44 protein-coding genes (1 of these 44 running past the window's edge) are annotated in these 57,671 nt (G+C 51.8%); 15 read left to right on the plus strand and 29 right to left on the minus strand.

The genetic code is table 11. From position 1 onward, the window contains the following. The first annotated feature begins 328 nt into the window (after nt 1-328). Together ACAW75_RS24705 and ACAW75_RS24710 are read left to right on the plus strand one after the other, a co-directional pair. Nucleotides 329-1,210, plus strand: a complete 882-nt coding sequence (locus tag ACAW75_RS24705) for an ABC transporter ATP-binding protein (protein WP_370731462.1) — start codon at nt 329-331, stop codon at nt 1,208-1,210. Between the two features lie 145 nt (nt 1,211-1,355). Continuing rightward, nucleotides 1,356-4,997: a M1 family aminopeptidase gene (locus ACAW75_RS24710; RefSeq protein WP_370731463.1), complete on the plus strand. Its 3,642-nt coding sequence runs from the start codon at nt 1,356-1,358 to the stop codon at nt 4,995-4,997. A 106-nt stretch (nt 4,998-5,103) separates the two neighbouring features. On the opposite strand, the gene ACAW75_RS24715 is transcribed toward ACAW75_RS24710, so the two are convergent. Both ACAW75_RS24715 and ACAW75_RS24720 read right to left on the minus strand, forming a co-directional pair. Next, the gene (locus ACAW75_RS24715) at nt 5,104-5,892 is read right to left on the minus strand and encodes a polysaccharide deacetylase family protein (RefSeq protein ID WP_370731464.1); all 789 of its coding nucleotides are present in this window, start codon (nt 5,890-5,892) and stop codon (nt 5,104-5,106) included. 119 nt (nt 5,893-6,011) lie between these two features. Next, on the minus strand, nt 6,012-8,150 hold the full coding sequence (locus ACAW75_RS24720) for a M3 family metallopeptidase (RefSeq protein WP_370731465.1): 2,139 nt from the start codon (nt 8,148-8,150) through the stop codon (nt 6,012-6,014). Nucleotides 8,151-8,328: 178 nt separating this feature from the next. Here ACAW75_RS24720 and ACAW75_RS24725 point away from each other — a divergent pair, with 178 nt between their 5' ends. The 4 genes from ACAW75_RS24725 (at nt 8,329) to ACAW75_RS24740 (ending at nt 12,633) form a co-directional block, all read left to right on the plus strand. After that, on the plus strand, nt 8,329-9,666 hold the full coding sequence (locus ACAW75_RS24725) for a serine hydrolase domain-containing protein (protein WP_370731467.1): 1,338 nt from the start codon (nt 8,329-8,331) through the stop codon (nt 9,664-9,666). 154 nt (nt 9,667-9,820) lie between these two features. Next, nucleotides 9,821-11,095 carry a M20/M25/M40 family metallo-hydrolase gene (locus ACAW75_RS24730; RefSeq protein WP_370731468.1) on the plus strand — a complete coding sequence of 425 codons (1,275 nt, stop codon included), beginning with the start codon at nt 9,821-9,823 and terminating at the stop codon, nt 11,093-11,095. Between the two features lie 144 nt (nt 11,096-11,239). After that, nucleotides 11,240-12,178 carry a hypothetical protein gene (locus ACAW75_RS24735; protein ID WP_370731469.1) on the plus strand — a complete coding sequence of 313 codons (939 nt, stop codon included), beginning with the start codon at nt 11,240-11,242 and terminating at the stop codon, nt 12,176-12,178. Continuing rightward, a complete protein-coding gene (locus ACAW75_RS24740; protein ID WP_370731470.1) occupies nt 12,178-12,633 on the plus strand; it encodes a type II toxin-antitoxin system VapC family toxin in 456 nt (151 codons plus the stop codon). Before ACAW75_RS24735 ends, ACAW75_RS24740 begins: the two co-directional genes overlap by 1 nt. Before the next feature lie 136 nt (nt 12,634-12,769). On the opposite strand, the gene ACAW75_RS24745 is transcribed toward ACAW75_RS24740, so the two are convergent. From ACAW75_RS24745 to ACAW75_RS24795, 11 genes are all read right to left on the minus strand, one after another. Then, the gene (locus ACAW75_RS24745) at nt 12,770-13,189 is read right to left on the minus strand and encodes a DUF1810 domain-containing protein (protein WP_370731471.1); all 420 of its coding nucleotides are present in this window, start codon (nt 13,187-13,189) and stop codon (nt 12,770-12,772) included. Between the two features lie 280 nt (nt 13,190-13,469). Next, nucleotides 13,470-16,352, minus strand: coding sequence for a TonB-dependent receptor (locus ACAW75_RS24750; RefSeq protein ID WP_370731472.1), 2,883 nt, complete (start codon nt 16,350-16,352; stop codon nt 13,470-13,472). 265 nt (nt 16,353-16,617) lie between these two features. Next, a complete protein-coding gene (locus ACAW75_RS24755) occupies nt 16,618-17,115 on the minus strand; it encodes a Spy/CpxP family protein refolding chaperone (RefSeq protein WP_370731473.1) in 498 nt (165 codons plus the stop codon). Next, nucleotides 17,108-17,443 (minus strand): hypothetical protein, encoded by a 336-nt coding sequence (locus ACAW75_RS24760; protein WP_370731474.1) that lies wholly within the window; start codon nt 17,441-17,443, stop codon nt 17,108-17,110. Before ACAW75_RS24760 ends, ACAW75_RS24755 begins: the two co-directional genes overlap by 8 nt. Beyond that, nucleotides 17,440-18,021, minus strand: coding sequence for an RNA polymerase sigma factor (locus ACAW75_RS24765; protein WP_370731475.1), 582 nt, complete (start codon nt 18,019-18,021; stop codon nt 17,440-17,442). The genes ACAW75_RS24760 and ACAW75_RS24765 overlap by 4 nt, the downstream gene beginning before the upstream one ends. A 73-nt stretch (nt 18,022-18,094) precedes the next feature. After that, nucleotides 18,095-18,901 carry an ion transporter gene (locus ACAW75_RS24770; RefSeq protein WP_370731476.1) on the minus strand — a complete coding sequence of 269 codons (807 nt, stop codon included), beginning with the start codon at nt 18,899-18,901 and terminating at the stop codon, nt 18,095-18,097. Nucleotides 18,902-19,048: 147 nt separating this feature from the next. Further along, a complete protein-coding gene (locus ACAW75_RS24775; protein WP_370731477.1) occupies nt 19,049-19,534 on the minus strand; it encodes a transposase in 486 nt (161 codons plus the stop codon). 256 nt (nt 19,535-19,790) lie between these two features. Continuing rightward, complete coding sequence (locus tag ACAW75_RS24780; protein ID WP_370731478.1) at nt 19,791-20,615, minus strand: NAD(P)-binding domain-containing protein; 825 nt, start codon at nt 20,613-20,615, stop codon at nt 19,791-19,793. After that, nucleotides 20,596-21,396, minus strand: a complete 801-nt coding sequence (locus tag ACAW75_RS24785) for a transglutaminase-like domain-containing protein (RefSeq protein ID WP_370731479.1) — start codon at nt 21,394-21,396, stop codon at nt 20,596-20,598. The genes ACAW75_RS24780 and ACAW75_RS24785 overlap by 20 nt, the downstream gene beginning before the upstream one ends. A gap of 118 nt (nt 21,397-21,514) precedes the next feature. Further along, entirely contained in the window at nt 21,515-21,958 is a 444-nt protein-coding gene (locus ACAW75_RS24790) for a four helix bundle protein (RefSeq protein WP_370731480.1), read from the minus strand. Between the two features lie 76 nt (nt 21,959-22,034). Continuing rightward, nucleotides 22,035-24,074: a M13 family metallopeptidase gene (locus tag ACAW75_RS24795; RefSeq protein ID WP_370731481.1), complete on the minus strand. Its 2,040-nt coding sequence runs from the start codon at nt 24,072-24,074 to the stop codon at nt 22,035-22,037. Between the two features lie 75 nt (nt 24,075-24,149). On the opposite strand from ACAW75_RS24795, the gene ACAW75_RS24800 reads away from it, so the two are divergent. The 5 genes from ACAW75_RS24800 (at nt 24,150) to tatC (ending at nt 28,315) form a co-directional block, all read left to right on the plus strand. Next, the gene (locus ACAW75_RS24800) at nt 24,150-24,728 is read left to right on the plus strand and encodes a hypothetical protein (protein ID WP_370731482.1); all 579 of its coding nucleotides are present in this window, start codon (nt 24,150-24,152) and stop codon (nt 24,726-24,728) included. 78 nt (nt 24,729-24,806) lie between these two features. Next, nucleotides 24,807-25,232: a 30S ribosomal protein S12 gene (gene rpsL / locus ACAW75_RS24805; protein ID WP_085410943.1), complete on the plus strand. Its 426-nt coding sequence runs from the start codon at nt 24,807-24,809 to the stop codon at nt 25,230-25,232. A 61-nt stretch (nt 25,233-25,293) separates the two neighbouring features. Further along, nucleotides 25,294-25,761, plus strand: coding sequence for a 30S ribosomal protein S7 (gene rpsG, locus ACAW75_RS24810; RefSeq protein ID WP_085410942.1), 468 nt, complete (start codon nt 25,294-25,296; stop codon nt 25,759-25,761). Between the two features lie 258 nt (nt 25,762-26,019). Further along, nucleotides 26,020-27,327, plus strand: coding sequence for a serine hydroxymethyltransferase (glyA, locus tag ACAW75_RS24815; RefSeq protein ID WP_370731483.1), 1,308 nt, complete (start codon nt 26,020-26,022; stop codon nt 27,325-27,327). Between the two features lie 112 nt (nt 27,328-27,439). Further along, nucleotides 27,440-28,315: a twin-arginine translocase subunit TatC gene (gene tatC / locus ACAW75_RS24820; RefSeq protein ID WP_370731484.1), complete on the plus strand. Its 876-nt coding sequence runs from the start codon at nt 27,440-27,442 to the stop codon at nt 28,313-28,315. An 88-nt stretch (nt 28,316-28,403) separates the two neighbouring features. On the opposite strand, the gene ACAW75_RS24825 is transcribed toward tatC, so the two are convergent. Next, a complete protein-coding gene (locus ACAW75_RS24825) occupies nt 28,404-29,390 on the minus strand; it encodes a hypothetical protein (protein WP_370731485.1) in 987 nt (328 codons plus the stop codon). A 160-nt stretch (nt 29,391-29,550) separates the two neighbouring features. Between ACAW75_RS24825 and ACAW75_RS24830 the strand changes: the two genes are divergently transcribed. After that, nucleotides 29,551-30,690, plus strand: coding sequence for a glycosyltransferase family 61 protein (locus tag ACAW75_RS24830; RefSeq protein ID WP_370731486.1), 1,140 nt, complete (start codon nt 29,551-29,553; stop codon nt 30,688-30,690). A 45-nt stretch (nt 30,691-30,735) separates the two neighbouring features. Here ACAW75_RS24830 and ACAW75_RS24835 read toward each other — a convergent pair whose 3' ends face one another. The 14 genes from ACAW75_RS24835 to ACAW75_RS24900 all read right to left on the minus strand — a co-directional run bounded on the left by ACAW75_RS24835 (nt 30,736) and on the right by ACAW75_RS24900 (nt 48,612). Next, nucleotides 30,736-32,382 (minus strand): glycosyltransferase family protein, encoded by a 1,647-nt coding sequence (locus ACAW75_RS24835; protein ID WP_370731487.1) that lies wholly within the window; start codon nt 32,380-32,382, stop codon nt 30,736-30,738. A gap of 2 nt (nt 32,383-32,384) precedes the next feature. Then, nucleotides 32,385-33,851 (minus strand): right-handed parallel beta-helix repeat-containing protein, encoded by a 1,467-nt coding sequence (locus ACAW75_RS24840; RefSeq protein WP_370731488.1) that lies wholly within the window; start codon nt 33,849-33,851, stop codon nt 32,385-32,387. A gap of 116 nt (nt 33,852-33,967) precedes the next feature. Next, nucleotides 33,968-34,864 (minus strand): glycosyltransferase family protein, encoded by an 897-nt coding sequence (locus ACAW75_RS24845; protein ID WP_370731489.1) that lies wholly within the window; start codon nt 34,862-34,864, stop codon nt 33,968-33,970. Between the two features lie 91 nt (nt 34,865-34,955). Beyond that, nucleotides 34,956-35,759: a WecB/TagA/CpsF family glycosyltransferase gene (locus tag ACAW75_RS24850; protein WP_370731490.1), complete on the minus strand. Its 804-nt coding sequence runs from the start codon at nt 35,757-35,759 to the stop codon at nt 34,956-34,958. A gap of 78 nt (nt 35,760-35,837) precedes the next feature. Next, nucleotides 35,838-37,097 carry a glycosyltransferase family 4 protein gene (locus ACAW75_RS24855; protein ID WP_370731491.1) on the minus strand — a complete coding sequence of 420 codons (1,260 nt, stop codon included), beginning with the start codon at nt 37,095-37,097 and terminating at the stop codon, nt 35,838-35,840. Between the two features lie 5 nt (nt 37,098-37,102). Beyond that, entirely contained in the window at nt 37,103-37,984 is an 882-nt protein-coding gene (locus ACAW75_RS24860; protein WP_370731492.1) for a glycosyltransferase family 2 protein, read from the minus strand. Then, entirely contained in the window at nt 37,981-39,345 is a 1,365-nt protein-coding gene (locus ACAW75_RS24865; RefSeq protein ID WP_370731493.1) for an O-antigen ligase family protein, read from the minus strand. The genes ACAW75_RS24860 and ACAW75_RS24865 overlap by 4 nt, the downstream gene beginning before the upstream one ends. Further along, a complete protein-coding gene (locus tag ACAW75_RS24870) occupies nt 39,342-40,511 on the minus strand; it encodes a glycosyltransferase family 4 protein (protein WP_370731494.1) in 1,170 nt (389 codons plus the stop codon). Before ACAW75_RS24870 ends, ACAW75_RS24865 begins: the two co-directional genes overlap by 4 nt. Nucleotides 40,512-40,554: 43 nt before the next feature. Further along, on the minus strand, nt 40,555-41,787 hold the full coding sequence (locus tag ACAW75_RS24875; RefSeq protein WP_370731495.1) for a glycosyltransferase family 4 protein: 1,233 nt from the start codon (nt 41,785-41,787) through the stop codon (nt 40,555-40,557). After that, entirely contained in the window at nt 41,784-42,692 is a 909-nt protein-coding gene (locus tag ACAW75_RS24880) for a glycosyltransferase (RefSeq protein ID WP_370731496.1), read from the minus strand. Before ACAW75_RS24880 ends, ACAW75_RS24875 begins: the two co-directional genes overlap by 4 nt. 79 nt (nt 42,693-42,771) lie before the next feature. Beyond that, a complete protein-coding gene (locus ACAW75_RS24885) occupies nt 42,772-44,064 on the minus strand; it encodes a glycosyltransferase family 4 protein (protein WP_370731497.1) in 1,293 nt (430 codons plus the stop codon). A gap of 55 nt (nt 44,065-44,119) precedes the next feature. Beyond that, nucleotides 44,120-45,466 (minus strand): flippase, encoded by a 1,347-nt coding sequence (locus tag ACAW75_RS24890; protein ID WP_370731498.1) that lies wholly within the window; start codon nt 45,464-45,466, stop codon nt 44,120-44,122. Continuing rightward, a complete protein-coding gene (locus ACAW75_RS24895; protein ID WP_370731499.1) occupies nt 45,456-46,127 on the minus strand; it encodes a sugar transferase in 672 nt (223 codons plus the stop codon). Before ACAW75_RS24895 ends, ACAW75_RS24890 begins: the two co-directional genes overlap by 11 nt. A gap of 154 nt (nt 46,128-46,281) precedes the next feature. Next, nucleotides 46,282-48,612 (minus strand): GumC family protein, encoded by a 2,331-nt coding sequence (locus ACAW75_RS24900; protein WP_370731500.1) that lies wholly within the window; start codon nt 48,610-48,612, stop codon nt 46,282-46,284. A 578-nt stretch (nt 48,613-49,190) separates the two neighbouring features. Between ACAW75_RS24900 and ACAW75_RS24905 the strand changes: the two genes are divergently transcribed. Further along, nucleotides 49,191-49,676: a response regulator gene (locus ACAW75_RS24905; RefSeq protein WP_370731501.1), complete on the plus strand. Its 486-nt coding sequence runs from the start codon at nt 49,191-49,193 to the stop codon at nt 49,674-49,676. Here the strand turns inward: ACAW75_RS24905 and ACAW75_RS24910 are convergent. After that, entirely contained in the window at nt 49,664-50,416 is a 753-nt protein-coding gene (locus ACAW75_RS24910) for a response regulator transcription factor (protein WP_370731502.1), read from the minus strand. The two genes, ACAW75_RS24905 and ACAW75_RS24910, sit on opposite strands and share 13 nt — an antisense overlap. A 425-nt stretch (nt 50,417-50,841) precedes the next feature. Between ACAW75_RS24910 and ACAW75_RS24915 the strand changes: the two genes are divergently transcribed. Then, nucleotides 50,842-54,201 (plus strand): right-handed parallel beta-helix repeat-containing protein, encoded by a 3,360-nt coding sequence (locus ACAW75_RS24915; RefSeq protein WP_370731503.1) that lies wholly within the window; start codon nt 50,842-50,844, stop codon nt 54,199-54,201. Nucleotides 54,202-54,915: 714 nt separating this feature from the next. Further along, nucleotides 54,916-57,671, plus strand: the 5' portion of a protein-coding gene (locus ACAW75_RS24920; protein WP_370731504.1) for a PA14 domain-containing protein. The gene runs 1,417 nt beyond the window's last position; only the first 2,756 of its 4,173 coding nucleotides appear in the window; its start codon is at nt 54,916-54,918; its stop codon lies off the right edge, out of view.

Genomic DNA, 57,671 nt, shown 5'->3' on the forward strand with positions numbered 1-57,671 from the left:
CGTCGCGTAGCGACCTGACCACGCTGAATTGTTAGGTCGCTACGCGACGGAAGGAGACTCAGGCAACTCAACGTTCTATAGACATTAGGTCGCTACGCGACGAGTTGGCCGACGCAAACAGCTTTTCGAGGGCTCCGCTGGCAGGCCTTGCTGGTAACTGGTGATCCACTGAAACCTGAAACTGCGCGGCGGCCGCCGCGCACTTGAAACTTGCTCCCCCTTCATCCCCAATTACAACCGATAGCCCAGAAATAGCATCAGGTACGTGGTGAATCTGTAGATTACGACATAGATCACTAATCGCCACCTCCTTACGCCTAACTTGTCTATGCAGCTTGTTATTGACAACCTATCTAAAACGTATAAAAATGGGGTACGTGCCCTCGATGCTGTTTCGCTGACCATTCCGACGGGGATGTATGGACTGCTGGGGCAGAACGGGGCTGGTAAAAGCACGCTCATGCGTACGCTGGCCACCTTGCAGGATGCTGACAGCGGCACGGCTATGCTTGGCGACCTTGACGTGCTGAATCAAAAAGAAGCTGTTCGCCGTACGCTGGGCTATTTGCCACAGGAGTTTGGCGTTTATCCACGCGTGTCGGCCTCGGAATTGCTCGATCATTTTGCCTTGCTGAAAGGCGTGATCAATGGCCGCGAGCGGACGCAACTGGTTGACGCCTTATTGAACCGGGTCAACTTATACGAGCACCGCAAAAAGGCGGTGAGTAGCTACTCGGGTGGTATGAAACAACGCTTTGGCATTGCCCAGGCGCTGATTGGCGATCCTCAACTGATTATCGTGGATGAACCTACCGCCGGCCTTGACCCCGGAGAGCGTAATCGGTTCTACAACCTGTTATCCGAAATCGGCGAGAACGTTGTCGTGATTCTGTCTACCCATATTGTGCAGGACGTGATGGAACTCTGCAACAACATGGCCATCATTCACCAGGGTCGCGTGCTCTATGGCGGCACCCCCACAGCAGCGGTTGCCCGCCTGTCGGGCCAGATCTGGGCCAAATCAATCAGCAAGGCCGAGCTGCCCACTTATCAGCAAACCCACACGCTGATCTCCAGCAAACTCGTGGCTGGCAAACCCCTCATCCACATCCTGAGCGATGTTGACCCCGGCGACGGCTTCACCGCCGCCGAACCAGACCTGGAAGATGTCTTCTTTTCGGCCATCTCGTCGCCAATGGTACGCGGATAACGCCGGTAGTACCGATCAAGACCGATTGCTGTGTCTATTATTGTTCTGAAGCGGTGCCGGCCTCGTTGACCAGCCACCTGTGTATACCCATCAGGTAAGAAATCCGTGCCGACCCGCTAAACCCGTCCAATCTGCGTTCCCCTCTATGTTTTCCCACCTCTTCACCTTCGAAATCCGGTATTGGCTCAGGCAGCCGATGGTCTGGATATTTATGCTCGTCAATACGGTCATGTTTGCCTGGGCGGCCGCATCTGATGACCTTAGTATTGGCGGATCGTTTGGTAATATCTTCAAGAATGCGCCCTACGTGATTCAAAATCAGTACGGCGTCTGGACCATCTTTGCGCTGCTGATGACCACCGCGTTTGTGCAAAATGCGGCACTTCGTGACTTTACCTATAACAGCCATCAACTCGTTTTTTCGTCACCGATTCGGAAGGTCGATTACCTGGCGGGGCGGTTTCTGGGGTCTTACGTCGTGGCGCTGATTCCCTTCTTTGGCATCTCTATCGGTATACTGCTGGGTACGTTGATCGGGCAGGCTACCGGGACTGTGGAGGCTGAGCGATACGGGCCGGTGGTCTGGTCGGCACACGTCAATGCGTTTCTGACGTTCGCCATGGGGAACACCTTCATTTCGGGGGCGTTCATTTTTATGCTCGCCGCCCTAAGCCGGTCAACGGTGGTGGCGTTTGTGGGGGCGGTATTATTGCTGGTGGCGCAGGCCGTAGCTGGTAACCTGCTGGGCGATCTGGACAATGAAACGTTGGTCGCCTACTTCGATGCGCTGGGCTTCGGCCCGTTTGAACTAGCCACCAAATATTGGACGGTTGCCGATAAGAATACGCGGTCGGTCGGCCTTCTCGATGGCTATATGGGCATCAACCGGGCTATCTGGTTTGGTATCGGGCTGCTCTGGCTGGGTATCACCTACCTGCGTTTTTCGTTTGCCGAACGGGTAAGCGGTGGCCGCTGGTTCAGCCGCAGGCGAAAAACAGACGCGCTCCCTACGGATGCGGCTGGTGTTGCCGTATTCGGGACTGCTCAGCCGCTGCCTCGTGTACAGCGCCAGACGGGCACAGGGGCACAGGTAGCGCAGCTATTCCGCGTGGCTAGAACCGATTTCAATGGTACCATCCGGGGAGTAGCGTTTATCGTCATTCTGCTGGCGGGACTGCTCAACATGGGCTTTTCGCTACGTTTTGCCGATGATTTTTACGGGCTGTATTCGTATCCGGTCACGTACAACGTCATTCAGACGATTCAGGGCACGATGGGGATTTTCCTGTTTGCCATCATCATCTTCTATTCCGGCGACCTGATCTGGAAGGAACGCGATGCCGATCTGGCTCAGATCTATGACTCGATGCCCCACCGGAACTGGTCGGTATTTGTGGGAAAACTACTGGCCATGATCGGCGTGGTAGCGCTGATTCAGGTTGTATGCGTTGGGGCAGGTATACTGGCGCAGACGCTGATGGGCTACACGGTCTATGACCTCAGGCAGTATGTGGTCGAATTCTTCCTTATCGGCCTGTCGCGGCTGATACCGATCATCGTGCTATCGATGCTGATGCACACGCTGGTGAACAACAAGTACGTGGCTTTCTTTGCCGTGGTCGTGGTTCTGATCACTAACGGCTATATCTGGGGGCCACTCGACGTGCAGAGTAATCTGGTCCAGTTCAACGCAACGCCCGATTACACCTACTCCGACATGAACGGATGGGGGCCGTATGTGGCCTCGCTGGTGTGGTTTCGTATGTACTGGTCGCTGTTTACCGCCTTGTTGGGCGTTGTGGCTGTATTGTTCTGGGTACGTGGTAAAGACACCGCCTGGGCCAACCGCTGGCAACTGGCCAGCCGGCAGTTCAATGGCCTGAACCGGCGCGTTACCATCGGGCTAATGGTTGGCTGGCTGATCGTAGGCAGTTTTCTGGCTTATAACACCTTTATTGTTAATCCCTTTGTGACGAGCAAAGTGCAGGAAAAGCGGCAGGTGGCGTATGAGAAAACGTACAAGAAATTCGAGCATCGGCCGCAACCCCGCATCACCGACGTAACCTACAGCATCGACCTGTATCCTGAAGAGCGGGCCATTCAGGTACGTGGTCGATACGTACTGACCAACAAAACTGGTTCTGCCATCGATTCATTGCATGTGTTACTGCCAAACCGACTGAACTACACCATGACTATTGCTGGTGCCAGGCGGGTGCTGAACGACTCTATACTGCAATACACGATTTACAAACTGGCTCGCCCAATGGCTCCCGGTGATTCGCTGCTACTAACCTGGACGGCCCATCGCGAAGCAAGAGGCGTTGAGAATGAAGTCGAGTTTGTTCAGCAGGTGAACCAGAACGGGTCTTTTTTCAATAACATCGATATTTCGCCACAGATTGGTTATCAGAAAGATGGAGAGTTAGGGAGCAGGAACGACCGTAAGGAATATGACCTGCCTGAGCGGGCCCGGATGCCTAAACTCGAGCGTAACTGCACCGAAGCCTGCATGAACACGTATATCGGTACTAGTTCTGACTGGGTGAATGTGCGCACCACGATCAGCACGGCGCCCGATCAGATGGCGGTAGCCCCTGGTTCCTTGCGAAAAGAGTGGACCGGTAACGATGCACAGGGCCGCCCACGTAAATACTTCACCTATGCCCTTGACCATGAATCGCTGAATTTCTATTCGTTCATCTCGGCTCGGTTCGAGGTGAATCGCAGCAAGTGGAACGGGATTGATGTAGAGGTGTATTACGACAAAAAACACCCCTATAACGTAAAAAACATGAGCGAGTCGATCAAGGGAGCGCTGGCTTATTACACGGCGAATTTTGGTCCGTATCGCCATAAGCAGGCGCGTATCGTCGAGTTTCCGCGCTATGCCAGCTTTGCGCAGGCTTTTCCGGGTACGATGCCCTATTCAGAAAGTATCGGGTTTATCTCGAAGATTGACCCTGAAACGGACATTGACATGGTGAAATATGTGGTAGCGCACGAGATGGGTCACCAGTGGTGGGCGCATCAGGTAGTTGGGGCCGACATGCAGGGAGCTACGCTGCTGTCGGAAACGTTGGCGCAATATTCGGCCCTGATGGTGATGCAGCAACGATATGGGCGCGACCGGATGAAACGCTTCCTGGGGTATGAGAGTGACCGGTATCTGGGGGCGCGGGGCAGTGAATCGGAGAAAGAAGTACCGCTCGAAAAGGTGGAAAATCAGGGGTATGTACATTACAACAAGGGCAGTCTGGTCATGTTCAACATGAAAGAATTCATTGGCGAGAAGGCCGTGAACAACGCCCTGCATGCCCTTACATCGGCCTTTGCGTACCGGCAGCCACCGTATCCAACCGCCTACGAACTGGTTGATCGCCTGCGGGCCAATACGCCTGACTCCTTAAAATCGACGATCCATGACCTGTTTGAGCACATTACGATTTACGACAATCGGGCCACGGCCGTCAGCGCCAGGAAGCGTAAAGATGGCCAGTATGATGTGTCGGTAACGGTACAAACGGCCAAGCTCCTGGCCGACTCGCTGGGTCGGGAAACACCGCTTCCCCTTAACGACCTCATCGACGTTGGTGTGTATGGCAAACCAGCCGACGGTAAGAAAATCGGCAAACTGTTGGCCATGCAACGTACCCGGATGAAAGCCAAAACAGGTACGTATTCCTTCGTGGTGAAGGAAGCGCCTTACGAAGCAGGTGTCGACCCCCTCAGCTACCTCGCCGACCGGATTCCGGCCGATAATTTGAAGAAGATTACGGGACTGTAATGGAGAAAGTGGTGTTTGGGGGGCTATGGATAATCAACCTAAGCACCATTTTTTGTTCACGTACTCGCGAAGCCAACACGCTTCGCGAGTACGTGAACATAGCTATTTATTTGCCACCGTTTTTTGGCTTAACAGATTGTGCCACGTCGATAAATGGAGCGATCCAGATTTCGTTTTCGTGCTGTTTCAGGAATTGGAGCAGTTTACGGTGTTCCGGCAGGGCTACGTTCAGGTTATGTTCACCGCCCACGCCATGAAACAGAAAAACCAGTACTGAATTGGTCGCCATGGCCTGCTTCACCAGGGCAATCATCTCTTCACCCGATTGTCCGTTGATACCATAAGCCCCTACATTGCCCAGGTCGATTGCCGTTGGTTGCTTCATCTCGCTGGTGGTACCTCGGGCGGCAACAAAATCGCCGGTTACTTTTTCGTAGTAATTCTCGCCAGCAACGGTTCGGTCGCCACAGGGATAGGCGAAGGTGCGCTGCTTTTTGCCGTCGAGGGCTTCCAGGAACGTATTGGTCATCCGAATCTCATCCACAATACGAGGTACGGTATAGGTCCGCAGGTCGCGGTTAGCGCTTACCCACTCACGGCCGGGGCCGCCAGTGCAGGGGTGAAACAGCGTATGATTCGCCAATTCGTGCCCATGCGTAGCGGCTTTTTTCCAGTCGGCAACACGTGCTGTAACACCCGGAAAACTACCCGACAGGTAGAATGTGCCTTTGAACCCCAGCGAATCCAAAGCGGGCACTACATTATCGAGGTGAACCTGCAAGCCATCGTCGTAGGTCAGTGCCACCGCACACTTTTTACCTTTCCAGGCGGGGTTTTGCGCGAAGAGTGACGTGGTGAAAAGGGAAAGGACGATGGGTAAGAAATAATGTTTCATACCGGCGGTTTAAGGAGAGCTTTTTTATTTTTTATGCTCCGTGCAGTAGTGTGTTGCTGTCGCGTGGCCCTTCGACTACGCGACAGCAACACACTACTGCACGGAGCATAAATACCAACCTACGAAGGCTTCTGCGTTAGTAGTCCCCTGCGGCGAAGCAGCGGTTTGATATCCGGTTCGGCACCGCGGAAGTTGCGGTAGAGCGTCATCGGCTCGTCGGTGCCACCGCGTTCCAGTACGTTTTTCCGGAACGATTGCGCCGATTTCTGATCGAATAAGCCTTTCTGTTTGAACACCTCAAACGCATCCGCATCGAGTACCGCTGACCAGATGTAGCTGTAGTACCCCGCTGAGTACCCACCGGCGAATACGTGCTGGAAATACGTGCTCCGGTAACGCGGTGGAATCTGGTCGATCAGGCCGATCTTGTCCATCGCCTGCTTCTCAAACGTCAATACCTCGGCGGGGTCTTTCAGTCCCGGCGTCTGGCCGGGTTTGAGCGTGTGGTACGCCATGTCGAGTTGGGAAGCGGCCAGGTACTCGCTGGTCGCAAATCCCTGATTGAACAGTCTGCTTTTCTCGATCTTCTCAATCAGCGCATCAGGAATGACCTGACCCGTTTTGTAATGCTTGGCATACAATTTCATCATCTGCGCCTCCTGCGACCAGTTTTCCATGATCTGCGATGGCAACTCTACGAAATCGCGGGGAACAGACGTACCCGACTGGCTACCGTAGGTCACGTTGGAGAGCAGGCCATGCAGCGCGTGACCAAACTCGTGGAAAAAGGTGCGGGTTTCGTCGAGGCTCAGTAGGGCGGGCGTATCGCCGGTGGGCTTCGAGAAGTTGCAGACGATCGATACGACGGGTGTTATTTTCTTGCCGTTTTCTACTTCCTGCCGCCGGTAGCTGGTCATCCAGGCGCCACCTCGTTTGCTGGCGCGGGGGAAGAAATCCATGTAGATAATGCCGATATGGCGGCCGTCACTCTCTTTCACTTCGTACGCAATGGCGTCTTCATGGTAGACGGGCAGGTCGGTGCGGCGCTCGAAGCGCAGGCCATACAGCTTGTTGGTCAGCATGAAAATGCCCTCGCGCACGTTGTCGAGCGAAAAATAGGGGCGGAGTTCCTGCTCATCGAGGGCAAACTTTTCTTTGCGCAGCTTCTCGGCATAATAGCGCCAGTCCCAACCGGCCAGTTTCTCATTCTTGCCGTCCCGGTTCATCAGGGCCTGTAGCTCGTCGGCTTCTTTTCGGGCGACGGGCACCGTAGCCGTCCATAGCTGATTTAGCAGCTCATTGACTTTGGCCGGTGTTTTGGCCATACTTTCTTCCAGAATGTAGGCGGCATGGTTATCGTAACCCAGCAATTGTGCCCGCTCGGCCCGCAGGGCTACCATACTGGCCATGATAGCCTTATTGTCGCGGGCGTCGTTGTGGTTGCCCCGCTCCAGATACGCCCGGTATATTTTCTCGCGCAGGGCCCGGTTGTCGGCATACTGCAAAAACGGCATGATGCTCGGGTTTTGCAGCGTAAAGAGCCACTTGCCCGGCTGAGTACGTTTCTTCGCTTCATCGGCAGCAGCAGCAACGATCGAAGCAGGCAGGCCACTCAGATCGTCGGCCTTGTCGATCACCAGCGTATAGGCGTTGTTTTCGGCCAGTAGGTTCTGCCCGAATTTGAGCGTCAACAACGACAGTTCGCCGTTGATCTTCCGTAAACGATCCTGTTTCTCGGCAGAAAGCCCTGCGCCTCCGCGCACAAAATCTTTGTACGTTTTTTCGAGCAGCCGTTGTTGATCACCCGTCAGCTTTAGCTTGCTTCGCTGCTCGTACACGGCCTTTACCCGCGCAAACAGGGCCGGGTTCAGCGAAATATCATCGCTATGTTTTGAGAGTTTGGGTGCTACTGTCTGGGCAATTTTCTGGAGTTCATCGTTAGTGTTGGCGCTATTCAGGTTGGCAAAGACTGTGTTTACCCGGCGCAGTAGATCGCCGCTTGCCTCCAGTGCTTCGATGGTGTTGGCGAAGGTGGGCGCTCCGGTTTTGGCCACGATGGCGGCAATCTCGGCGTCCTGCTGCTTCATGCCTTCCTCCATGGCCGGCTCAAAATGCTCAGGCTTGATTTTGTCGAAGGCCGGCACACCAAACGGTGTGTTGTACGGACTGAAAAACGGGTTGGGCGTAGGCGGTTCAGCCATTGGGGCGAAGGCAGTCAGAAGCACAGTTGACGCGAGGAAAGCAAGGGTAGCTTTCATGGGATATCGGAAAGATGAAGGTCAGTAACAAAGATATTCATTCGAGGCCTGATAAAGGCGCACTTACATCGTGGTAACGTACCTACAGCGCGAAGCATCCCTGCGCAACGTACCCCCCCCCATGCAATTCTGCCGCCGTTTTTCGCTAATATGCCTTTCTAAACCCACCCGCATTGTCATGTCTTGGAAAAAGATAATTGGTTACAGCATTTTGTTTGTCCTGCTGGCCGCACTGGCCTATGGCCTGAACTTTGGCTTGAACTACGCTTACATCGGTTCGTCGTATGCGGCTAAAACCGTTTGTTCTTGCGAGTTTGTCTCGAAACGGGACAGTGCCAGCATCCGGGCGCAGGATTTATACGCCGTTCCGTTTGCCACTACAGCGGTAGACCGAACCGCCAAAACCGTGAGCGCAACGGTGTACGGACTGGCTCGTGTGACGGCCATCTTCCGTGAAGGGCTTGGCTGCACGCTGCTCAACGAAACCACCGCAGAGGAACTGCGGCAGCAACCGGGCATCCCCCTAAAAAGCGGGGCAGATGAGCCGTCGCGGCTTCCCAAATCACTGTTTTCTGAAGTCGATCAGCCCGCGCTTCAACAGGCTATTGAGGCCGCTTTCGCTGAAAAAGATCCCGCGCACCCTATCCGGACGCGAGCTGTAGTGGTCGTTTATAAAGGGGAGTTCATCGCCGAGAAGTATGCTTCCGGCTTGTCGGCCCAAACGCCGCTGCTGGGCTGGTCGATGACGAAAAGTGTGACCAACGCGATGGTCGGGATGCTGGTGAAAGACGGCAAGCTCGACATCCGCCAGCCCGCGCCCATCGACGAATGGAAGGCTGATGAGCGCCAGAAAATTACCCTCGACGACTTGCTTCGGATGAGTAGCGGATTGGCCTTCGAAGAAAACTACGCCAAACCCGGCGACGCTACCTACATGCTTTTCCGGGCTAAGGGGGCCGGCGCGTATGCCATCAACAGTAAAGTCGCTGCCGCGCCAAACGCCGTGTGGTCGTATTCGAGCGGAACGACTAATATTTTGCAGGAAGTGATGCGGCGACAGTTTGGCAATCTGGCCGAATATCGGGCGTTTCCGCATCAGCGCTTGTTTCAAAAAATTGGCATGACCAGCGCCGTGCTTGAACCCGACGCATCAGGTACGTATGTGGGATCGTCGTTCATGTACGCTACTGCCCGCGATTGGGCCACGTTCGGCCAGCTGTATTTGCAGGATGGCGTCTGGCAGGGCGAACGGCTATTGCCCGAAGGCTGGGTCAAATACTCATCCACCGAGACGCCGCACTCGGGTGGACTATACGCTGCTCAGTTCTGGATCGATCATGCCGACAAATCCTTTCCGCCGGACGCCTTCATGGCGCTGGGCTTCGAAGGGCAGTCGGTCACCATCATCCCGTCGAAACAACTGGTCATTGTTCGCCTCGGCTGCACGCCAAACGAGGCCGATTTCAACCGATCGGCGTTCGTGAAATCCATTTTAGCCACTATTTCAAATCGTTGATTCGTCATTCCGAAGCTTTTTTTGTCATCCCGACGCAAGGAGGAATCGTGGCGTTACCTCTAATAGCGACTGGCACTTTTGACAAGAACGCCACGATCCCTCCTTGCGTCGGGATGACAAAAAAAGATCAAACACAACCACTATAAAGTCCACTATGAAACAAGCTATCCTTCTTATTTTCTTGCTCAGTTCCAGCGCTTTTGCGCAAACCTTATCGACTGCGGAGAAGGCCATTCTAGCCACCGTGCGGAAACAGCAATCCGAAACGGAAGCCTTTCTGGAAAAGGTCGTGAACATCAACAGCGGGACGCTCAATAAAGAAGGCGTCAGAACGGTGGGCAAACTAATGGCCGACGAATTCGAGAAGCTCGGTTTCAAAACCGACTGGGTGACGTTACCCGACTCGCTCAACCGCGCCGGGCACCTGGTGGCGACACGGCAGGGAAAACGCGGTAAGAAACTCTTCCTGATCGGCCACCTAGACACCGTTTTTGAAAAAAGCCTGCCGATGGAGCCGTTCAAACGCGAGAACGATTCAACCGCGTCGGGTCAGGGCGTGAACGACATCAAAGGCGGCGACGTGCTGGTGATGGCTGCGCTGAAAGCCCTGCACACGCAGGGCCTGCTCGATGATACCTCGATCACGGTCTATTTCACCGGCGACGAAGAAAGCTCGGGCGGCCCGGAAAGTCGGCGCGATTTCATTGAACGGGCCAAACGCTGCGATGTGGCGTTGGCCTTCGAAACGGCTCAGGGACTACACAATGTCACGACCGGCCGGCGGGGATCGAGCAGCTGGACGCTGAACGTAAAAGCCCGCACCGGTCACTCATCGCGCATCTTCAGCGATCTGGGCTACGGTGCCATCTACGAAGCGTCCCGCATCCTGACCGAATTCCGGCGGGCGCTGGGGCAGGAGCCTAACCTGACCTTCAACCCCGGTCTGATGGTTGGCGGCTCGAGTGTGCGGTACGATGATAAAACGGCGAAGGCTGAGACCGTCGGCAAAACCAACATCATTGCTGAATCGGCACTCGTAAAAGGGGATCTACGTTTCCTGGGCGAGGCCCAGAAAGAAAATGCTCGTACTAAAATGCGGGAGATTGTCGACAAGAGCCTGCCGCTGACCAAAGCAACCATCACCTTCTCCGACGGCATCCCGTCTATGGAACCCACCGCCGCCAACGACGCCCTCCGCAAGCAGGTCGATCAACTAAGCCGCGACATGGGTTTAGGTCCGGTAGCGGCGGGTGATCCTGGTTCGCGCGGCGCGGGCGACGTATCCTTCGTGGCGCAATACCTACCCTGCCTGGATGGGCTGGGTGCCTCCGGCAAAGGTGCGCACAGCATCGAAGAAACGATCAACCTCAAGGAATACCCGCTACTCATCCAACGCACGGCGTTACTGCTATACCGCATAACGCGGTAGGGTGTATGAAAGGATACATTTTGAAGCGCTGAGTATAAGAGAATAAATTATTATGTCTGAATATCAATAACTATCACCGGGTCTTGAGTAATTGTGGTCGTTTTTCTGTTCTATTATCATAACTCACGTATAAAACTGTCCGATATGGAATATGACATCAGATTAAGCGGAGCAGAGGAGGACAATGGGACGATAGAGTTTGACCGACTGACTCAGTTAGCGAATAGTATCAAATCGATAGCTCGGGGTGCTCTGCAAATCCGCTTGAATGGCTTTAGTCGTAGTAAAGGGCAAATGTCAAATAGGCTTCAACGTGCCCTAAAAATCCAGTTGGTGGCTATCCAAGAGCAGGATTCGACTATACTGCGTGTACGCTGTGACCCATTTGGAGAGACTATGAATGGGATTCAAGGGGACTTGTTTAACCCAGCTATATTAGCAACCTTACCAACCTTGACTCCAGTTTCATTATTTATGGAAGCGTTTCGGGAAGCAGTACGCACTGACTTACCTGGATATGCGTATGATTGGTTGGATAGACCATTGTTGACTGATCTAAAAAACTTTCGTAAACTCTTTCTAGATGAATCAGAAACGATTCAGTTTGCTAATCGGGGATCCGTGCCTGATTTAGTACTACATACTGATGATTTCCAGCGCATAAGTACCCTAGAAGACCTTACTCCTGAATCGCGCGAAGTGATGGTTACAGGACGGTTAGATGAACTCAAATACAATCACTATCGCGTTAGAGTCGAAACCGCAAAAGGTGTAGTAAATGGGGTGCTTAAGGACACCGTAAAACCTGAGCATATTAGCAGTTTTTGGGGTAGACAAGTGACCTTAGCGGGTAAAGGGCATTATAAACCAGGTGGAAATCTTTCTTTTATTGAAGTTAGCCGAGTCATGGAGGCAAGTCAAACTGACGCTTTATTTGTTCGACCACCACATAGTCATTTATTAAACCAACAAATAGAATTGCAATTGAAAGGTGGAAAGTCTATTAATCGTCTAGCAGACATCGTTGGTGAATGGCCCGGTGACGAACCACTTGATGAACTCTTATCTCAATTGGTAGATTGATGCGCTATTTACTTGACACGAACATACTATTAATTTGCCTGCGTGGTGGTAAGCTGTATGACCAGATTGAAGCTGAATTAGGACTTACAAATCCTACCACCATGCTTTTTGTATCGGCTGTTTCTAAAGGTGAGTTAATAGCTCTAGCAATCCGTAATCGTTGGGGACAAAACAGGCTTGACAAACTGAATCGTTTACTTAATCAGATTATTCTTCTTGATATTTCAGCTGCTGACCAAATTCTATTTGATACATACGCTGAAATAGACTGTTACTCGCAGAATCAATTACCTGCTCGCTCACTTCCGGTAGGCAGATCTGCTCGGAAAATGGGGAAGAACGATTTGTGGATTGCTGCCACCGCCCAACTAATCGGAGCAACACTCGTAACTACTGACGGGGACTTTGAAAACCTTAAAGATGTATACCTTCCTGTACAACTTTACATTCCATAAGTAGCATCTATTCAGAGGCAAAATAGAAATTATAACTTAGCTATACGGTTTCAAAACCACTCTACAATCTTTGGTGAAAGTTATTGATTGAGCGCTTCTTTCAATCACAAGCTACCCTATAATACTATTGAGATTTCTATAAAAGGTCCATCGTTTTCGAGTCCTGCACCCCGCCGTAATATTTGTCTAGAACGGCCTGGAAAATGGGGGCTGCATTAGGTACTAAACTAAACAGGGTCATGCTGGAGCGCAGCTTTACATCGTCGGGCGAACCCAGGATCTGCGTGGCCGTTTTTCCTTCCACATTCAGCATGGCCGTGGCAATCTCAACAAGGCGTGGGCCGAGGACGGGGTGGTTTAGGTAATCGCTTGCTTCCTGAAGATTGCTGACGGCGTAAAAAGCGGCTGTACGGCTGAACCCCAGGCCAGCTATCTGCGGAAAAACATACCACATCCAGTGGCTTCTTTTCTGTCCATTCCTGATCTCGGCCAGGGCCTGCGTATAGTTGCTGGCTTGCGCGTCGACAAAACGATTCAGATTCGTGGCTTCTTCCATGATTGATAAAGTAACGTGAGTGTTGGATAACTGACTGTCTTAGCAATTTCATTCGCATAGCCCCGCGAGGGGCAATATGGCAATGGAAAGACGGCAACCCATTCTCTACCAGCCCCATTAGGGGCAACATGTTAAAAACGCTACCTCGATTACATGTCGCCCCTAACGGGGCTCGGTCGATGGCTGTTCCGACTCTGGCTATTGACATACCACCCCTCGCGGGACTATGCAGCTATACTGGCCACTTCTCCATGTTCAACTTCTGTAATCACGTAACAACCTACGACCTGAACTGGCGGAGATTGTACGTAAACGTCATCATGAAATAGCGGTTCAGCACCAGCGAGCGGCTGTCTTCCAGGTACGTCTCCGAGAACGTCCGGCTGATGCTGTTGTTCTGATTCAGCAAGTCGAAGACCGACAATTTCAGCTCGCCGTTCTGGTTCTTGAACAGCCGTTGCGCGAAACTGGCGTTCCACAACGTGAACGTCTGATTGAAACCGCCCGACAAGCCCGCATACTGCTGGTAGTTGATATCGGAGCGCAGCACCATGCCTTTCCAGATATTCCAGACCACGTTGGCTCCGGCGGTTTGGGTGTTGAACGAGTTGTTCAGCTTCGGTTGCAGCGTATTGATGGCCCGGTTGTAGGCGTAGTTGTACGACACCGTGAAGTCGATCTTTTCACTGATGTTACTGCTGAGTACCACACCCTGGCTGATGGCGTAGGTGTTGGCCCGGTTCACCTGGTAGTTGATCAGGCTCGGCGCACTGCTGTAATTCAGGCTGGTGTTCAGGTTCAGGTTGCTTTTCATGAACGTCAGCGGTGTGCCGTACGAACCGAATAGCCGCAGATTCACGGCATCCTCAGTGTTCACCGGGCGAGTTAGCTGAGTGCCCTTTTGCAGAAAGATACCTTCTCCTGTCGATGAAACAACGCCCGGAACCCGCATGGCGCTGTCGGCAATGAACAGTGACGAACCGATAGGGTCCTGCGTGTAATTGGCACTGATAAGCGCTACCAGACTGCTGGCCTTTTGCACCGCCGTTTTGGTAAACCGGGCCGATATGTTGTGGCTGTAACTCTGCTGCAGATCGGGATTACCGATGGTTTGCAGGAGTGGATTAGTGTTGTTCAGCACATTTTGTAACTGGTTGATGCTCGGTGCCTGCGTGTTGGTGCGGTAGGTGAACCGAAGCCGCAAATCTTCCGTGAAGCGATAATCGGCCGTGACGGTGGGCAGCAGGTTCGTAAACGCGCGATTCACCATGCCGGTGCGGGGGAATAGCTGGTCGCTCTGTAGGTCAGCTCGTTGCAGGTCGACGGAAGCCGACAGGCGTACTTTTTTCGAGTTTACGTTATAACCAACACCCGCCCGCTGTGTCAGGTAGTCATTGTCGAAGCGGTTACTCAACAGCGAATCGAGCAGATCGTAGCGGTCTGAGGCGGGATTGAGTTTGTAGGTGAGTCGGTCAGAATTACTGTGGTTGATCCCCGCGCTGTACGATAACTGCAGCATACCTTTACCCAGCGGCTCCGTGTAATTCAGGTTGGCCGACAATTGGTAGCTATTCGATAGGTTGGTGGTCCGCTGGTTAATGAGCTGCCGGGTGGTTGTATCAACGCCCACAAACTCATTGACCGATGCCAGCGTACTCATCCCATTCCGATCGTTGACCGACGTACCCAGATTTAGCGACATCGTACGGCCCCGTTTCTCGAAGCGATGGCGAAACAGCAGGTTGTTGCTGAAGGATAATCCCTGATTAGTGGACGAAAACGAGTTGTCTGATCGATTCAGTAAGCTGTTACCAAGCCGGGTTTCACTGTTTGTCAGCGAGTTAGATCCGTTGGTCTGAAAGCTCAGGCGGGGCGTCAACAAGATCGAGTTGTTCTTGTTGATGGTGTAATCGAGCCGGAAGTTCAGCCGGTGATTAAGGTTTGTGCTGTTGTTGGCGGTCTGTTCGCGGTACGTCTGGGTCGAATCACCGGTTTTCTGGTAATATTCCCGCAGCAGTGATTGCTCATTCCGGTTGTTGCTCTGGTTCAGGAAATAGCTACCCCGGATGGTCATTTTCTTGCCCCACGAATCACTGTAGTTGATACCCAGTGAATTGGTCGTGTTAATGCCGCTCTGCTGACCGACCAGAAAATTGTCGGTACCTCCGCCGCCGTTACCACCGCCCGGTGCGCCACCACCGCCTCCCCGCCCGCCTCGCCCACCGCCACCCTGACGCTGATTACCACCGCCTCCGCCGCCCAGTACGCCCAACAGATCCTGGCTCGCGAAATTCTGCTGGTTGATGTTATTGCTTTGTCCGATAATCGAAATGCGTCGGTCGCCTTTGAACAGGTTTACACTTCCACCAGCGGCAAAGGTGGCATCGGTGCCGGCGACGGCTGTTCCTACACCGCCATACACCTTCCCAAACTGTCCGTTTCGTTTGTCGGGCCGGGTGGTAATGTTGATGGTTTTAATGGTGTTGCCGTCGTTCACGCCCGTAAACTGCGACTGGTCGCTTTGCCGGTCGAATACCTCAATTTTGTCGATCACTTCGGCGGGTAAATTCCGCAGGGCAATGGTCGGGTCATCGCCGAAGAAAGGCTTGCCATCCACCAGGATTTCCTGCACCGTTTCGCCCTGCACCTTTATGCCTCCGCCACTCATATCCACACCGGGCATCTTCTTAATGAGGTCTTCGGCCTGCGCGTCGCGATTCACTTTGAAGGCGTTGGCGTTGAACTGAAGCGTATCACCCTTCTGCTCGGCGGTGGGTGTTTTGCCTTTGATCACGACTTCGTTCAGTTGCCGGGCCGTTTCCAGCAGAATGATCGTAGGTACGTTCACCTCTCCCGAATCGAGCTGTACGGTTTGTTCGGTGTTGTTGTAGCCTACGAAGGAGGCGATCAGCTTATAGCTACCGGCAGGTAGGTTGTCGAACTGAAAACGCCCGTCGAGCCCGGTTACCATACCGCGCCGAATCGTGCTGTCGGTCAGGCTGTTGGCCCGGACGGTAACGCCAATCAGCGTATCGCCTTTGGCACCGGTGATGTTACCACTAATTGAGCCGGTTTGCTGGCTAAACCCGACGGTAACAGTCAGTAAGATGAACAGCAGACCGAGTGCTGATCGGCTGAATCGTTGAGGCAGGGATAGGTTCATAACGTTGAGTGATAGGCGAAAAGCGCCTGATAAAAAGGGAGTTGGATAAAGCATGAATACCAAACATGACTAGTTTGTTTGGTGTCCTTCACAGGCTTAGGCCCCGAACCCGAACGGAACTTGCGGTGGGGTATAAAAAAAGAGGAACACTCGTGTGAGCGTTCCTCTTTTTGGGTCAGGTACGTTGGTTGCTTCGCGCTCTAGGTAGGTTGTCACTCGCCACAGGCAAGCGACAACCTACCTAGAGCGCGAAGCAACCTACACCTCATCGCGCCGAATCGGCCGCCGCACGCCTCGAGCGGGGCATACGGAAGGCGCGGCTGGGTAGTTCGCCCAGGAGTTTGTTCAGGAGTGTACGTTGCTCAGGCGTGCAGATAGCCGCTACCCGGTCGAAGTGGGTAAGCGTAATCAGGTCTATGTCGGCGGCTTGCCGATGAAAAGCCGTGACCAGTTCGCGTCGGTGTGTGTCGGTCAGTGACGAGTCGAGCAAGTGAAAATAGGCTTTTCTGGCTTGCTTTAGCCTTTTTCGACGTGGTTCTACCTGTTGAAAATAAGCCTTCTGCCAGCCAGCCAGTTGCTGGCGCTGCTCCTGAGTAAACTGGAGCGTATCGGCCAGGAACGTACCGGCCGTAGACGACCGGTTGCGCCGATGCTCTGCTGTGGCTGCCGGACGTACCCAGATCCAGGTGAGCAATCCGATGTTTAGGGCTACCAGCGCCACAATGATTCCCAGAAAAAAACGGATGCGCCGCTGCTCATTCATACGCTAAAATAACCGGGTCTACGTCGTAATCGTCGACTAATGAATGGGTGGTTGTGGTTGCCATCTGGTCAGGCGTGGGCTGGCTACGGGTCGTTGTCCACCAGGCAGCGCCTATGTTCAGCAGCACCAGCAGAAGCAGGGCCGAATAGGCATAAACGGGTTTGCGAAGCCACCACGGCAGCCAGTCGGTCTGCTCAACGGATTTGGCCAGGCGGGCCTGCAAACGGGTGTAAAAAAAGGGCCGTAGCTCGGGTTGTGGGCGTTTCCCCCACCGTTGAAAATCGGCTTCCCACTGATCTTCGTTCGGTTCCTGCGTTGATTCGTTCATGGTATGATGTACGGTGTTAGTCGTTTACGTAGCGTTTGTCGGGCCCGGAACAACAGTGATTCTACGGCCGACACCGACGTTTGCATCACGTCGGCAATTTCCTGGTACGATAGTTCTTCCTGGTAATGCAGTGTAAAGGCCACCTTCTGCGACTCGGCCAGTTTCTGCACGGCCTGGTTAATGAGCTGGGTACGTTCGTTGGCTTGGAGCACTGTTTCTGGAGTCTGAAAATCGGGTGGGTCAAATCGCTCGGGTCCGTCATCGCCAAAAAGGCTGGTCAGAAAGGCGAATCGTTTTTTGCGTTTACGGTCACGTTCTTTTCTCAATGCCCGCGAGGTCGTCAGTCGATACAGCCAGGTGGCCAGACTGGCTTCGCCGCGAAAACGCCCAACGGTCTTGTACACCTCCATAAACACCTCCTGCGCCACATCCTCAGCATCTTCGGGCGTTGGCACAATGGCAAGGGCTGTGCGAAAGACCCGCGTCTGGTACGTTTCGACAAGCCACCGAAAAGCCGATTCGTCGCCTTGTTGCAGGCGGTCGAGCCGGGCTATTTCGTCGGGTTGTTCGTTCTGCACATCAGCGTTCTTTTAGCATTAGGGCCCATTAGTAAGGTAAACTTGCGGGGGAAGGGTGAAAAAATGTCATTCCCTACAATTCCTGTCCGCAGTGGGGGCAGCGGCGGGGGGCTTTCTGGTACCGGATGTGTTCAGTGAAGCCCGACACCAGAATACCGGTTGGTAAAGCAAACAGCGCAATGCCCAGAATCGCTGAAATGCCCCCCAATAGTTTGCCAAGCGGGGTGATCGGGTGAATATCACCGTAGCCAACCGTAGCCATGGCGTTGATACCCCACCACATCGTAGCCGGAATGCTCGAAAAGGCCTGCGGTTGGGCAGTGTGTTCAACGTAATACATGACGCTGGAGATAATAATGAGCATGAAGATGACCATGGTCAGGCTCAGCACCAGTTCTTCTTTTTTATCTTGAATGACGTTCAGGATCATCCGGTACGCGTGCGAATATTTGGATATACGGAATAACCGGAAGATTCGAAACAGGCGTAGAATTCGGACGATGGCCAGATCCGTCGCAAACAGGCTAACGTAGAAGGGAAGAATAGCGAGCAGATCAATGATAGCCGATGCCGACAGAACGTACCTGAACCGACCGTAGAACCAATGGCTATACCGGTCATTCTCCACGCAGATCCACACGCGAAGGGCGTATTCAACGGTGAAGAACATGACCGAAAAGAGCTCGAAATCGTAGAACAGTCGATCGTATTTCTGGCTGTACGCTGGCACCGTATGCAGCACAATAGCCATGGCATTCAGTGTAATGATGGTGATCAACACAATGTTGAACACAAGGCTAAGGCCCCGGCGTTTACCCGCTGAGGTTTCTATGACGCGGTAGATTGTACGGCGAAGGGTCATGAGAGCAGGCGAGCGCATAATTGACGCGGATTGACTGACGGGTGTTGGCTGGTGCATCTTGTGTGGATGGTCGTAGGGATTGCTGACGTGGGTAGGGCGGGGGCTGGTGTATTGCTGACGCGAACGTAGGGGCGGAGCGGTCCCGCGTCCGGGCGAGCCCCGCCCCTACGTATCGTAAAATTTGTCGGATGGCCAGTTGGCGGGGTTGTTTACGATGTAATCGGCAATGTTTTTGTACGATTGGTCACTGCGAATGATGTGCTCGTAATAATTACGTTGCCAAAGCTTTCCCATTCGTAGGCCTGGCTTTTCCGCCTTGAATAAGTCTAAGCAAGCCAACGCCACCAGCGATTTATAAGCACAAACTATGTCGTTCATCGTCTGGGAAGTGGGGTGCACAATCTCTAAAATGCCATGCAGATGATTTGGCATTAGTTGATACGCATCAAGAGCCAGGCCAGGAAACCGTTCGGGCAGCAGCAACCATTGGTCGTAAGCAATTTGACCAAACGAGCTTAACTGCATAGTCTCACCGAGAATATGGCCAAACCAATGCCGTCTGTCCTGCGTACAGATCGTGATAAAATATAACCCTTCCCGCGAGTAATCGTAGCCCTCCAGCCGAATTGACCGTCGGTGTTTGCCTGACATGCTGTTTGTGTTTATACAGCAATATTATTCATAAATGGCTGATCTGTAGCATGCATGTATTGCTGACGTGAGCGTGGGGCGTGCATGCATGTATTGCTGACGCGCGCGTAGGGCGTGGATGTATTGCTGACGCGCGCGTAGGGCGGAGGCGAGCCCCGCCCCTACATATTCACGGTCCACGTTCGCGGCGTTGATTGTAGGGGCGGGGCTCGCCTCCGCCCTACGCGCGCGTCAGCAATACATGCATGCACGCCAATTACCCGTTATACGGAAACGCCAGCGGATCGGGGTAGGTGAAGACGTACCCGGTTGCCTGGGTTAGCTTGTCGCCGTTGATGGCTTTGAATGAAACCGGTTCCGCTGGCTCCACGAACGTGGGCAACGCGTACCCAAAATCGGCGCAGCTTTTTCGGTAGATGGCTTCGCGGGTGGGGTGCTGCGGCGCCACCGCATTGAACGTACCTGCCAACCCTTGTGAAATAACGGAGGCGATCAGACCAACAGCATCAGTCTGGTGCAGGTAATTGACAGGTACGTTGCCACTGTCAACAGTTCGGCCAGCTACGTACTTGCCGGGGATTCGCTGACCACCCATGAGCCCGGCGCAGCGCACGATAGTGATGGCCCGTTCATTAGCCAGCGACAGCCAGGTTTGTTCGGCTTCAACCAGCGCAGGTGCCGTCGATTGGTCAGGCGTCACCACGTCAGACTCGATCACCTCGCGGTTCAGTTCCGGGTAAACCGATGTTGAACTGACATACAGGATGTGTTTGACAGGCGAGGAACACACCTGATCGGCCAGCAGACGCATCTGTTCCGGGTGGAAGGCATCGCCCTGTTTCCCTGCTTTGGGCGGTACGTTCACGACCAGATAATCGACAGCAAGCAAAGCCGATAGGTCACCTGCCGGCGCTGGGTCCAGTTGAAGCAGGTACGTGTCGATACCTTTATGGCGAAGTTGGGGTACTTTCTCGGGCGTAGTGGTACTGCCCCGCACCGACATACCTACCTTTTGCAAACGCTCAGCCAGCGGTGTCCCCAGCCAACCAAGGCCGATGATACTAAGCTGCAACGGTTTCATCGGCATTTACCCATACTTCCATAGTGGTCATGGTCATTGGGCCAAACTGCGTCATAAAGGCCACATCGGCAGCATCGCGACCGTAAGCTACAGTAATACGATTGCCTTTCGGCTCGGTCTGCGTGGCGTCGAAGGTGTACCAGATACCGCCTATATACGCCTCGAACCAGGCGTGGAGATCCATGGGTTTCAACTCATGCAGATAGCCAACCACCATACGGGCCGGAATGCTCAGGCTGCGACACAATGAAATGCCCAGGTGTGTGAAGTCTCGGCAGACGCCCACTTTGTTGTAGAGCGTGTCAGCGCCCGAAGTGGTTGAGTCGCTGGTGCCATACTCGTAGCGAATATTCTTGTTGATCCAGGCTCGGATCGCTTCTGCCTGATCATAGCCGGGTGCTGCGTTAGCCACGATCTTTACCGCTTCATTGATGATCACCAGGTAATCGGATGGGCAATAGCGGCTGGGTAGCAGAAAGTGCAATACATCGTCGGGTAGATCCTGCACAACCGTCAGGGGAGCGCCTGGGTCGGTGGCAATGACGTCATCGGTTTGCACTACTGCCTGAGTACGTATGCGAAATTTGCCGGTGGGTGCAATGAGTCGCTGGCAAAGATTGCCATAGAGGTCTGTAAACTCGGTGACGGGCACTTCTGGCTCCATCTCGTAGGTTTCGCTAACAATCCATTGGCCAGCCCCAGATCGTGGGCGAAGCATTAACATCAGCGGGGTGTCGTCCTGAACATCGAATTGAAGTTCACAACCGGCAGTGAGTTTCATTTTTTTGAGTTTCAGGTTTCAAGCTTCAGGTTTCAAGTTTTGAGCTTCAAGCTTCAAGTTTCAAGTTTCAAGTGCTTCGCCTATTTGCCGAACGGTTGATCAGCGGAGCCCTTGAAACTTAGATTAGGCCATAGCCTATTGGGGGTTCTTCTACTTTAAATTTTGTGCCTTTATACCCAGCGGTACGCATATATGTCATGAAACCACTGGTAATTCGAATGGTTTCTAAGGCAAGGTTATAAGCTACTTCAAATTCTTCCTGACTAATGTATTGCTGGTCGAGGGCTCGGTATAACTGAGATCTTACTTCGCCTAGTGACCCCTTAGCAATACTTAGAAAATGAACAAGTTCTTTAGCGCCATCTCGTTCATAGCCTTCAGCAATATTATCCATTACTGAGCCACTAGCGCGTCGAATCTGATCAACAAGGCTAAAGTCGCTAGCAAATTGTGGCGCTTTAGTCATCGTGTAAATGAGGGAGTATAATTCGCGGCTCTTCTGCCAGCAAAGCAGATCTTCGAATCGCTGTATGGAAGCCATAAAAAAGGTTTCGGGTTTCAAGTTTCAGGTTTCAAGTAGCGCCGCTAAGATACCTATCCGGTTGGTTAGCGGAGCACCTGAAACCTGAAACTTCTCTCTACCAGACCCGGATTCGCTGATCGGGTGCTTTGTAGAGTTTGTCGCCAGCTTTCACATTGAAGGCGTTATACCAGGCATCGATGTTGCTCAACGGACCATTGCACCGATATTGACCAGGCGCATGCGGGTCCGTCAGGATCAGCTGTGCCTGTTGTTCGGGTAGCACGTTGATACGCCACACTTGGGCCCATGACAGAAAGAAGCGCTGATCAGGCGTGAAACCATCAACGGCCGCGTTGCCCTGCCCTTGCTTCGTTTTCTTGAAGGCATCGTAGGCAATGGCCAGGCCACCAAGATCAGCCAGGTTCTCGCCCAGCGTGAGCTTACCATTGACGGCCAGCGTATCGAGCACTTTGTACCCGAAGAACTGCGCTTCTACTTTACCGGCCCGCTCTTTGAACTTGTCGGCATCGGATTTTGTCCACCAGTCGCGGAGGGTACCATCGGCGTCGTATTGGCGGCCCGAATCATCGAAACCATGCGTCATCTCGTGACCAATTACGGCACCGATACCACCGTAATTAATGGCGTCGTCGGCGTTGGCGTCGAAGAAGGGGAACTGTAGAATAGCCGCCGGGAAGGCGATTTCGTTGTTTACCGGGCTGTAATAGGCGTTCACCGTTGGCGGCGTCATGCCCCATTCGGTCTTGTCGACTGGTTTGCCAAGGCGGTTGATCATGTAATTGTACGACCATTTACCAGCCGCATCCACGTTGCCGTAGAAGTCATTGCGTTTAATGGTTACCCCATCGTAGTTCTTCCACTTGTCCGGGTAGCCAATCTTCCGTTTAAACGAGACCAGTTTATTCACCGCCTTTTTCTTGGTTTCGGGCGTCATCCACTCCAGACCGTTGATGTGCTCTTTGAACGACGCTTCCAGGTTGTCGACCAGCGTCATCATCCGCTGTTTCGCTTCGGGTTTAAAGTAGTTCTGTACGTAGAGCTGCCCCAGCAGATCGCCCAGCGTTCCGTCGATCAGGCTGCTTACGCGTTGCCAGCGGGGTGTCTGCTCTTTCTGACCGGTCAATACCTTCGAGAACGCAAAATTCTGATTGACGAAGGGCGTGCTTAGGTAAGGAGCCGCACCACGCAGGAGATTCCAGCGCATATAGGTCTTCAGGTCGCCTACGGGTGTGGCCACCAGCAGGCTGTCCATCGACTTGAAGAACTTCGGATTGCTGACCAGCACCGTATCCTGTTCCATTACGCCAAACCGCTTCATCTGGTCAACCCAGTTAATGTGTGGCGTCAGTTTGTCGAACTCTTTGACCGTCAGTTTATTATACGTCTTGTACGGATCGCGCATCTCCACGCGGGCCATCTGCGCCTGAGCCAGTGCTGTTTCGAGCTTAATCACCTTGTCGGCGCTTTGGGCAGGGTTTGCCTCGCCAATCAGGCCAAACATCTTAGTCAGGTGATCGCGGTAGGCATCCCGGATCTTGGTGCTGCGTGCGTCGTTTTTCAGGTAATAATCGCGGTCGGGGAGCGTTGTGCCGCCCTGGCCGAACTGCGGCAGGTACTTGCTCACGTTCTTGCGGTCCTGCGAGACAGAGAAACCGTGCAGCATGCCGTTGCTCTGCCGACGCTGGTAGGCCAGCTCGTTCAAAACGTCGGTCATGTTCTGAAGTTTATCGACGCGGGCAAAGTCAGGCTTTAGTGGGTCCCATCCGCGTTTCTCAATCGTAACGCTATCCATGCCACTGGCATAGAAATCACCAACCATTTGCTGTAAGCGACCTTTCTTCGGATTCTTTGCTGCGTCGGCAAGCAGACTCCGCATGGCTTCCACGCTCTTTTCGCGAAGCTCGTTGAAACTGCCCCAGGATGTTTTCGAGGCGGGTATCGCGTTGTTTTTCAGCCAGGTCCCGTTGGCATAGCGGTAAAAGTCATCGCCCGGCTTCACGGAGGCGTCCATGTTCTTTGGGTCGATGAATTTGCGCTGATCAGGGGGCGTCAGCTTTTTGGGCGGGTTGCCGGCAAGTGTGGTGCCGCCTGCTACCAGCAGCGCAGCAGCCACCACAAGGCACTGTTTTTTCATAAGAGGATGAAGTTGAGACATAATTAATCACCAAATTTAACCAAGAATTTCCACCCTTTATGCTCGCAATACACCATGCGTTATCTATTTCTGATTGTCCTACTTAGCCTGACAACATTGGCCCGGGCGCAGCGAAAAGCGAAGAAGAACGCCAAAGAGAACGTACCTGTGGCCGAGACACCGCAACCGCCCAAACGTTTTCCACAAAGCCATCTGGGGGCCTGGGAGGGAACGCTTCAGATAACCAATCCGGGGAACCGGCTACCGCAAACACAAACCATGCGCCTCACCATTGATTCGCTGCGAGGGCAGCCGGGCCGATATGCGTTTCAGATTCAGTACGGACAGCAGGCAGTACGGGAGTACGAGCTGGTGGTGGTCGATGCGGCGAACGGAAAATACCAGATCGATGAGAAAGATGGCATCGTACTCGACGCCACCAAGATTGGCGATCAGCTAACCAGTCAGTTCGCGGTGGGTACTAACCTGATCACAACGACCTACACGTTTCTGACTGAGCCAGATCGGATTGGTTTCGCCCTCTTTTTTGCCGAAGCAAAGCCCCGGACCACTGGCCCGGCTGCGGCCCCTATATTAACGTACCCAGTGCGCAGCCGACAGTTAGCTACATTGACGCGAGTTTCCAAGCGATAAGGTTGCTTGTTGCCTATTTTTTCTTACCTTTGCACTCCCATTTTTTTGGGATAGCCATAGCAAAAAACCAATTAGTTAATGCCTACCATACAACAGTTAGTCCGCAAAGGCCGCGAGAAGCTGAACTTCAAATCGAAGTCACCAGCTTTGGATGCATGTCCTCAGCGTCGGGGTGTATGTACGCGTGTGTACACGACCACTCCCAAGAAGCCCAACTCGGCGCTTCGCAAAGTAGCCCGTGTTCGTTTGTCGAACGGGAAAGAAGTTAACGCCTACATTCCGGGCGAAGGTCACAACCTGCAAGAGCACTCAATCGTACTGATTCGTGGTGGCCGGGTGAAAGACCTTCCGGGTGTGCGTTACCACATCGTGCGCGGTGCGCTCGATACGGCTGGCGTAAGCGGCCGTCTGCAAAGTCGGTCAAAATACGGCGCCAAGCGTCCGAAGCCAGGTCAGGTTGTTGCCGCAAAAGGCAAAGGTGCCCCAGCTAAAAAGAAAAAGTAATTAGTTAACTCAGACTGCCCGTTGAAAGACTACGGCAGAGTAAGAGCAATCTGAAGACACAATGAGAAAGTCGAAACCACCCAAGCGGTACGTGTTGCCTGACCCTAAATACAAAGAGGTTCTGGTGACCAAGTTTGTGAACAATTTGATGTACGAAGGCAAGAAGTCACTGTCGTACGCCATTTTCTATGATGCCATTGACCTGGTTGCCAAGCGCACCAACGAAAGCGGCATTGATACCTGGAAAAAGGCGTTGAACAACGTGATGCCTTCTGTTGAGGTTAAAAGCCGCCGCGTCGGTGGAGCTACCTTCCAGGTGCCCACTGAAGTACGCGCAGATCGGAAAGTCTCGGTAGGCATGAAATGGCTTATCCGCTTTGCCCGTTCACGCGGTGAAAAAACAATGGTAGACCGTTTGGCCGGTGAAATCATTGCTGCTGCTAAAGGTGAAGGTGCCGCCGTTAAGAAGAAGGACGACACCCACCGCATGGCCGAAGCCAACAAAGCGTTCTCACACTTCCGGTTCTAGATCGGGGTCGCTTATCCTGTACAATTTCCTGGTGAACTGTATAGGCTTCGAGATACAGAAAAGCCCCTTCGTCTGGAGGGGCTTTTTTAATGGCTGATAAATCGCATCTGACCGAAACACCGTACCTTTGAAGGGTACAAAAACGAGTTTCAGGTTTCAGGTTTCAAGTTCCAAGTGGCGCTGCTAACACACTATCCTGTAGATACTAGCAGCGCCACTTGGAACTTGAAACCTGAAACCTGAAACGAATTTCAAAAAATGACCACAACTACGACCACCCGTACCCGCGACACGCAGATTTTTGATCTGATTGCCAAAGAGCAACACCGGCAGGAGTCGGGCATTGAACTCATCGCTTCCGAAAACTTTGTATCACCGCAGGTGATGGAAGCCGCCGGTAGTGTGCTGACCAACAAATATGCTGAGGGCCTGCCCGGTAAACGCTATTACGGAGGATGTGAAGTAGTCGATCAGGTTGAGCAGATTGCCATTGATCGGGTGAAAGAATTGTTCGGTGCGACCTGGGCCAACGTTCAGCCGCACTCAGGAGCCAACGCCAACACGGCCGTGTTCCTGGCCACGCTGAAGCCCGGCGACACGATCCTGGGCTTCGACCTGAGCCACGGCGGGCACCTGACGCACGGTTCGCCGGTGAACATTTCGGGTAAATACTTCCGGCCAACGTTCTACGGTGTAGAACAGGAAACCGGCGTGATCAACTACGATGTGGTTGAAGAAACCGCACACCGTGAAAAGCCAAAGGTGTTGATCTGCGGTGCATCTGCCTATAGCCGCGACTGGGATTATGCCCGCCTGCGTGCCATTGCTGATTCGGTTGGTGCGCTGATGCTGGCCGACGTATCGCACCCGGCCGGGTTGATTGCTAAAGGTCTGTTGAACGATCCGCTGGCGCACGCGCATATCGTTACCACAACGACGCACAAAACGCTACGGGGAACGCGCGGTGGTCTGATCATGATGCGGAATGACTTTGAGAACCCGTTTGGTCTGAAAACGCCAAAAGGGGAACTGCGCATGATGTCGTCGCTACTCGATTCGGGTGTATTTCCCGGTACGCAGGGCGGCCCGCTGGAGCATATCATTGCGGCCAAGGCCGTGGCGTTTGGCGAGGCGCTGACCGATGAGTTTTATGATTACGCCGTGCAGGTAAAAGCCAACGCGCAGGCGATGGCCAAAGCCTTTACCGAGCGCGGTTACCGCATCATCTCGGGTGGAACAGACAATCACCTGATGTTAATCGACCTGCGCACGAAAGGCGGCGCAGCAACCAGCCTGACCGGTAAACTGGCCGAGAACACGCTGATCAAGGCTGATATTACGATTAACAAGAACATGGTTCCGTTTGATGACAAATCGCCGATGGTCACGTCGGGGATGCGGGTTGGAACGGCCGCCATGACCACGCGCGGTATGCAGGAAGCTGATATGGAAGTTATCGTGGCGTACATCGACGAGGTGTTGATGAACCACGACAACGATCAGACGATTAATGCCGTTCGGGAGAAAATTAACGCCTGGATGAAGGCATTTCCGTTATACGCATAACAATTATGAATGAGTGAGTGAGCAAATGAGTGAATACGCGCTGCTCTGGCACGTGTCTAGTTAAGCAAGGTCTACTCACTCATTCGTTCATTCACTCATTCACTCATTAACAATGGCACTAGATCAGGCATTTGACATGCGAGGGTACGACGACGGCGACGACACCGACGAAATAGAACCGGGCGATGGTACCGAAATGAGCTTTCTGGAGCACCTGGAAGCACTTCGTTGGCACCTACTACGCGCGTTCGCATCGATTTTTGTCTTCGCGTTAATCGCTTTCGTGTATATCCACGAAATATTTGACTTAGTTATTCTAGCGCCATCGCGCCCTGATTTCTGGGCGTATAGACAGTTGTGCAAACTGTCGGCCGCACTGAACGTGCCTGATCTATGCGTTGATAAGCTCGACTTTCAATTGCAGGCGTTGGGCATGTCAGACAACTTCACGATGGGTATTACGATCTCGTTCATCATCGGGCTGGCCTTTGCGTTTCCGTATGCTTTCTGGGAAGTTTGGCGTTTTATTAAGCCAGGCCTACGCATTACAGAGAAGAAAGCAGCCCGTGGAGCTGTATTCTTTGTCTCAATGCTCTTCTTGATGGGCCTGATGTTCGGGTATTACGTAGCCTCGCCGCTGGCCATTAACTTCCTGGCCAACTGGCAATTGTCGCCACAGATCAAAAATCAGTACGATATTACCTCATACATCGGTATCCTGGCTACGCTATCGCTGGGTTGCGCGTTGATGTTCCAGATGCCGATGATTGCGTTTGTGCTGTCGAAAGTGGGTGTACTGACACCGGCCTTCATGCGTACCTTCCGCAAGCATGCCTGGATCGTTATTCTGGTGGTTGCCGGTATTATTACGCCATCGCCCGATATCTACAGTCAGCTGCTGGTTGCGTTCCCATTAGTGATTCTGTACGAAGTAAGTATTCTGGTGTCAGGCTCAGTTCAACGTGCCCGACTCGCTGAACTGAAATAGAGAAGCTACAGATCAATACAGAAAGGCCCCGCTGACAAGCACGTCAGCGGGGCCTTTCTGTATTGTATAACGGGCAGTCCTGTTTAAGCTAGTTGGTACCCCGGTTTAGCACCCGTTCCAGTTCTGATTCTTCGGCCGGATTTGGCTTTGCTGCTGGTTTGGGTGGTGCAACGGTTGGCGGCTGGGTACGTTGTGGCGCGGCCGGTTTGGTGATGACGGTTTCCTTGCGGAGTGTGGTGGCCGGTGTCTCTTGTGACTTCGCTGGTCGCGCAGGTACGTTTGCCGTTTCCCTCCCTATTGCCTCACGGTTGGTGCGAGTAGCCTTTGCCGTTGTCTGCTTGACCGGTTCGTCGGGTTTGCTGGCTACGACTGGCCTTTTTACCGGTGTCGCCACTGGTCGGGTAACGGGTTTGTTCGATTTGACTTCGGTTGGAGGTGACAGGGTGGCTGCGTTGGTGACCGGTTCGTTTGTAAGTGCATCCTTGGCTGGTTCAGAGGCAGATGAAGGGGAAGATGCAGCACACAGGCCAGGCCAGAGGTCACAGCGATAGATGTACCCAGCGCAACTTATACCGATAGCCAGACTGCCGATCAACACCGAAGTTGCCAACGAACGGGTAGAACGCCCAACCAGCTGTTCGCCAGCCGGCAGCAGGTTAACGGCGGGCAAGGCTATGCCAAGTGTACGACCAGCCATTGGAATGCTGATCGTTTCGGCCGTTGCCGGCGATTCTACCGTTAAGATGGCTTGGTGCCGACCTGCCCGCTCAGGTGTGTAACGCAGGTGTATATAAGAGCCGGTTGGCTCTGGTTTGAAGGTCATGGCTTGTTTATAGGCCAATCGTTCTACGCCTGCTGCCACCTGAAACATGGATGACTCATCAACGGAAACGACAATGAGCGTATTGGGCTGGGGAGGCGTTATCTTCAACGTTAAATAACTCTCATCGCCTAATTCGGTATGGTCGAAAGTCAAGGCTGAACTGCTCACCTGTAATCTTGACCCTGAGCTGGGTAAGCCCGCTTCTGTTGAGTGGCTGGCTATGTCTTTGGGCAAAGCACGGGGATTATTCATCGCTTATCTACGTGTGTTAATGGTTGATGGTCTGAGGATCGGCCGGAAGTGAGGCAACGGGCCATTTTACTGTTTTTATACCAAATCCTCATTTTGAATCGAAAAAGATAGTCAAAGTAGTTCTAAGTACGTAGGTTAACTAGATATCAACACAAGAAGGATGCCCACAATAACCGTCATTTCCAGACGACTTAAAGATCGCCTCAAACATTTTTCACCCGCCTTACTACAACTGGTCGGGTTAAAATTGCTGACGAAGGCGCAAACGGAAGCCTTGTTGCGTCCTTTTCAGGTTAGTAAGTCAATTAAATCACCCATCACATTGAAGCGGGTGGTTGATGCTGCTACTCCTGAAAAAGAATTGTTTCATACTAAAGTAATCGAGACAGACCCGGATTTCGTTTGGGATTACCCAAACAACACCGGCCGTGCTTCCTTGCTCCGCAGTGGTAATCTGGCCATCAGTAAAGCGTTTCTGGATACAGATTTCGGCAATCAGGCCATAGTGACCGATCTCCTGAAACCAGACAAACGCACTACCGTTACTTATCCCGTCGTTATTGCGCCCTGGAGCCACTATTGGGGTACGTATTCTGATTTTCTGCTATTTGTTGTAGCTAAACTAGCCCGTATTAAAACCGTTTTGACACCCGCACAGTTCGATAAAGCTGTTGTTGCTTATCCACTGTCTAACACACCGTATGAAGCAGAGCTGTTAGGTATACTTGGCGTTGGGGCCGATCGGTTGATCGACAGCCGCCTGTACATAATCCAGTTTGAGCGGTGTATACTGGCCAACAACAGTAGTTGGTTCTATCCGGCTGCCGCTGATCTCCTGGCTTTAAGAAGCCTAATTGACAAACAGATCCCCTTTACAAGTACAAATACCACCCGACGGATTTACATCAGCCGGAAGGCGCGGCGGAAAGTGAACAATGAAGAAGCACTGACCACGATGCTCCGTCGGCACGATTTTGACATCATTGACGATAAACCCCGGTCTGTACGTGAGCAGATAGCGCTGTATAGGTCCGCCTCGTTCATCATCGGTCCGCATGGGGCTTCTTTCTCCAATATTCTCTGGTGTAGGCCAGGTACGCAGCTGTTTGAGCTATTTGCCCCGAACTACCGCCCCGAATACTTCCGTTATATGTCACAGGTGCTGGGCCTGCGGCACGCTGCCTACTGTTTAGGCCCACCCGCAGACAGTCATTACACCTTCCTCGACGCTGATATCGACGTTTCGATCGACGAAGTTGAACGCGGCGTACTCGCCTTGCTGAGTCAGGCCGGCGCTTAACCGATACCCTTCGGTAAACGTCCACAACCGATCGGGCATGACCGCTTAAAACGAGCAGTCCAGAATTTTGTGTCCCGCTACGCCAGTCGGAATGATCTGGTGTACTTTAACCTGACCACGGGCAATAAAGGCTTCTATCTGGTAACGACTGGCTTCGTCGACCACATAGAAGTGGTGATTAAAGTGAGCCGGATTGAACTGCCTGGGCCGGATCAGCCCACTTAGCCGATAATTGTCGGCTACGCCTTCCAGAATTTTATAATCGGTAGTCGACTCCAGCACATTGCGAGTATCGAGTGCCGTTGGCCAGTCGAGCAGGTAATAAATGGGTTGACGTGACTGATAGAATCGGATGGGTAAAAAATAATAGGCCGATTCGAGCAGAACCGGTTGACCAGGTTTCAGCTTGGCAATATCATGGCTGATAGCGCCGGAAAACAAAGGGATTTTCCGATTCTGATACGCAATGAAAAGGCCTATCAAGGCCAGAAAGCTCCCCAGGACAAGTGACCTCAGCAGGGGAGAAAAGGCAGGGAGCTTTATACGACTGGTAGACCAGGCTTGTGGAAAGACCCGGTCACGTAACCACCAGCCTGCATAAATGAGCTGGTAAAGCAGCAACAGGCTCGACGGCCAGAAGTACCGATTCAGGAACACCGACGTATGCACCAGCGACACCGCAAGGCCGAGAGAGAACGTGAACCCGATCAGAAAGCCAGCGAGAACATAAAAAGCAAACGCTGGATTAGCCAGGGCAGCCCGCCCATGCGTCCGCAACTGCGCACCCACAATCCAGCCGAAAAGAACCGTGACCACCAGTACGCGCGCCACCATCAACAGGGGGTGTGCTACTTCCAGGTGGGCAGATACATTAGGGATTAAGTCGCCGATGGTTTTAAAAAACGTCAGAAACGTAGGGACCGGAATCCAGGAGTGTGGCACCCCCGATTGGGCCTGAATGCTGAACGACGGAAACCAGGTGATCAGCCAGACAAGCGCCATCAGCAGATGAACGCCCACGACGGGGAAGTAACGCATCTCTCTACGGCGAAACCAGTCGGTCAGCCACAGTAGCCCAAAAAAGGAGCCGGCCCCGGCTATATAGAACAGGGCCACATTGTGCGTGTAGAGGAACAGTATGCCAACAACCGCCAGCGCAACCAGCCAGCGCCTGTTGTGCGGGTGAAGCATCAGTTGATGCAGGGTAACAATATACCCCCAGCCGAGTAGCAGGTACAGACTATAAGTCCGAATCTGGGTCGAGAGCGTGTAGTTCAGGTACGTTAAGCTAAGGGCAATCAGAATGACCAGAAAATTGATCACGGCTGTTCGGCTCCGCAACGTACCTGTAGTCTGCTGCACCGATGAATTCTGATCGAGCAGGCGGGTGGTGTACCGGAAAAACCAGACCACCGTTCCCGCAAACAAAAGGATGGAAAGACTCTTTAAAAAAATGGAGTTCAAGCTGACGGCATGCCCGATCAGCCAGTACAAATTGATGAACAGCGGCGGATTGGCATCCATACCGCTCACTATGGCGCGATTGGCATGCGCCAGCGACGGATCAGACAGGAGGAGGTAACTCAGTACCTCATCCATCCAAAGATGTTGATCCTTAAAGAATAACGATACAATCAGACTGCCGGTTAGGGTCAGCAGCATTGCTGCACTCAGCCGGTTGATAGTCAGCATAGTTATTGAATGGGTTTGCCAGCTTCGTCAATGTTTGCGGTGAGCGAATAGGCTGCGCCGGAGACCGCATCGAAATAGACGCCGCCCGTTCCTTTACTGAAGCGATTGTTGGCCACGATCACGCCGGTCGCTTTTTCGCCATACGCCCTGAATGTAGCGACATTCTCGGTCGCCGGTTTGTTGGAAATGGTGTTGTCACGAAAGATATTGTTCGGTGCGTTGTCACAGATAATGGCATGCGTAGCACCACTGACAATGACGTTGCTCTCATACACGCCACCCGTGCTCGATATAGTGAGCAATTCCAAGCGGCCGGTCATCATCAGCGTGTTGTGGTTAAACTGCGCAGCGCCGGCATTGAACAGCTGAATGCCACCCGTAACCGTACCAACGGTCTGGTTTCCCACAATGACCAGGCCCCCAACAACCAGTCCGTTGCCGCTTCCGTCGTTCGAGCCTTCAATGAATTTGTCGAAGGTGCCTTCAAACTTATTATTCAGAATGTTTACGTTTTTCGACGCACCTGCAATTTCGATCCCGTACAGGCTGCAATTCTTGATGTAGTTTTCAGACACTGTCAGGCCATCCAGAGGTCCCGACAGCGAGATACCAAACGTACATTCGTGAATGGTGTTACCACTTACCGTGATGTTCTGGCCCGCGTAGACATTGAAGTTGTCGTGGTTAAACACCTCGAACGCCATCCGTTTTGCTCGAATGTCATTCTGGCGAAGCACAATATTCTTAGCCGTTTTACCCGCCTGTACTTTCAGCGTCAGGAAGTTCGTGCTGGCCTGGGCCGCCGCATCGCTACTGCGGCAGTTCTGGATCGTGAAGTTATTTACTGTTGGCCCATCGATGGATATGACACCGTAACTGCCTTCGCCCGTAGCCGTCACCACCCAGTTGATCCCGTCGAGGGTTACGTTGTCCAGATCGGGTTTCGTATCAATCGGGTTGAAGAGCGAAACGTAGCTCTTGGGCAGGGTAATGGTCACTTTCCCCGGTGTACCACGCAGACCCAGGTTGCTGCGCATGCGTACTTCCGTCCGTTGTGTGTACTGACCATCCGGGATGAACACGTCGCCAGTCGTTGCGTTAATGGCAACCTGCAATTCGGGACCGATATCATCGTCGGCGGGGAGAATATTGAACCAGCGGGCATTGGCGGCGCCAGTAAACTGCCGCTTGAACCGGCGACCCGTAGACGTGACCAGCACAATGCCTGTGTTGTCTGCGGTGGTCCTGTCGGCCCGATCAAGTACAAAAAGCCCTTCCATACCCGGGTCGGTAAGGTAAATATTGGCTGGGATGTCGGCCCGGTTGAAGGCACGTACCTGGGCCAGTGTAAGCGAATCAGTGGCTGTTTGCCGAATAAACGTATCTGGATCTACTTCAACCTGCTTACAGTTGACTAGTATTATCGCCAGCATAAAGGCACTGGCGGTGATTAATTGTATCGATTTCATAAGTGAGTTGAGAAAGAATGTCCAATGGAGGCTACCTAAGAAGTAATGCCTTCGTCGGGTTGCGATACGGTTCCTGACGGAGTCTTTGGCCTTACGCTGCCTTCATGGGACATTAATCATCGAATGCCTGCATACGTTTTCAACCGGTTATAAATCCGGGTAATGGGGCTATACCGTTGTATTGTTTTACGGTGATAATAGTCGGTGGGCTGGGCCACTTCGGGAAATGTGAACGTTCGCTGCTGGCCAGCATCAAGCTGGGTTTTGTACCGATTAAAAATGTCGGTATGGGTAGCACCTGGCCCAAAACCAATGTTTTGCACTTTAGAGCTAGTTGGGTAAACGGTGAGGCCACCCGCTTTGAAACGGCTATAGCAGAACCGGATATCCCAGGCGTCGATGGCGCCTTCCATCTGGTGCCGGAGCATACGACTCAGATCAGATCCACCGCTGTTGAATGCCTTTTGCCGCACCGAATCGTTTTTAAACTGGTCATAATCAGCTACAGTCCAGTCGATCGATTGCCAGCGATCGGCCCACGTTGCCCATCCCCAGGGACTATGCCGGGGAACAAAGTAGGCATCGTCGGTATAGCCCGGTGGTTTGGCAAACGGGAATGTGTAGCCGGCTACAGAGTAAACACGCTTATTTTTCGCATAGTGTTGCAGCGCCTGATTCATATAGTCCAGGAAATTGGGCGCCGTAATCAGATCATCTTCCACAATGATCGCCGACGGGTGCTGCTTCAGCACCGTTGTAATGCCCTGAATGATGGAGTCGGCACAGCCAATATTCGACTCCGCATAATTCCGGTGAATGGTTTTGAACCCGCTGATCCGGGCAATCAGCGCCTTTACTTCGTTGACACCAGCTTCGTCGGCCGGTTTTTTGGGGGCGTCAACAAAGACGTATAACTCGCTTTCGGGAGCCAGGTAATTTGCTTCCAGCGCTTTAATCGTCTGGCGGAGTTCATCGGGCCGTTTGTAGGCAAAAAGAATGACCGGTGCGTTCATCGTGTTGAGGAGTTGTAAACCAGCGTACCTGCACGGCAACCCAGTAAAGGGCTGTGGCCAGGTACGTTACGAATGGGTAGATATCGATCGATTATAACGGGTTGCTTCCCGACAGAGCCGTTCGCTGGCCGCCCATCAACTGGCGACCCAGATGCCAGACATACAGGGCGTTGGTGGTAGCGTAGCGACGGAACAGCCGACGTGGTTCAAGAGCCAGGCGAAATACCCACTCCAGCCCCATGCTACGTACCCAGGCCGGCGCCCGTTTGTGTTCGCCTGTCAGAATAGGAAGGGCACCGCCGATGCCAAGCATCACAGCCGGGATTCGCCCGCGCATACGGCCCATCCAGAGCTCCTGTTTAGGACAACCCAGCGCCACAAAAATTAACCGGGCACCCGACTGCACAATCTGCGCTACCTCGGCTTCTTCTTCAGCCGGCGTTAACGGACGAAAGGGTGGTGAGATCAACCCGGCAATCTGAAGGCCGGGGAAACGCGTATGGCAAACGGCCGCCGCCTCCTGCAGGCGTTCGGTCGTTGACCCGTAAAAAAGCACGGGAATATGCTCCTCGGCAGCCCGTTCAAGCAGCGCGGGCATCATGTCCATACCCGCTACCCGCTCCTGGTTGTAGCCGTACATCCGATTCACCGCCCAGAGAAGGGGGACACCATCGGCCAGCACCCAGTCAGCACTGTTCACCGCCTGAGCCAGTTCAGGTTTTTGTTGAGCTTCAACCACCATGTGGGCATTAGGGAAACAGACAGTTTGCGACTCTCCCTGATGCGCCGACGCAATGATGGCTTCCTTCACGTCTGAAAACGTTCCGGGCGTAACGCCTATACTGACCACCCGTGCGCGCGGCAGGGGAGTCGTTTCAGATGAATATAGTTTCATATTGTTGAGGTTGACTTATCAACAGGACAAACCGGATAAAAACTCCTGTCGGCCGTTTATTTTAACCTGACCAACAGGCTATTCGGCCGCGCTGACCAGCGGCTTCTGCCTTATAAGCGAGGGATAAAGCCGGTCGGTGAACCTGTTTATCTTTTCATCCCATACCTGCCGTTTGGCAAAAGCATACGCCCGGCGGCCCATCTCCAGCCGCTCAACAGGATTGTAGTAGAGCCGTTCAATGGCCGCAGCCAGGTCATTCAAAACCTGCTCATCGGACTCGACAGGTACTTTGATTCCGTTTGTTCCGTCGACCATTTCCGATTGGCCGTGAATGGCCAGCGTAATAACAGGCATCGAATTGGCCATTGCCTCGGTCACCTGCGTGGGGCCAGAATCGCGCAGGCTGGTGAACAGAAAAATGTCTGATTTCTGGTAGTATTGCAGCACTTCATCGTACGATACATGCCCTACCCAGTCTACCCGGTCGGTTACGTTATATTTTGTCAGGTACGTTGGCACCTCTTCAGCCATTTCGCCCTGGCCGCCCACAATCGTCAGGCGGATAGGCAGTGAGGGATTGACCCGGCCGAACGCACGAATGGTCAGCTCAAGTGCTTTACGAGGCAGCAGGCGACCCACCCACAGCAGCTTCAGCACAGGCGGATTAGCGGCGCGTTCTATTGGTTGCTGCGGCAAAAAGTCAGAGCCTATACCTGAATCGAGCATGAGCTCCATCGGCTTTTTCCCGCGATAGGCACGCGCCAGTTGCAGCGAATCCGTATTAGAAATCAGCACCTGATCGGCCTGGCGCATGGTGCGGTAAAACCCCGGATTGAGCCGTTGAAGTAGCCAGCTGACCGCATCCCGCATCAACTCCCGCGAATAATACTTGCCCAGGTAATGCTTCATTACTTTAGGTACGCGCTGGCCACCACCCGCCGGCCCGAAGATGAACGGTTTGCCTACCCGATACATGAAACTGCCGAGTTGCAGGCTGCTGTAAGTGACGTGGTGAACCAGATCGAAATCCGTCTGCTGATCCAGGGTGCGGGCCAGCCTGGCGGCTTTCCACTGCCAGTAGATATAATGCACATACAAACCCACCAGATTACCATAAGCCCGGTCGAGCCAGGCGGGCACGCCCACGTAATGAACCGTTAGGTTGGGGAATTGGCCGCTGGCCAGTTCGGGCTCTATGGCTTCCCGAAACTCTTCCCGCGTAATGCAATGCGTACGCACGCCCCGTTGACTAAGCAGCGTAGAATAATGCCAGCCATTTCCTTCTTCTGATCCACGGTTTGGCAAACAGGCATATGCCGATAGTAGAATGGTCAGCATAGGGACTATACGGGTTGAAATTTACGACGAAGGAATCCTCCACAAATGCGCGCCACGTCGAGCAAAAAATACAGCAACTTGGTTTTTGAATGAACCATAGCGAAGTGATAGCGGACTGTCAGGTTCGTCGGCGATCGAATCGAGGTAAAGCTTTTGATGAAGTCTGACCAGCCGGGCTTTTGAACCAGGAAAATACCCGTTGCTTTGACATACTCGCCTACTACGCTCTTGGTGCTGATCAGCAAGGGATAACCCGCTTTGTGAGCCCGCACCGAGAACTCGACATCGGCCATGTAGTGGGCAAACCGGGCTGAGTCATACAGGCCAATTTTCTGAAAAACTTCCATCGGAATCAACGTACCCCGCCCCGGTAGTGAGTCGGTCTCGATGGCGTCGGCATGGTTGCGCAGTTTTGCATAGCTGCGGTCATAATCATCGGCAATGTGGTGGCCACCTGCCAGCACCAGGTTCATTTTTGTGCCCGCAAACTCCAGCTTCTCAGGCTCGTCAACGTCAACGCTCGGAGAGCCAACGATGCAGGGGAAATGTTTCATCTCCGTGTCGAGCAGCGTTTGCAGGTAATCGGGTTTTACCTCTGTATCGTCGTTTAGCGTCAGCAGAAAATCATCGGCCGCGGGAGAGGCCCCCACCAGTTCCTGCACCTTGCGGATACCGACGTTGGTCGCTTCGGTCCACCACAGGTTACCATCGCCCTGCAAAACGATAGCGTCCGGAAATTCCTGCCGGATCATTTCGCCGGTACCATCTGTTGAGCCATCGTCAACAACGATCTCACGGTGGTGTGGGTACGTTTGCGCCGCCAGACAAGCCAGGCAGCGGCGAGTCAGTTCACGGCGATTATGAACGGGAATAACGACGTAAATCATAGGTAGTTTGTTGGATCAGATCGCCGGGGCGATGGGTTGACAGACTCGGTATACTGGACGTACGGAGAATATACATCCGTCTGATTGTCAATGGGTATTGTCTTGAGCGGCTCGTCAGGTTTCTCGTCGCGCTTAAACCCATAATAAAGGCCCAGGCCGACATATCCCCAGTAATAGATTGGCAGCTGGTAGGATACCCCAAATAACAAACCGCTGGCAATGAAGCCGAAGAGTACAGCCTGTTCAGACGTGAACGTGCTGTTGCGGCGGTAGATCATCCAGAGCGTGGTGAAGATGATGAACAGGTTGAGCGCCAGCCCGGCAATGCCGTAATTATAGAGCATGTCGATGTACTGCGAGTGAATGATGGTGCCCTTTTCGGGAAAATCTTCATTCACCATGATCTCGCCCCGATCGTAGCCTTCGTAGCGCCAGCCCAACCAGGGCCGCTCGGGAATCTGGCTCCAGTAATACATCGATTGTTCGAGCCGCCAGTTTCCCGTATTGTCTTCTGTTGGTTTAGCAATACCACCAATGTTTTCGAGAAACGCATCGACCTTTTTAGGCGAAAGCGCCGCCACAAAAGGCACAATAAATAAGGCTAGCACAAAAAGGGTAGAGGCGGTGCGGCCAATGGGTAACCGTCTGTTGGCCAGCTTACCCATAACGGATAGGCCCGCTATGATGAGCACGCCGAACATAGCCGACGAGATAACAGACCGGTGAAGCAGCAGCACGATCAAACCGAACGTACCCAGGAAGCCGAAGAAATCGACGAGGCGATTTTTTTCCAGGTACTGCATCAGGAAAAACAACAACGGCAGCATCAGGTAAAATGATTCGTAGGCCGATGTACTCCGACTTTCTGACGTCAGGTTATATTCCAGAATTTTCCCCAGAATGATCTGACCATAGAAGTACAATGCGCCAACGATCGTTACGGCCCAGCCCAGTTTGAGCGGTCCGGCGCGGCGGGCCACAACGAACGTCAATAAGGCTAATCCGCAATAGGCCAGTCGCTTGATGACGAAAAACGAATAGAAATACAGGTTGTAGATATACAGTGATTCGAGTACCAGGCCGAATAAAGCCAGACTAAGCACCCACGCTACGAGCTTATACGGGCTGGGGTAATCGAAATACCCAACGAAGAGCATCGTGGCCGCCACCAGGCCCGCCAGGTTCGATACCGCCGAAAGAATCGGGCTGGTCTGGTCGGAGCCGTAGGTAAGCGAACTCACCCCGAACAGAAGCAGGAGCAAGGCCAGCCTGTAACCCCAGGTCATGGCGCTCACACCCGGCTTTTGGGGTGATTCAGCCGCTTCGGGCTGGAAGGTGTAGGTCTGTTCGTCGACGTTCATGGATTAGCGAGTACGGCTTCGTAAATCGTCCGGGTATGGTGCGTAATATGCTGGGCATCGAACCGCTCGAGCGAAACGGTTCTGGCCTGGGCCGCAAGTTGCTGTCGCAGGGGTATGTTCTCCCACAGCTGCCCTACGGCCGATGCAATGTTGGCGGGGTCGAGCGTCGTGAGCATACCTGTCTGGCCATCTTCGACCAGTGAGGCCACTCCGCCAACATCCGAAGCAACTACCGGTAAGCCTGCCAGTTGTGCTTCACATACGCTGTTCGGACTATTGTCGATGTAGGAGGGGTGTAGCAAACAGAAGGCATCTGAGTAGGCGGCCCAGAGTTGTTCGCCGGTCAGCATACCCCGGTGTTCTACCGCCTCGTCGGGGATATTGGTAAGTCCCAGCGTGGCAATCAATTCCAGCAGGGCTGGTTTGTTGCCAAATCCGGTAATGATGAGCCGAAGGGGCCAGCGTTCACGAAGCAGGCTCAGCGCACGTAACGCTTCCCGAATTCCCTTGATATCGTGCAACCCGCCGACAAACAGCATGGCGTTGGGCGACTGGTCACTGGGAGGTGCAATAGGCTGATAAAAAACGGGCCGCATCAATTCCCAGTTGTGGTGAATGACCGCACCGGGGTTCAGCTTATGAATGATGGCTTTGTCCCAGTGGGTACGGCCAATGTAATGCCGGACTGTAGGGAAATACCGTTTCTCGTAATAACTCGCAACGGCCCACGAGGCGTGTCGGTAGTCGGGCCGATTGGGTAGGTAGCGGTAATACTCAGTGACGAAGCCCTGGGCCGACACCACTTTAGGTAATTTCAGGCCAGCCGCCATCACGGGGTATTGCTGCTCGGTGCCGTGAATGTGCAGCAAATCGAACGTACCCAGCGCATTGGTGCCCACCTGATCGCGCAGATAATCGCTCACCCGCTTGATCCGCCGCTTGTAGCCGGTCAGCAAGTCCCATTTATCGTCGGGTACTTTCAGGTAGATGTACCGAACCCCGTCGCGCACAACCTCTTCGTCCTGCCCAATCGATGTGTTGTAGCTGATAATGGTAATGGTAATGGCTTCCTGTGTGACCAGCCGGCTAGCCAACGCCGTTATCCAGGGCACTGGATGCCCCGTTTTACCCGGGTGGGGAGCTGCTGCAAGCCACAAAACGTTCATAGACAAACTAGTAAGTGAATGAAACCCGTTGATACACAAAAAGCTACCGTGAACCAACACTCGTCGACGGGCTGAATGGCTCGTCTGAAGCCAGTTGGTGTGTGGTGCTCAGCGGTTGCGGGTTATTTTTTGATGTTACTTCCTCGTAAAAAGCCGTCAGTTTCCGGAGGCTGGCTTCGTGGCTCAGGTATGTATCGGCATAGCGCCGCTGTACGTTGATCAGGTGCTGTCGCTTCACCTCATCGCGATAAGTCAGAATAAGCCGGGCCAGATAAGCCGGGTCGCGTTCATGGAGCAGACCGCTGCCATGTGGCATCAACTCGGGAATACCGCCGACGGGCAACGCCAGCACAGGTACGTTCACCGCAAAGGCTTCGAGCAGGGCATACGGACAGTTGTCGTTCAGGGCCGTGTGCACGTAGATGTCTGACTGCGCAACCCACCGCCAGGGAGCCGACTGCCGGCCGTGAAACCGAACATGCTCGGCCAGCCCTAACTCGGCGACAAGCTGTTCATAGGCAGCTCGTTTGGGGCCGTCGCCTACTAGCCAGACCTGGAAATCGGTGACGCCCCGCTTTTTTATTTCGGCTGCAATCCGAATCAGCAGTTCCTGATTCTTACGCTCATCAACGTACCCAACATTGCTGATAATGAAGGTGTCACGGTCCTGTGTGGCGCGCAACGTCTGTTTATCGGCAGGGTCAATGGTCACTGTGTTGGGCAGGATAGCCCGACGAACGTTATCGCGCAACAGGTGCTTCGACTGGTTATAGGCGTAGTTCGACACAAAAATGTAGTTGTCCACATGAGCGAACAACCAGCGATACCAGCGGGTGAGCGCCCGGGTGAGCCAGGCGGGTAGCGGGTTGTTAGCCAGGTTGGCTGCCGTGATCAATTCGGTGACCGGATCGTCGTTGAAATGAGCCGTTAGCACAACCGGAACCTGCTTTTCCAGGGCGTAATACGCGGCCACCCCCGACCGCACATCCTGCGCATGAATGACATCGAACGACTGGTTGCGGTGCTGGCGGGCGCCGAGGTACAGCCGAACGAAGAAACTGCTCTCATCCCACAAAATCCGGCTGGTCTGGCCCAGCCTTTTGAACAGGTGACCGAGGATGTTAAGACTTTTATTCCAGATGAATGGCGTGTCGGTTGTTTCTACCACTTGCACAGACGTACCCCGGCTACGCAGATCACGGGTCAGTGTCTGGTAGTAGGTGACAACGCCTGAGGGCGACGTGCCAGTCAGAAAAGTGGGAATCAACACGTTCATTTGTTCATCATTTTGTACAGCCGCAGCGTCAGGATCGTATCTGGGCGCTTACGAAAATTGTTGATTACGCTGTCTACCGCCGCTTCACCAAAAAGCAACACGTTATAGAGTCGGTTCGTACGTTTTTGGGTGGCCTGTTGCCCAATCTCGCGGGCAGCCCAGCGCATGAAGATCGCCATGCCTACCGCTGGTCCGTGTACATTCTGAAATACCCGGCGCTGGTTTCTGACAGCATAATACTGTTTCCAGGCGCCTGGCCACGGAATACCGTTACGGTCGAACGAGGGCGGATGCCGGAATACCGATTTGGGTACGGTTACCACCGGGAAGCCCATGCGTTGAGCTCGTGTCATGTATTCTACTTCATCGCCCCAGATAAACAGCTTCCGGTCTGGAATGCCAATAGCCGCCACGACTTCACTATGAATCAGCGTGCCATTGAAGAAAGACGCTACCCCGTAGATCAGGTCGAAGCTGGTCATATCGGCCACTTTGCGGTATTTTCGGTTGGGCCGGTCCACATAAAAGGCCAATTCCTCATCATCACGAACGCTGACCGACATTGAGTTTTTGATGCAAGGCCCCAGGTTAGGCGACGTCAGCAGCTGTTCCAGGGCGTCGGGAGCGGCAATGCAGTCATCGTCCATACACCAAAGCCAGGTTGCTCCTGATTTGAATGCGGCATCAATACCCGCCGCGAAACCACCAGCTCCGCCCAGGTTCGCCTGGTTAATAACGGTCAGATCGGTTTGCGTAGGTAGCCATTCGGTGGTGCCATCGGTACTACCATTGTTGATGACCAGCAGGGCATCTGGCCGTCGGGTTTGTTGACGTAAACTGTCTAAGCAAATTTTCAGATCCGCCAGGCGGTTATAAGTGACGATTACCGCCGTAACTGTTTCCATGCGTTTTGTCTAATGGTGTACTTAATCTAGTTATTATCAAGGCTACTTGTTTATGAAAATTACTTAAGGGGACAATTGATTACTCAATACGGCCTGGGGCAGACGTACCCGCCCGGATGGGTACCTCGTGCGATGGCTGCTCGGAGAGGTCATGCGCAGGCCCATAATAAGTTCTAACCAGCCGCCTGACCTTTAATTCCCAGGTCTGCTGGCTGGCAAAAGCATAGGCATTGGCGCCCATCATCATCCGCTCGTCTGGATGATGATACATCCACTCAATGGCACTGGCCAATTGGGTAGCCACCGTTTCACTGTCGGTAACGGGCACCCGAATCCCCGTTGATTCATTTACCAGTTCGGCCTGTCCGTGTATAGCCAGTGTGACTACAGGCAACGAATAGGCCATGGCTTCGAGCAATTGAGCGGGTCCGGTGTCGCGCAGGCTGGTGAAAAAGAACACATCTGCCTGACGGTAATACGCCTTCACCTGTTCGTAGTTTACCCGTCCTGTCCAGTTCACCCGGTCGTGGATTTTGTAAGTTTCCAGGTACTCCGGTATGTGTTTACCCATTTCGCCATCGCCCACAATAGTTAACTGAACAGGTATGGCCGGGTCTACCTTGCTAAGGCCATGCAGTGTCAGCTCGAGCGCTTTCCGGGGCATTAACCGACCCACCCAAACCAGTTGTAATACAGACCCTGGTGTATGCGTGATAGGGAACTGCGGAATAAAGGCCTGTGAGATACCACTAAACTCCTTCGAAACCTGCTTTGTACGGCCGAGCCATTCAACTTTACGGCGCGTATCCTCATTCCATACAAGGACATGGTCGGCCTGCCGAACGGCGTCAAAACAGCCGGGGTTGAACCGAAGAAGCAGTTCACTGACCAGCGTACGCATCTGCTCTTTTTTCCAGTGCCCTCTGAAATAATGACGCAGGGATGTTGGTGCTTCCTGCCCGCCGCCGATAGGCCCAAAAATGAACGGACGGTTCAGCTTGTAGAGCAGACTGCCTAACTGCAGGCTACCATAACTGACATGATGAACCACATCGAACTGATGGGCTCTGGCCAATGGACGAGCCGTCTTCAGGGCAGCCCATTGCCAGTACAGGTAATGGAAATACATGCCGACTAAGCCCCAGAAATACACTTTTTCGACCCATTTTGGCGTGTCGACATAAACGTAAGTCAAGTTGGGAAGCGGGCTTTCGGCCAACCGCTGTTCAATTGCTTTTTTATTACCAAGTCTGGTCAGACACCATACCTGATGATTTGTCTGACTGACGATGGACGAATAATGCCAGCCATTTCCCTCTTCGGAACCTAAACCAGGTACACAGGCATAGGCTGAAATTAAGACCTTTTTCATAAGCCTGACGTTGAGTTTTAGGCTTATCGGCAGGTTGGGTGAATTGCCGACAGTATCAATGATGTTCTAATTCGAGCGCTGCCCCGGTAGTCCAGCCTTTGCTTTTGACGAGCAAGTACCCACCCATCGCCAGTAGTACATACACTTCGGTTCCTACCCAGGCCCAGGCAGCGCCGAGGTGGCCATATTCACGAATCAGAAAGATGTTGAGCCCCAGCCCAATAGCCGAACCAATGGCCGTAATCACAAAAAATGGGCGATCCATCCGCAGGTTAAGCATCGTATGAATACCCAGCAGGTTACTCATGCCAATGATCAATGGCAGTAATGCGACGACGCGTAATACCGCAATAGCCTCAACGAACTTCTCGCCGAAAAAGAACGGGATAAACCATGGCGCGATAACCCAAAGGCCTACAGCCACTGCACCAAGCCCGCCCAATAATGGCCAGAAAACGGTTCGTACCATCTTCAAACCTGCCTCGCGGCTCTGCCCAAAGGCATTGGCAATGATTGGAAACAACGCCTGGTTCAAAGCCATTGTCACAAATGTTAGGGCTACACCTTCTAAGCGGGTTCCGGCTGAATAAAGCCCTACGGCATAAGCTGTACTTAGCATACCGAGGAAAAACACTGTCGACGACGCGTAGAGTGTAATCATCACGTTCGAGAAGAACAGCGTTGCATCGGCTCTAAATCGGGCGACCAGTTGCGTCAGCGACGGCCAGAAAAAGTGAATGCCAAACCGTTTGGCAGCCACACCTAGTGCAACGGCGTTGATCAGCACCTGCGACACGCTGAGGACCAGATTCTGCCAGACATAATCATCAGGCTGATGAATGACCAGAAAGATGGCGCCTGTAAACAGTATCTTCACCAGCAGGTTGAACATGGCTACGCGCCCTAGATCTTCCATAGCCTGATAGATCCAGAACGGAGAAAGCACTGTGCTGATGCAGGTAATGTACGTACATACATGCAACAGCCAATGCTCGCGAAAAGAAGGCGTCCAGAAGGTAATACCCGCAAAAATGATGGTCGACAAGCCCCAGAGAAGGGTCTTGCCGGCCATCACCTCACTCACAATTCGACTGGTGGCTACCCGATCGTAGCGGTTGGCGGCTATAGCTCTTACCGCTGCCAGATCGAAGCCGTAATTAATGATCAGACTGAAATACGTTACATAAGCCAGCGAGAAATTCAGTAGTCCTAACCGTTCTGGCCCGATGATACGTACTACGTAAGGAACCGTTAACAGAGGAAGCAGAAAGTTGGCAACCTGCACGCTGAAGAGCGACGCAACATTAACGGCAAACCGTTTTAATACACTCTTGGAAAAGCCTGTCGTAGGGGCTGCAACTGGTTCATCGTCGGCTATTAGTGCTGTTTCCTTACCAAGCATTAGGATTTCCGTTTAAAGCCGCTTTTATCGTCCACCAGCAAATACGCAGGTCAAGGCCCGCCGACTGCTGCTGAATGTATAGATGGTCGTAACGTACCCGGTGCTTCATCTGGTAAGGCTTGCCGGTTTCACCCCGCGCACCACGTACCTGGGCCAGACCTGTAATACCTGGTTTCACTGAATAACGCTCGCGATAGCCGGTCATCGTGTTCCAATACTGGGCATCGAGCGGCAGCGGATGGGGGCGTGGACCAACAATGCTCATGTGACCGAGCAGTACGTTCAGGAACTGAGGCATCTCGTCGAGGTTGGTTTTGCGAAGAATCCGGCCAATAGGAGTTACCCGGTAGTCATTCTTGCTGGCCTGCTGAAACTGAGCACTGGGATTGTAGGCCATGGTACGGAATTTAAAGCAGGGAAACTGCTCCCCGTTCCGACCCGACCGTAGCTGAACAAAAATCGCCGGTCCTTTCGATGTTAATCTAATCAATAGGGATAGTAGGGGAATTAACCAAATCAAAATAGTGATGGCTACCAAACCGGCTACCAGTAGATCAGAAAAGCGTTTGGCATATAGCCCCCAGGTAGGGTTTTGAATGGTCACGTTACGGTCGCGTTCCAGGCGAACCGTTTCCATGTTCTGTACTGTAAATGATGTCATAGTCGTTGAGTCAATTAGGTGTGTGATTTAATGTAATTACTTGTACTTAAACACGTAGCACCTCAGGTTAGTCAATTCTCGTTCAGTTAGTTACAGCCAAATAGAACTCGATAAAAATGAAAAGAAACGTTTAGAGAGAAAAAGGAATGCGTGCTTATCCCCGCAGCCATCGGCGTGGTTGCGCCTGATAGTAGCGGTCTTTGTGGCTGTGGCTCAGGTACGAACCGTCGTTACCTACTACACCGTTCAATACCAGACTCAGGTTTTTGAAGCGCTGTTCACGCCGTACCAGTTCAATCGCTTTTAGGCTTGTCTGTGGTGTAACCCCATGACGCACCACAAACAGCGTTGAATCGGCAAAGGGAGCTACCAACTGCGCATCAGATACAAGGCCAAGTGGCGGTGTATCGAGCATGATGTAATCGAACCGCTCGCGCAGATCAGCAATCAATTGCTGCATTTTAGGAGAACTGAGTAATTCAGCAGGGTTTTGTTCGTCGTCGAGAACGCCACTGCTAATCATGAAAAAGTTTTTGTAACCAGGCACTGGCTGCAGCACTTCGTTCAGGGTCGCATCGCCCGTCAGGTATTCGCTGATACCTACGTTAACATCGAGGTGAAAGGTTTCCTGATAGGTTGGCCTTCTTAAGTCAAGTTCAAGTACCACCGTTGGCCGATCAACTAACGACAGGCTGGCCCCCAGGTTCAGCGAAACAAACGTTTTGCCTTCGCCGCTGATGCTCGACGTAACCAGCAATACATGACTGTCCGATTCGTTTATCTGCCTGGCTGGTAAGTTGGCCCGTAACGTACGAATCTGTTCTGTGATCAATGACCGGCTACGGGGGGTGATCACCAACCGCTTCTTGCTCGATGAAGGGTTGGTCGACAATTCGCCGAGAATAGGGGTCAGCGTCGATTTCTCCACTTCATGCCGACTGCGGATTCGTTGGTTGAGCGAATCCAGACCGGCAATGGCTCCCAAGGGCAACAGCAGGCCCACCATGCCGAAAAGCAGGAAGATCATTGGCTTAACTGGCTTCACTGGAATTGGGTTGCTCATGGCGGCATCAACAGTACGGCTATCCGACACTGCAGCGGCAAAGGCAACGGCTGTTTCTTCCCGTTTCTGAAGCAGGTACGTATATAAATCGTTTTTGATAGCCTGCTGCCGGGAAATATCCATCAAGGCCCGTTCCTGACGCGGTACCTGCCGAATCTGACCGGCTAATTCCTGGTTTTTCGATTCGTAGCTACGCTTGTTGCTTTCCAGCATATTCTGCATGGTCTCCACATTCTCTCCTATGCGGCGTTTCGTTGACCGGATCTTATCATCCAGCGCCTGAAGCTGTGGGTCAGCGTTGGTAGTCGTCTTGGCAAGCTGGGTACGTTGCAGGTCCAGATCCGACGCCGTATTGATCAAATTGAGCAAAACCTGGTCATCTAACCCAACAGTGGCGGGCGTGCCGCTCTGGTCAGCAGGCTGGCTGCGGACGTATTTCTGTAGATCACGTAATGCCGATAGCTTCACGTTCACCTCGTTCAGCTTGGCGTCGTTCTCTTTGGCCGATAATAAAAACGTTTGCGCCTGGGTGCTCAGATCGGTGATGCCCTCGCTCGATTTAAAGCTCTCCACACGACTCTCTACGCCCGACAATTCGCCCGATAGTCCATTCAACCGCTCCTGAATAAATTGGAGTGTGTTGCCGGCTACTTTATTCTTGCTTTGGATAGAGGCCAGATTATACGCAGCAATGAGCGTGTTCAGTACCGCCTCGCCTTTCGCCGGAACGGCATCGTCAACGGTCAGGACAACAACTGAGGATGTTTTGCTGGTTGGTTCAGCCTTCAGACGGCCGATGTAATCGCCTGCCACAGCCTGCTTAGTCGATGCCTGCACAATGATAGGCGATGTGCTGGCTGAAACAGGTTTCCGGGTAGCTATACGGATGCGGCCCAACGCCGTATTCACCGACTGGTTCAGCGGAATAGGTTGCCCGTTTAGCTGAACCACCGGATTATTGCTGAATGTCAACGTGAATGGTTCTTCGTACAGAGCTGGTTGTCCTTTCTCGACGATCAATTCCACAGGGTTGTCCCCGTATATTTCCCGCTTCCCAAACTTCGTCTGACGGTAATACCGGTGTTCCAGGTGTAACTTTTCAATAACCTGACTCATCAGCGTAGCCGAACGTAACATTTCGATCTCGTTCTCGACCGACTTTTTGGGCGTCGCTGCCTGGAACTCGCGCAACGCGCCACCACGATCATCTGTTTTTGTTCCGTCGAGAAGTAACAGGCTGGCCTGCACCCGATAAATTGGCTGTTTGTAAAGCAGATAGAGGTAAGCAGCCCCCAGTGCTAAACCTAGCGAAAGTACAAACCAGGGCCAATGGCGCAAATACCGGAAGATGATTGCCCGGACATTCGGGCGACTGCTCTCCATGAGCGAGTACGGGGTGTAGACCGTGGTAGATTCTGTCATAACGTTGATTGTAAGCTAGCCAAAAAGACCAGTGCATTTGTAAACCAAAACCAGAAAAGGTTCCATAAAAAAGTGTCTTTAAAGTTAAAACTATAAACTAAAAAAACGCTGTTACTTACTTCACATGATCTGGCGCAAGATCGACTGGTGAATTAACGTATAATGGCACTGGCATCTACGATTGCGAGGGGCTAAAATGAGGTTCCGGTTCAAAAAAAGAGCAGGCGGTAAAACACCTGTCAGTTGACAATTATAAACTCATTTTTTAACCTGAAATAGTACTATTTTCAGAAATGACGCTCGGTCAGTGTAAGACAACATTAAGTAGGTGTGGACAACCTGTTCGCCACTTGTTATGTCGGTTGAACCAATAGCCGGTCACGCCAGCCTTTGTCTATTATTAGTATAGTGCAAAAATAAATTCTAAAAATTTTACACTGATCACGGCTATGTTCGCCTACTACACGTAACAGCCAGTACCAATTATGAGGCAATCTTAGTTGCTTGATCTATCGTAAATCCATAGAATAATTAGTCTATGTTCAGTATCATTGTCCTATGCTGGATGTAAGTACACTATGGGAAGCTACAATACATCTGAATTGATCCGGGTACAAAATTTTCGGCAGGCGAAGGTGCTTATTATCAACAATGATCCTAACCAACTTGCCCTTATTGAGTACTGTCTCAAAGAGTGTTTACCCGAAGTTGAACCAGTTACAGCCCTAAATGAGATAGCCGTTCAAACGTACCTGAGTGCTTGTAGCCAGGATGAGCATAAACTGCCCAAATTGATTCTGCTGGATATCTTTATGCCAAATCGCGAAGATGGATGGCACATTTTGGATGGCATCAAGGCGTTTCCATCACCTGTTAACCAGATTCCGGTCGTTATATTTAGTCAGTCAAACCAACCAGCCGACATTGGGGAGGCGTATGATCGCGGCAGTTCATCTTACCTGGTTAAACCAGCCAATGAAAGCGAATGGCTTACCTGTTTTCAAAGGATGCGGAAATACTGGTGGGAGACTGTCTCCTTGCCACCAATCGGTTATCGGTATTGACCGGTTGGCAGTGAAGCCATTGTCAACCAATACCGACACACTTCCTCCATGATGCTTAAGAACTCACTATTATCTTCCGGGATGACCACAATTGAATTCGCTTTCAAGGCGTAACCCGATCTGGTCAGACCCGTGTTGGGGGCAATCAGGAGTACAATTGGTAATCTGCGTAGCCGAGGTGTCTCCTTCAATTCCTGGATCAGGGCTATCCGGTTTGGCGTAGCCTGACGCAAATCAAACAGGAGCAACTCGGGACGGTTTACACCGGTCATTACCAATAACTGCGAGAGTAACGATCCATTGTCTGTTACGTGCAGGAGTGTCATTGGCCATTGAGCATTGATAAGCTGGCGCAGCAGGAGGCTTTTCGTGACATCATTGGTAACAAAAGCGATCGACCGTTCTGGTTCCAGCAGGTGTTGATCGATACCAACACCGATAGTGTTTAATAAAAGTGGCCATTGCCGACGACTGACGGTGAGGACTGTTCCATCTTCGAGCAAAACAGCGCCACCTGTTTTTGAAGATCCCTGGTTCTGCAGTTTCAGTATACAATCAGGGTTAAGGAGTAGAGTCTTATGGATTCGAATAAAGTCAGGAAGTTGCTTTTCGAGAAAGCTCAGTGACTTGGAGACCAGTAATTGCTCACCTGTTCGGAAATGAACGAAGGAATAGTTGTTGGCACCAGACAGGTAAGAAATCAATATGGGGTGTTTTAATGCATTGATAATAAGTCCCATAGCTGTAACGTACCTGTTGAGTTAACAGGGTAAACGTACCCGACCCGCTGATTTGTTTGAATTCTTAGTGTATGGCCTTGCAACCCCTGGGCACTCTAAATCCAGTGTCTGGCGGGTAATGACTGATCAGGAGCACCGTCGCAAAGGTTTTAAACTACTTAATGAGAATTTGTATATACTTAAAATAATTGGCTAAGGTAAATCGAGCGATATACCAATAAGCCACAGCTATTCCATGTATAATGAACATCTGTTTTATAGATACATCGATTTGGGTTTACTTGAGAAAAGCATAGACTTACCGTTTAGTATAAAAGCATTAGATTTGAAATCTTTATAGGACAATTTGTAGTATGTTCTGTACAGCAACCTTTCCCTTGTGTCAACGTCAAGGCAAACGGTCACCTATCTATTAGTTACTCAACATGTTCATTATTTCCGCGCTGGAAAAGGCAAAAGGGTCCTTTCGCCCTGCACTATTTCTTTTCAACTGGTTCTTGCTCAGTTCTTTAAGTTATCAATCGGCCGTTGTAGCACAAACTACTTATTACGTAGCGAATGCGGGGAATGATTCAAACAATGGAACAACCACCAGTACACCGTTTCAAAGTCTGGCCAAGGTGAATAGCCTTGCCTTGCAGGCTGGCGACCAGGTGCTTTTTCGCCGCGGCGACACATTCCGGGGTACACTGACCATCCGGCGGTCAGGTGCTGTTAACAAACCTATCATCTTTGATGCGTACGGCACTGGCTCAAAGCCAATACTATCTGGCTCTGTACCCGTCACCAACTGGACGAGTGCAGGGAATAATATTTGGCAAGCGTCCTGTGCGTCGTGCGGTGGTGCGGTTACGGGCGTTTATAGAAATGGAACGGCTCTGCCGCTTGGCCGTTTTCCTAATGCGGACGCGCCTAACAAAGGGAACCTGACTATTCGAGCACACACAGAAAAGTACCAGATTTTCAGTCAAGAGCATTTACCTGATAACGTTGACTGGAAAGGAGCTGAAGTTGTAATGAGACCAGCTGCTTGGATTATCGACCGAGCTGTAGTCGATGCACAGTATGGTGACGCTCTGAATTTATTTAATTATTCAAATTATACACCTAGAGACAACTCAGAATATTTTTTTCAGAATCATCCGGCAACACTGGATAAAAATGGCGAATGGTGCTACGACCAGGCAAATAAAAAAGTATTGGTTTATACGAATCAAGGGGCGCCTACTGATGGGCTGTATACGGCTACTGCTTACAGTCTGGGAGTAGACATTGCCAATGTGTCTTATATTACACTTCGTAATCTTAATATAGCAGAGACATTAAACACAAGCATTAATGGTCAGAATGTGTCAAATTTTGCAATGACAGATCTGGACATCACAAATGCGGGTGAAGATGGGATTGTTATCTCAGGATCAGGGAATAATATATTGTTAGAAAATAGTAAAATAAAAACCGTAAATAACAACGGTGTTTGGATAGGTCCTTACCAGACAGTCAATATTCGAGGTAACGATATGCGCCGCATTGCGCTCATCGCAGGAAGAGGGAAGAGTGGCGATGGCCAGTACAATGGAATTTCGTCCATGGCAAATCAGAATGTGATGATTGAAAATAACGTTATAGATAGTGTCGGTTATAATGGAGTAACCTTCTGGACTAACACAACAATACGCCAGAATGTAATTGCTAATTTTTGCTTCTCGAAAATAGACGGTGGCGGTATTTATTCGCACAACGCGGGTAAAAGCCCAATGACGAATATTCATTTATTGTCTAACATAATATATACTAACCCACTCCCTGCGGGTGGTACTCCTTGGGCTGATTATACGATTGGTATATTTCTCGATGACTGTGTTGAAAATGTGGAAATAAAAAATAACACAGTATTTGGTAACGCACAGTGGGGCGTGTTTCTGCATGGTGCTCCTAATGTTACTTTTACAGATAACACCCTGTATAATAATAGGTTGTCTCAACTTAATGTTTATCATAATTATGGTATATGCCCTATTAGGAATGAGACAGTCAAGCGTAATATTTTTGTCAGCAAGAACCCCACTCAGTTAGCTGCGCAATATGAGTCGAATGCGGATGATATACTTCAGTATGGCTTGATTGATTCAAATTATTATGCCAGCCCGTTTAATGAGAGTGCCATGATACGAGGAGTAGCCTTCAATCGGGGAGGGAACTTTAACGTTAATGGCTGGAATCAATTTTCTGGTGGTCATGATGCACATTCGCGTAGTAGTCCGCTTTTATACAATGAGTTTAAAAATGAAGGGTCAGGCGGAATTAGTCGAATTAACAGCCCTTTTGACGAATGGACTGAAGGCTGGGAATTAGTATATAGCCCTTATGGTAATGCTGAGCTTGCCTATGCGCCCCAAAGTCCACTAGATGGCGGGAGTATGCGTATATCATTTCCAGTGTTATCCGGGCAAAGTAATTCATATGCACAAGTGGTGAAACGCTTTGGTAATCTCTCAAAAGGTAAGGGGTATGTGCTTCGGTTTGATGCGGTTTCTTCTGTAGACGTACCCATACTGGTTTATCTGAGACAGTATGGATTTCCTTATCAAGAATTTGATAGGAGGTATCCTGTGACTATCGGGGCTACCCGCAAGAGTTACGAACTACCATTTATTGGCACAGCTTTTGAAAATGACCCGGTTGTGATGTTTCAAACGGATACAGAAGGCCCTGTCATTTGGATTGATAATGTACGCTTGCAGGAAGATGTTCCTATAATCAATCAGCCAGATGACCTAATTCAATTGTACTATAACCCAACCTTGAAAGACAGTACCATCATTCTGCCTGCAGGCGCCTTCAGAGACGTAAAAAATCAGGCATATGCAAACTTGGTGCTGCTCAAACCTTTTACGTCAATCATCCTGCTGAAGGATACCATTCCCCTGCCACCTGCTGACCTCAGCCTTTCACTAGCCAGTAAAAAAAGAATACTTCAAGTAAACGAACCAACAGAGATACGCCTTCGCGTCAGAAACGAAGGTAATACCCAGGCAGAGTTGGCCCGATGGACATACCGATTGCCTGCCAATCTTCAGTTCATTGATTCAGCTGGACAACCCTATACAGATAATGTATTAAACGGAACTGTCAATCAACTCGCTCCGCAAACGGACACTACTTTCTCTATCTTGGTCAAGCCAACTTTAGGCGGTTTATTTCGAACTTCCGCTCAGTTGACAACGGCTACTTCTCATGATCCTGATAGCAATCCAAATACAGGCACTTATGATGGTGAAGATGATGCTTCGACGACTGAATTACGCGTTGGGGCTTCAGCGAGTATATTTGAGTCGCCTAATCCGAATCAACGTCCTCTACCTGCCGTAGTATCCAATCAACCAGTGCCAGATCCTGCTAAAGCAGATCTAAGTCTGGCTATGTCTGTCAATCAGCGCATCCCGGTGGTGGGTGATGTGTTGAGTTATACGATTTCGGTTTCCAATGCTGGGGGGCGTACAGCTGACGGTGTTCAACTGCAAAACATGTTGCCAACTGGTTTTCAACTGGTGGAAGCTACCGACTGGACAATTAATGGGCTTACAATGACGCGTACATTGCCATCTTTACTGTCCGGTACAACCACTACGGTCTCTTTCCGGGTACGTGTGTTAACGCCCGGTCATTGGGTAAATCAGGCGCAGATCAGTGCCTCGAACGTTGGTGATCCTGACTCAACGCCTGGGAATGGTTTTACAAATGGCGAAGATGATCAGACACAGGTTGATATCCGGGCTAGGTGAGATTACAGCTCTAATTCAGGCTGATTTACGTGAACCACTCTGGTAATTTAGATGACTAACGATGGGTAAACCACTCAGTGGGTGTCTGAGAAGCGGGTCAGACAAATCAATCAGATGAACTATAGTGATAGGGTTACACCTATTACTAATGGGTGAATTGGTTTGTACCGCAGGTTATATCTATCTTTTGAAGGAAAGACCGTAACCGGCTCAAGTTAGTGCGTCAGGGGGCAGTGATCCTGAGTCAACACCCGGTAACGGGTTTGCGAATGGTGAAGATGATCAGTCGCAGGCTGATATCCGGGTAAATGAGCGCTAAAAAAAGTTAGGTTACTTGTTGCTACTTGCGCTATTGGGCTCAGTTTGAGCTGAGTTACGTTTAAAACGGTAACTACCTCTTGGGTTATTCTGGCCAATTGCTGTACATTTTTAATGTTCATAATTTTTTAATGTGGCATGAGCCAGTAGCCTGATAATGATCTGTTTATAGTCATCTATAAATACTTTCATATTATCTGTATATCTAATAGCAATTATACCTAGGTTATTGTTGTAATAGTTATATTAAATCGGAGTTTTCTGGTACAAAATTTGATAAATATGCCGATGAGTAAGTTCTATTTGGAATATACCAGATAGAGTATATAGCTCTACTTCTTCGTATGTTTGTTCAACTTTTACCTGATTACCGTCCGTAACTTGAGAAACATATCAATGCTCCGAGCTATACAACTAGCCCGTCGAACCTCTATATGTCTACTGCTGAGCGGTGGACTATCAGCCGCCTTCGGGCAAACAACGTACTATGTTGCCAGTTCAGGCAACGACAGCAACACAGGCCGATCAGCCGATTCGCCATTCCAGACGCTGGCAAAGATCAACACATTGACTTTACAGGCTGGCGACCAGATACTCCTAAAACGGAATGACACATTCCGGGGTACGTTGCAGATCCAGCAATCAGGCACATCGGCACAGCCTATCGTGATTGATGCCTATGGTTCAGGGAACAAGCCGCTTATATCGGGATCGCTGCCTGTAACGAATTGGACTAACCTGGGCGGAAACGTCTGGCAGGCCAGTTGCCCTTCCTGCGGGGATCGTGTTACAGGGGTGTACCGTGATAATTCATCATTGCCACTAGGCCGCTACCCAAACATGGATGCTTCGAACAAGGGATACCTCACTGTTCAGTCGCACTCGGGCAAGATACAGCTGACCGGCCAACAGCCCTTTTCAACCAACTGGGTAGGTGGTGAAGTAGTCTACCGGCCAGTTCAGTGGATTTTAAATCGAGCCAAGATCACCGGTATGAACGGGAATGTCTTGAATCTGGCTAGTTCGGGTACGTATGATATAACCGATGGCTGGGGGTACTTCATTCAGAATCACCCAGCTACGCTGGATCAGACCGGCGAATGGTATTACGATCCGTCTACTAAATCGATTCGCTTATTCGATAGCCAGAGTAACCCGAACAACCAGACGCTGAGCGCTACTGTGTACAATGAAGCGATCAACCTAAGCAACGTATCTTACGTGACTGTGCGTAACCTACAGGTATCTCAGGCATTGGTCACCAACCTGTCGATCTATAATGGTGCTAACCTGTCTGTCACCGGAAATGATATCACACAGGCTGGCGAAGACGGAGTTGTTATCAGGGGCGATGGACACCATGTATCACTGGAAAACAACCTGATTCAGGATATCAATAACAATGGCGTTGACATATCGGCGTATCAGGCCATTACATTCCGTGGTAATACCGTACGTAACATTGGTTTACTACCGGGCCGGGGACGGAGCGGCGATGGGACGTATGTAGGCTTCATGTCGGCCAGCAAGGGTGGCACCGTGATTGAGAATAACGTACTGGATAACATTGGTTATAATGCGCTCAATTTTGCCAGTAGCACCACTATCCAGCGTAACCAGATCAGTAACTTTTGCGTCACGAAAAGCGACGGTAGCGGCCTGTACATCTGGAACGGCAATCAACAGCCGATGGGCGATATTCGCATTTTGTCGAATGTCGTTTATAATGGTATCGGGGCATCAGATGGCAGCCCGGGGGGGGCTTATTCCGGGGCCAATGGCATTTATCTGGACGATTGCACCACTAACATTGAAGTAGCAGGTAATTCGGTGTACAACTGCAAAGGCCTTGGTTTTTATCTACACGGTTCGTCGAATATTACGTTAACGGGCAATACGTCTTTCAATAATGGCGAAGGGCAGCTGGCCGTAACCACGGCCGGCGGTTGTCAGCCCCGTAACAATATAATTCAGAACAACGTATTCGTCAGCAGACTGGCCAGCCAGTTTAATGTAAAGTACGAATCAGCGCAAAATGATCTGGCAAGTTTCGGTCAGATGGACAATAACGTATACTCACGTCCTTTTGAAGATACGTACACGATCCGGGCAGTATATAACAGTACAACGGGTGCTGATCTGTCGCTTGTAGACTGGAGAAGCCGGTATGGTAAAGACTTAAGCACTATTAAAAGTCCTATTACCTATTCGTCGGGTAGCCCGGACGACATGATCAAGTTTGTGGGCAACCCAACAGGTAGTCCTATACAGGTATCGTTGTCAGGTACGTATCGGGATGCCCGAAACAATCCCTATTCAGATCAGGTAACGGTGGGCGCCTTCTCATCGATCGTTTTATACAAGGAAATTGTTGTCGCGCCGGTTACATTACGGACTCCCGAGAATCCAGCGAATACAGCGGCCGGGCTCAACTATAGTTATTATGAAGGAAGCTGGAACGCACTGCCTGATTTTGGGGCGCTTACTGCTACCAAAACAGGAACGAGTAACCAGGCTGATATCTCGTTACGCTCACGTGATGATAACTACGGCATTCGATTTACGGGCTATATCAGCGTACCCACCGATGGGGTATATACGTTCTACACCAATTCAGACGACGGCAGTAAGCTGCTGATTGGTACGACTGAAGTAGTAAACAACGATGGTAGCCATGCCGAACAGGAACGGTCTGGTACGATTGGGCTGAAAGCAGGGGTACACGCGCTTAGTATCCTTTATTATCAGGGCGGCGGCGGCCAGGCGCTGGCGGTAAGCTACAGTGGGCCAGGTATCGGTAAACAGACTATCCCAGCCTCCGCGCTGGTTCGTGTGGCTACCAGTACACCAGCGCCACCCCCAGTTACGCTGCGCGATCCTGAAAATCCGGCCAATGCAGTCACGGGGCTCGACTATGGCTATTATGAAGGCGGTTGGGGCAACCTGCCCAACTTTGCCTCACTCACCCCCGTGAAAATGGGTAACACCAGTCTGCCTGATCTGGCCTTACGTTCCCGCAGCGACAATTACGGGCTAAACTTCACGGGCTACATCAGCGTACCCACCGATGGGGTGTACACGTTCTACACTAATTCAGACGACGGCAGCAAGCTGCTGATTGGCACAACTGAAGTGGTGAACAATGACGGTGG

Source organism: Fibrella arboris (assembly GCF_041321095.1).
GTDB classification, from domain to species: domain Bacteria; phylum Bacteroidota; class Bacteroidia; order Cytophagales; family Spirosomataceae; genus Fibrella; species Fibrella arboris.

Coding starts and splice junctions, on each gene's coding strand:
- ACAW75_RS24890 (WP_370731498.1), bottom strand. CDS start 45,466: ATGCTTGGTAAGGAAACAGCACTAATAGCCGACGATGAACCAGTTGCA.
- ACAW75_RS24740 (WP_370731470.1), top strand. CDS start 12,178: ATGCGCTATTTACTTGACACGAACATACTATTAATTTGCCTGCGTGGT.
- ACAW75_RS24905 (WP_370731501.1), top strand. CDS start 49,191: ATGGGAAGCTACAATACATCTGAATTGATCCGGGTACAAAATTTTCGG.
- glyA (WP_370731483.1), top strand. CDS start 26,020: ATGACCACAACTACGACCACCCGTACCCGCGACACGCAGATTTTTGAT.
- ACAW75_RS24910 (WP_370731502.1), bottom strand. CDS start 50,416: ATGGGACTTATTATCAATGCATTAAAACACCCCATATTGATTTCTTAC.
- ACAW75_RS24780 (WP_370731478.1), bottom strand. CDS start 20,615: ATGAAACCGTTGCAGCTTAGTATCATCGGCCTTGGTTGGCTGGGGACA.
- rpsL (WP_085410943.1), top strand. CDS start 24,807: ATGCCTACCATACAACAGTTAGTCCGCAAAGGCCGCGAGAAGCTGAAC.
- ACAW75_RS24715 (WP_370731464.1), bottom strand. CDS start 5,892: ATGAAACATTATTTCTTACCCATCGTCCTTTCCCTTTTCACCACGTCA.
- ACAW75_RS24755 (WP_370731473.1), bottom strand. CDS start 17,115: ATGAATGAGCAGCGGCGCATCCGTTTTTTTCTGGGAATCATTGTGGCG.
- rpsG (WP_085410942.1), top strand. CDS start 25,294: ATGAGAAAGTCGAAACCACCCAAGCGGTACGTGTTGCCTGACCCTAAA.
- ACAW75_RS24705 (WP_370731462.1), top strand. CDS start 329: ATGCAGCTTGTTATTGACAACCTATCTAAAACGTATAAAAATGGGGTA.
- tatC (WP_370731484.1), top strand. CDS start 27,440: ATGGCACTAGATCAGGCATTTGACATGCGAGGGTACGACGACGGCGAC.
- ACAW75_RS24865 (WP_370731493.1), bottom strand. CDS start 39,345: ATGAACGTCGACGAACAGACCTACACCTTCCAGCCCGAAGCGGCTGAA.
- ACAW75_RS24775 (WP_370731477.1), bottom strand. CDS start 19,534: ATGTCAGGCAAACACCGACGGTCAATTCGGCTGGAGGGCTACGATTAC.
- ACAW75_RS24915 (WP_370731503.1), top strand. CDS start 50,842: ATGTTCATTATTTCCGCGCTGGAAAAGGCAAAAGGGTCCTTTCGCCCT.
- ACAW75_RS24735 (WP_370731469.1), top strand. CDS start 11,240: ATGGAATATGACATCAGATTAAGCGGAGCAGAGGAGGACAATGGGACG.
- ACAW75_RS24900 (WP_370731500.1), bottom strand. CDS start 48,612: ATGACAGAATCTACCACGGTCTACACCCCGTACTCGCTCATGGAGAGC.
- ACAW75_RS24840 (WP_370731488.1), bottom strand. CDS start 33,851: ATGAAATCGATACAATTAATCACCGCCAGTGCCTTTATGCTGGCGATA.
- ACAW75_RS24850 (WP_370731490.1), bottom strand. CDS start 35,759: ATGAAACTATATTCATCTGAAACGACTCCCCTGCCGCGCGCACGGGTG.
- ACAW75_RS24785 (WP_370731479.1), bottom strand. CDS start 21,396: ATGAAACTCACTGCCGGTTGTGAACTTCAATTCGATGTTCAGGACGAC.
- ACAW75_RS24800 (WP_370731482.1), top strand. CDS start 24,150: ATGCGTTATCTATTTCTGATTGTCCTACTTAGCCTGACAACATTGGCC.
- ACAW75_RS24730 (WP_370731468.1), top strand. CDS start 9,821: ATGAAACAAGCTATCCTTCTTATTTTCTTGCTCAGTTCCAGCGCTTTT.
- ACAW75_RS24760 (WP_370731474.1), bottom strand. CDS start 17,443: ATGAACGAATCAACGCAGGAACCGAACGAAGATCAGTGGGAAGCCGAT.
- ACAW75_RS24870 (WP_370731494.1), bottom strand. CDS start 40,511: ATGAACGTTTTGTGGCTTGCAGCAGCTCCCCACCCGGGTAAAACGGGG.
- ACAW75_RS24710 (WP_370731463.1), top strand. CDS start 1,356: ATGTTTTCCCACCTCTTCACCTTCGAAATCCGGTATTGGCTCAGGCAG.
- ACAW75_RS24720 (WP_370731465.1), bottom strand. CDS start 8,150: ATGAAAGCTACCCTTGCTTTCCTCGCGTCAACTGTGCTTCTGACTGCC.
- ACAW75_RS24770 (WP_370731476.1), bottom strand. CDS start 18,901: ATGCGCTCGCCTGCTCTCATGACCCTTCGCCGTACAATCTACCGCGTC.
- ACAW75_RS24795 (WP_370731481.1), bottom strand. CDS start 24,074: ATGAAAAAACAGTGCCTTGTGGTGGCTGCTGCGCTGCTGGTAGCAGGC.
- ACAW75_RS24855 (WP_370731491.1), bottom strand. CDS start 37,097: ATGCTGACCATTCTACTATCGGCATATGCCTGTTTGCCAAACCGTGGA.
- ACAW75_RS24745 (WP_370731471.1), bottom strand. CDS start 13,189: ATGGAAGAAGCCACGAATCTGAATCGTTTTGTCGACGCGCAAGCCAGC.
- ACAW75_RS24845 (WP_370731489.1), bottom strand. CDS start 34,864: ATGAACGCACCGGTCATTCTTTTTGCCTACAAACGGCCCGATGAACTC.
- ACAW75_RS24825 (WP_370731485.1), bottom strand. CDS start 29,390: ATGAATAATCCCCGTGCTTTGCCCAAAGACATAGCCAGCCACTCAACA.
- ACAW75_RS24725 (WP_370731467.1), top strand. CDS start 8,329: ATGTCTTGGAAAAAGATAATTGGTTACAGCATTTTGTTTGTCCTGCTG.
- ACAW75_RS24750 (WP_370731472.1), bottom strand. CDS start 16,352: ATGAACCTATCCCTGCCTCAACGATTCAGCCGATCAGCACTCGGTCTG.
- ACAW75_RS24860 (WP_370731492.1), bottom strand. CDS start 37,984: ATGATTTACGTCGTTATTCCCGTTCATAATCGCCGTGAACTGACTCGC.
- ACAW75_RS24880 (WP_370731496.1), bottom strand. CDS start 42,692: ATGGAAACAGTTACGGCGGTAATCGTCACTTATAACCGCCTGGCGGAT.
- ACAW75_RS24835 (WP_370731487.1), bottom strand. CDS start 32,382: ATGCTGACTATCAACCGGCTGAGTGCAGCAATGCTGCTGACCCTAACC.
- ACAW75_RS24875 (WP_370731495.1), bottom strand. CDS start 41,787: ATGAACGTGTTGATTCCCACTTTTCTGACTGGCACGTCGCCCTCAGGC.
- ACAW75_RS24895 (WP_370731499.1), bottom strand. CDS start 46,127: ATGACATCATTTACAGTACAGAACATGGAAACGGTTCGCCTGGAACGC.
- ACAW75_RS24830 (WP_370731486.1), top strand. CDS start 29,551: ATGCCCACAATAACCGTCATTTCCAGACGACTTAAAGATCGCCTCAAA.
- ACAW75_RS24885 (WP_370731497.1), bottom strand. CDS start 44,064: ATGAAAAAGGTCTTAATTTCAGCCTATGCCTGTGTACCTGGTTTAGGT.